Source organism: Chloracidobacterium sp. (assembly GCA_016716305.1).
Lineage (GTDB): Bacteria > Acidobacteriota > Blastocatellia > Pyrinomonadales > Pyrinomonadaceae > OLB17.
In genome coordinates, this window is the sequence record JADJWP010000002.1 from 2,126,619 (window position 1) to 2,184,289 (window position 57,671).

The following is a 57,671-nucleotide window of genomic DNA, read 5'->3' on the forward strand; positions in this document are numbered from 1 at the left end:
CGCGACATTCTGATACTTCGCGACCGGCTCATACACGATCACATCGACATCATCGAGTTCTGACAGTTCTCGCTCAATGATCGGTCGAACGACATTCCATTTAAGACCACCATTACCACAGCCGAGAGGCGGAACAGCGACTGACTTGATTCCCTTCTCACGGATGACCTTCTTAAGCGAAACCATGCCTGACTCGATCCACTCGAGTCTCGTCGGACGATACCATTGCTCTTTGGTAGGGAAATTGATTATCCATTTCGGTCCGTCGAACTCGCTATTCGCGGTAACGAACATTTCACCAACACGCACTTCACCGGCCCTGCAAGCGGCCTCATATTCCTTGAAGTTTGTTGTGAAGCGCTCCTTGAACATCAACGCAATACCTTTGCCCATTACACCAATGGTGTTAACGGTATTCACTAATGCATCAACTTTTGCTTCGAGCAAGTTTCCTTTAACAAATTTGATGGTCATAGCGGAAAGTAATATAGCGGCCGTTCGTAAACGGGAATTTCCGAGCCAAGATTCGCCAATTCTGCGACTATCTTTGCCTGTGCATTATTATTAAAACAACAGATGCCAATTATAGCCGACATCGGGACACTTTCATAGACCAATGCTTCAGCTTGATATCGCGACTGCTTGTCGGGATACGCATCTGTTGTTTTGAAATCGCGGTTCTGAAGTATATTCCAGTCGATCTGGTCAAGCCGCTCAATGTTCGAAAGAAATTGTGCATCCTTGAGATACGCATGTTTGTCGGTAAATAAGAATTCACGACCAAGCTCGCTAAGTTTATGAAGAGATGAAACAAAAATTATGATCTCACTCTTTAGCCGCTTTGGTACACCGCCTTGGCCGGTGATCATATTCAACAGCATCACCGACGAAGGTGTGAAGTAGAACGGCACATAATCACTAAGCGTGCCTCCCGGAGCGATCGGAACCACGCGACTTGATCGCAGATCGATCAGGTCCGGATTCCCGATATTCACGAAATTAGGATTGACTTCGCCCGAGTTCCGACTATACAAGAAACCTTTCTCAATATTCCACGCCAGATTGTCCACATGTTCGATGCGGAAGATCAGGGCGTTTTCTAGATTGAGGTTTGTGAACATCGTTTACATATTGCCGCTAAAGGCTTTCTGGAGAATTGATCTCTTTAGCTCGTCCAGTTGGGTGATCTTGCTTTCACATGATGTTTCGAGAATCTTACTTACATCACTGAGTTCGTCGAGTCGCCTTGTGATTCTCGATTGTTCTTCAATCGAGGTCGGAAACGGAATGAACACGTCGTCAAAGCTATAATTGTTGATTTGTGGCACTGATGTTCCGTTACTAAGCTCGTTAAGGTCAATTAGCTTGAACCAATGATAGAAAAAGCTCGGGCGAAAGCCGTTCGCCGGGAATAATCGCCATCGTGTTCAGATCAGCAATAATCGGTCTAGTAACGGCACGCTTCTTATTAGTTGCAATTGCACCGCCTCGTTTGGGAAAGATAATAGAACCTTCGGGGATTATTTGGTTGGCGCTGATTTCGTTTGTATTCACAAATCTCGACGAAGTCGTGATTTCGATCTCATTGTTGGGAAGGTTCATGTCGCCAACCTTAACGTAGGGAATATCTCCAGATTGTCGCTCCAAGCTCTTCGGGATTGTGGTTCCACTTTTTAACGCACAAATCTCTCCAATCGGCCTTCTCTCCCAATCGGGGGCGGGGTTGGAGAAGATGTTGTTTAGGTATGAGTCGAAGAGTTCGCGGGCGTTTTGGATGTTTTTTTCGGTGTTGGCTTTTGCCTTGTCGATGGCGGCAAAGGCTTCGTCAAGGATCGCAACGATCCGCCTTTGCTCCTCGATCATTTCGATCCAGAGTTTCAGTGTCAGGTCCCCCCGGCGTTCGTTTTTTACATAGATTCGCAGTTCGTCTTTGTATCGCGATGTCAGGACATCAAGATCGAATGGGACGACCTTTGCCAGATGCCGCACATCCTCGCGGTCACGTTCGCTGTTGCGTTCGAGCTTTGTCAGGGCAATGTCGTACGGATCGAGTGCAAGAAGTTTCAGCTTGTCAAAATTGCCGTCAAATACCTCGGTAAGCCTTTCTTCATAATTCTCCGGGAGTTGAGCAACGCCTACCGGATCGATATAGACCTTATGTTTTTTATGAAGTTTCGAACCGATGCCGGCAAGCTCTTGAAGTCCCGGAAAACGATGCGCCATATTTATCGCGTCCAGGTCAGATGTTGTGCGCTGCGCTTTGTATATAACCGTGACGACAAAACCGCCGAGTATATGAAGCGGTGTTTCTTCATCAAGCGATCCATCAATATCGCGCAGAAACGAAAACCATGGCTCGGCTGGTCTTTCACCCAACATAATAATTCACATTGGCAGGCGAAAGATCCGTCAGCAAACGCCAATCTTTCGCCGCTCGCGGCCGCTGCGCCTTTAGCCATTTGCGCTCGGCATTCGTCATTGTTTCGTTACAAAGCGTGTCTTCGCGTACAAGCAATGAACGCTCCAGCTCAGCCTCACACTTCTTCAATTGGCTGGCAGTCTTCAGATCATGCCTGTGTTCAGCAATTCGTCGTGCAACATTCGTAACAAAGCCCAAACGATTTTGAAGATTCATTGCCCTTGCGGCCGGTATCAGTTTTCCCCAGTCAAGCTCCGGATATTCCAGGACGACCCATGGCAAGGCCTCGACCAATCGCCGGTCGCGTCTATCGGAGTTGAGAGCTGCGAGCAGCACATCGACCGGGTTCTTGCGCTGAGAGCGTTTCAGGTGAGAGAACCCGCCGTAACCCAATGCCGCAAGTTCCGAAGCGAGTTGATCATCCGAGACACGACGCGCATCCGAAAGCGAAATGGCCGTAGGCACCTCGGTCGGCGAAAGGCCAAAGACCCTCACCATTCTGTTCTGCAGGTTCTTGCTCACCTGTCGCCGGCCATTCTCCAAAAGCGAGAGATATGTCTGTGAAACGCCCAGAGCCTCAGCCGCCCTTGCCTGCGTCCATTTCCTGGCTCGACGATAACTTTCCAACTCTTTACCGGTCACAGTTCCTCCATCGTCAAGTATAAAATACCACATGGAATATTACAATGCTGTAATATTCCATGCCGAACCGAAGGCATCATCGATCTACGCATAAGCAAAACGCCGGTCGAATGTCATACTAAAACTCGGCTGATGTTAACAAAACAGGAATGTGCAGAATCGGGCGCACGATCTTATGAGCGAGCGATAGAGATTGACGAGTTGGTCGGGTTGACGTCGGGTGGGCGAGAGCGGAGGTTTGGCGGAGGGTGAGCGTGGATGAATTGCGGGTGGATTTTTGCGTGTCTGCCGTTTGGTGAGGTCAGTCTGCCGATCGGGCCGCGGCGATGCCGCCGGTCAGCAGGGTGCCGCCCGTCATTGTCCGCTCGTGAAGCGCCATTCCGCACGAATTCGGCACGATCTCGCCGGTTCGGGTGCCGCTCGGGTGCCGCGGCCGTTGGAAGCCAAACAGGGGAAACACCTGACGCGAAACGCCGGATCGCTCGAGTCGCCGCAATTCACGCCAAAGTTTGACTATTTGCCCGCTAAACACTAGTATTTATAGTTTCGACTCTTGTAGCCGAACTGTGCCTTTATGTTCGAGTCACTATCCGACAAACTTAAGAAGACGCTGAAAAATCTGCGTGGCCAGGGCAAGTTGACGCCCGAACACGTCGATGCCGCGCTTCGCGAGATCCGGATGGCCCTGCTCGAGGCCGACGTTAACTATAAGGTAGCAAAAGACTTTGTCGAATCGGTCAGGGCCAAGGCCGAGGGCCAGGAGGTCTGGCAAGGCCTCAACCCGCACGAACAGGTCGTTAAGATAGTCTACGACGAACTCGTCGCCCTTATGGGCGGAACGTCGTCACGGCTTGTCTTTACCAAGCAGACGCCTAACGTCGTCATGATCGTCGGGCTCCAGGGCTCGGGCAAAACGACCTCTACGGGCAAGATCTCGCGGTGGCTCCGCGATAACCAGGAACGAAAACCGCTGCTGGTTTCGGTCGATGTCTACAGGCCCGCGGCCCGCGAACAGCTCCGCGTTGTCGGCGGCGCCGTCGGCGTACCGGTCTTTCAGGATAAGGAAACCAACGATCCGTTGACGCTCGTCCGCGGTGCGATGAAACACGCACAGGAGATGGGCTTTGACACGCTGATGATCGATACGGCCGGGCGTCTGCATATCGACGACGAGCTGATGTCCGAGCTCGAGCAGATCAAGGCCGAGACCAAGCCGATCGAGGTCCTATTCGTCGCTGACGCGATGACCGGCCAGGACGCCGTCCGCTCTGCGGAAGTTTTCCACGAACGCGTCGGCATTACGGGCGTCGTCCTGACAAAGATGGATGGTGACGCCCGCGGCGGCGCTGCCCTCTCGATCAAACAGGTCATCGGCCAGCCGGTGAAATTCGTCGGCGTCGGCGAGAAATACGACGCCATCGAGCCCTTCTACCCGGACCGCGTCGCACAACGCATCCTCGGCATGGGCGATGTGCTCACGCTGATCGAAGAGGTCCAGGGCAAGATCGACGAACAGGAAGCCCAGGCCCAGCTGATGAAAATGACGCGTAACCAGTTTACGCTCGAGGATTTTCGGTCGCAGCTGGGGCAGTTCAAAAAGCTCGGGTCGATGTCGAAACTGATGAAGATGCTGCCGGAACAAATGACCGGCGGCCTTTCGCTCTCGGAGGAGCAATCCGCCGAGGTCGACCACCAAATGAAACGCACCGAGGCGATCATCGATTCGATGACGCGTGCCGAAAGGAACGACCATAAACTCCTCGATGCAAGCCGGAAGACGCGTATCGCTGGCGGTTCCGGAACGACGATCTCTGAGGTCAATCAGTTACTGCGCCAGTATGAGCAAATGCGCAAAATGATGGCGCAAATGAACAAAGGCGGCCTTTTCGGCGGCCTTGGACGAAAAATGGTTGGTGGCCTTGCCGGCGGACTCGGAGGGATGATGGGCGGAAGCAATGGTATCGGCGGTCTTGGCGGTTTGCTCGGGTCAGGGATGGAAAGTGATGACGATTCTAGCGGATCGGCTCCTAGATCGGTAAAAAAGAAGAAACGGCATAAAAAGAGAAAATGAAATTTCGTGGCCCGAGCAATGATCGGAGCTTCGAACAGATGCCCGCGTGAAGGCGGAGTTCAAAACAAAAAACATTATGTTAGCTATCAGTCTGATGAGAATAGGCGCAAAGGGTAAGCCCTTCTACCGCCTCGTTGTTAAGGAAAAGAGATCAAAGCGCGACGGCAAGTATATCGAAAATGTCGGCACCTACAATCCGATGGTCAACCCGGCTGAGGTGCAGCTCAAGCATGACCGAATCCAGTACTGGATCGGTGTTGGAGCTCAACCGACCGAAACCGTTGCGAGTTTGATAAAGAACAATCCCGCAACGGAAGTCTAGTAGGTTGTTTTCTCAAAACCTCGGGCATTTGATTGATCCAGGGTATTGGGATTTATTGATCCGTCGCGGCTGCATGCGTTATGAAAGAAGCGATCGAAAAGATAGTCAAGAGGCTTGTTGGTTCGCCTGATATGGTTGAGGTTACCGAGCACTCTGACGGAGGCAAGAACGTCAAGATCAGCGTTTCGGTAGCGCCTGACGATTACGGCCGAGTCATTGGTCGCGAAGGTCGGACCATCAAGGCGATCCGGAGCCTGCTCTTTTTCACGGGCCACAAACAGGGAAAGCGATTTCAGCTTGACCTTGTTGAAGATTAGCACTTTGTCGGTTCTAGATCGTTTTCTCCGATGGACGAGCTTGTAGCAATCGCAAGGGTCGCCCGGCCACACGGACTTCGAGGCGAAGTTGTCGCGGATATTTTGACAGATTTCCCGGACCGGTTTGCCGGTCTTGAGAATGTGATCGGGTTGCTCGACACTGGCGAACACTGCGAACTCAGAATTGAAGGCGTTCGTTTCCAAAAGGACCGAATGCTGATCAAATTCAGCGGGATCAACCAGATCGAATCCGCCGAGGTCCTTCGTAACGCCGAGATCTGCATTCCGGAAGCCGATGCGATCGGGCTGGAAGAAGGCGAGTTTTATGATTGGGAACTCAAGGATTGCTTGGTGAAAACCTTAGATGGCATCGTCGTGGGCTCGGTAAAGGAATTGATGCGAACGGGAGGCACCGAGATATTGGTAGTTCAGGGGAACTCCAAGGACTATTTGGTTCCGTTCGCAAAATCGATCTGTATCGATGTCGATAAAGTGAATAAGGTGATCCGGATAGACCCGCCCGAGGGGTTATTGGACTTTTAGGATGAAGATTGACGTACTAACGATCTTCCCGGATTTTTTTGGACAGGTCTTTGATTTTGGAATTATCCGTCGCGCAAAGCTCGCAGGAATTGTTGCGATAGACGTACATGATCTTCGCGAATTTGCCGTGGACAAGCATAAGATGACCGACGATCGTCCGTTTGGTGGGGGCGACGGTATGGTCATGAAGGCCGAGCCGATCTTTTTAGCGATCGAGCGTCTTCTTGGAACGACTAGCCGGTCGGAGTATGGCCAAGGATCGCGGGTTGTGCTTTTGTCACCGCAAGGCAGGACGCTGAGACAAAATGTAGCAAAAGAATTTGCTGCCGACGCTAATCACATTGTGATGATCTGCGGTCGGTACGAGGGCGTCGACGAACGGGTGAACGAGACACTCGTTACGGATGAGATTTCGATCGGCGATTACGTTCTGTCTGGCGGCGAACCGGCCGCGATAGTGTTGACGGACGCGATTGTTCGGTTGCTGCCCAAAGCTTTAGGAAGTGAATCGTCGGCGGAGAACGATTCGTTTTCTGACGGATTGCTTGATTGTCCGCATTACACACGGCCAGCCGAGTTTCGAGGGATGAATGTCCCGGATGTACTTTTGAACGGCAATCACGCCGAGATAGAAAAATGGCGTCGCGAAATGGCGCTGGAGAAAACAAAAAGAAAAAGACCGGATCTTTTTATAGGAGAAAATGGTGATATGTGAGCCGGGCCGCAATGCCCGCTGACCTCTGGCCGAAACATTTATGAACCGTTTAGATTCAGTAGAACAAACGCAATTGCGGGAGAACATCCCGGCATTTCAGTCAGGTGATACCGTCAAGGTACACGTCCGCATCAAAGAAGGTAACAAGGAACGCCTGCAGGTTTTCGAGGGTATCGTCATCGCCCGCAAACATGGCGGTGCCCGCGAGACTATAACCGTACGAAAGGTAAGCTTCGGCGTTGGCGTCGAACGTATCTTTCCGCTGCATGCAACCGTTGTCGATCATATTGACGTCGTTCGTCGCGGCAAGGTCCGCCGAGCGAAGCTTTATTATCTGCGTGACCTGCGTGGCAAGGCGGCTCGAATCAAAGAAAAAGATACACGTAACAAGGCTCAGGCTGGCAAGTAGTCATAAGCCTTTAGGCATACGAACGAAATCGGGCGTCGCGAGTTTTCTGCCGCAATTGGGGCAGAAACCGCGTTCGCCCTTTTTTCGCGCTGTGGGATCGTTTACCGGAGGCACGAAGATGTACGGATTGATCGGAAAAATGAAGACTGCCGAAGGGAAACGCAATGAGCTTGTAAAGATACTTCTCGACGGCAAAGGCAAAATGCCCGGCTGCCTGAGTTATGTTGTCGCTAAAGACCCTGGCCGATCCGAAAGCGATCTGGATCATTGAGGTATGGGACACTAGAGCCAACCGTGAGGCATTACTGAAACTCCCAACTGTTCAAGCCGCCATCGCAAAAGGTCGCCCCATGATCACCGGATTCGGAGAACGGTTCGAAACGCAATCCGTCGGCGGTCACGGGCTTTCGACCAAAATCGCCTGATGTAAGGTGCGGCTTCCCGTTTTCGCTTTGGTCCGCTTATAATCAGAAACCGTGGAAGCATTCAAACTTCAAGCCGATCGAACCGCATGGACTATCGGCTTTGATTTTGAAGAGCAGGCTCGAATTGACGGATATCAACTGATCGCCGGAGTAGATGAGGTAGGCCGTGGATGCCTCGCCGGTCCTGTCGTTGCAGCGGCGTGCATTCTCGATCCTGATAAACCCGTTCCCCACGGATTGAATGATTCCAAAAAGCTGAGTGGAAGGCGTCGCGAACATATTGCGGAAGAGCTCCGCGAGAATGTGGTCGCGTTCGCGATCGGTTCGGTCGAAGCGGAAGAAATAGACGCGATCAACATTCTCGAAGCTACCAAAAAGGCAATGGTACTTGCTATCAACGCCCTGCGGCCAGCGGCAGAATATCTTCTGATCGATGCAATTCAACTTCGAAATTTATCGATCCCGCAGAAGGCCTTGATAAAGGGCGACGCGATCTCGTACTCGATCGCTGCCGCCTCGGTCATCGCAAAAACATACCGCGATAACTTGATGGTCGAGTATGATCGAGAATTCCCCCGGTATGGTTTCGCAGGACATAAGGGCTACGGCGCGGCCTCTCACTTAGCGGTGCTCCGCGAATTCGGCCCTTGCCGGCTTCATAGGAAGAGTTTTCGTGGAGTTCTAAATTAGAAGAAGGTCGGCCGTACCCTGATGCTCGACAAGAACTTTTTTTGAACTTTATATGACCAGAATCGTATTTTGGTCAGTGACGAGCCTTAAAATCATCATCGGAGTTTTTAAAATGCGATCTGAAACGAAATTGATACTGTCTACTATTGCCGTGCTGTTTTTCGTGGCGAGCTTTCCAGCTCAGGTCATCGACGGAGCAAAGGCGGCTGAACAGCGTGCGAGAGAGGTGGCGGAACATCTCTTAACCGGTAATCGAGCCGAATACCGCAAGTACATTGAAGGCAATTTTAATGATGAGATGAAGAAGATGCCGATGGAACGTCACCTCAGCTTCTTCTCAGCTTTATATGATTCCTCGCGTGGATATGAGCTCTTGGGCGTTCACGAATCGAAAGCGAACGAAGTAACGATGCTCGCAAAAAACAAATTGACAGGCGACGTGGACGGTTTACTTGTTCAGGTAGATCGGAATTCGCCGTTCAAGATCGCCGGGCTCGGAATGAGACGAGTTCCAATGTCGGCTGGATCGGGAAAGCTGAGCAATCAAGAGATAGCGAAGCAGCTCGACTCTTTCTTGACGAAACTCGCCGAGGCTGATGTCTTTTCGGGTTCAGTGTTGTTGGCGAAAGACGGTCGGGTGATCTATAAGGGCGCATTTGGATCTGCTAATAAGGACTTCGGAGTTCCGAATCGCATTGATACGAAATTCAATCTCGGTTCGATGAACAAAATGTTCACCGCAGTTGCGATCGCACAATTGGTCGAACGAGGTAAACTTTCTTACGACGATCCACTCTCTAAGTTCGTTCCTGATTTTCCAAATGCAGAAGCAGCTAGAAAGATACAGATCAAACATCTCCTCTCACATACCGCTGGGCTTGGAGGCTATTTTTCGCCACGATATTCCTCAATGTCGCGCGCGAAGCTGCGCAATTTAGACGATATGATGGCGCTAGCCGTCGCAGATGAAAAGGATATTCAGTTCGAGCCTGGCTCGAAATGGCAATACAGTAATACGGGTATGATGGTCCTCGGAAAAGTGATCGAGATAGTATCGGGACAAAGTTATTATGATTTCGTCCGAGCAAATATCCATCAACCGGCCGGCATGATCAACACCGATTGTTATGAGCTCGATAAGGTCAACACAAATCTCGCCGTCGGATATGAAAAAGAGTATACCGATAACGGCATTCGGTGGTCGAACAATATCTTCGAACACGTGATGCGCGGTGGACCGCAAGGCGGCGGCTACTCAACAGTTGAGGACCTGCTGAGGTTCGATCAAGCATTGCGCTCGGGTAAACTCATTTCCGCAGAGTCATTCAAGTTGCTGACGTCGCCAAAGCCGGAACTCAACTCGCCTCGCTACGGATATGGTTTTTTCGCCGCTGTTGATGGAGGGCCGACAGGCCACAGCGGCGGCTTCACGGGTATTAGTTCTAACCTCTCGATGTTCCTCGGTTCTGGATGGACGGCCGTCGTGATGTCAAACTACGGCCGAGCCGCACAACCGATCTCCCAGAAAATGAACAATTTGATCTCCGCCAGCTCTAATTGATGACCTAGCCAAGGAATGCCTCCTTCCCAGGAACAGAAAGGAGGCACTCCCGTTTCGGCGCGCAATGCCGCGTCGCAGAACTTCCTTTCAAACCATACTTCGTTTTGGTACTCTGTCTGCATCCAAAACCTGGTATGCAGTTTCTTGAGCGATTCAAGCGGCAGTTCGTTTTACTGCAGGTCTCTGATATCCCCGTTCGGGCGGACGGACGATGGTTGTTCTTCATCGCGCTGATGTCGACGATCATTGCAGCGACCATTCAACCGTTCGTTGCAAATTTAGCGGCCAGTATCGTATTCGCACTCGCGACGACAATAGTTTTCTTTGTTTCGATTTTTGTCCATGAGTTTGCACACGCAGCGATCGCACGGATCGAACGTCTCGAGGTGGTCGAGATCGTGCTGCATCCTTTTGGCGGGCTTACGCGATTTCGCCACGAGCCCGAGACGCCGCGTGCTGAGTTTCGCATTGCGATCGCAGGGCCGGCGGCAAGCTTCGTACTCGCACTGATCTTTGTTTTGGCAGCCGTTGCATCTAGTTCTGCAGGCGCCGAGGTTCTTGCTGTTTTAATGTTCACGCTCGCGATCGGAAATTTCCTGATCGCTGTTTTTAACATGTTTCCTGGCTACCCGCTCGACGGTGGCCGGGTCCTTCGGGCGTATCTTTGGCGATCAGGCCGCGACCTTAACGAGGCAACGATTCTGACCGGCCGATTTGGCCAGGGAATCGCGGTCGTTATGTTCGTTTTCGGCCTGGCGATCATCCTAGTTCGCAATGACTTCTTTACAGGATTCTGGGCCATCTTGGTTGGCCTGTTCCTTTTCGACTCGGCTGGCGCGATCATCCGCGAGACCCGTTCGTTGGAGCAAATCTTTGTTGAGGATGTGATGATGCTTCCGATCGCGGTAGCGCCCGGATCGACGATCCGGGAATTTGTCGACAACGTGCTTCCGATGAACCGACTGAGTGTCTTTCCGGTAGCGGAGAATCGCCAGCTTTACGGAATGCTACTGCTTTCGGAAATCAAGCTCATTGAAAAGAGTAAATGGCATCTGACCGTTGTCCGCGACGTAATGCAGCCGGTTGAGGATCAGCACTTTGTTGAGACCGGCGTTTCGATTGCCGAGGCTCGCGAGATTATACGGTCTAACGGTATCGGAACTGTTGGCGTGGTCGACAGTGAGGGGCAGCTCGTCGGCATGGTTCACCTCGGCATCAGCCGTTAGAGTCTATGTTCTTGTGATATTCTAGGAAGCGCGAAGTTGAGGCCGCTTTCCCTTGATCAGACGCTTTATCGGCCGTTTGCCGGGGGCATGATACGTCAGCAAGATGCAGATCATAGAGTATCTTCCGACAATAAGTACCTTGCGAAATCTTTTAGATATCGCACTGGTCTTTATTATTGTCTATGTAGTGCTCAAACTGCTCCGCGGTACCCGAGCGGTTCCTACTATGGTCGGTATCGTCTTGCTCGCACTGCTCTACTGGCTTGCGGTCGCTCAGGACTTGGCGACTCTCGAGTTCGTCTTACGGTCGGCGGTCCTATATATCGGTGTGGCGATAATCGTCCTTTTTCAGTCCGAGATTCGGCAAGCGTTGATCTACTTCGCTAATCGGCTCAGGTTCCCGCTCCTTAAACGGCAACGAGGACAATTCGGTGGCAGCGTGTATGACGAGATCGTACTAGCGATCACGACGCTTTCGAGCGAAAAGACAGGCGCACTTGTGGTCATCGAACGCAACGTCGGATTGCGGAACTTCATCGACGCAGGTGTGCAGCTTGACGCAGTCATAAGCTACGACCTTTTGGTCACCATTTTCAACCCATCTACGCCGCTGCACGATGGTGCGGTTGTTATTCGAGATGAGAGGATCGCTGCCGCTTCTGTGTTTTTGCCGTTGACGAAAAATCCCGGCATTTCGCGGGAACTTGGGACGCGTCACCGCGCCGCGATCGGCATTACAGAAGGAACGGATTCGATCTCGATCGTTGTCTCGGAGGAAACCGGTTTGATCACTTATGTCGAGGCCGGCGAGGTTCGCCGCAATTTAGATACGAACCAACTTCGAAAGGCTTTGCTCAGGGCAATGGAGATCCCGTTGATCGAAACAAAGCGAGAATCGACCAAAACGATGAAAGATCCAGAGACCGAGATCACAGTGGGTTAGAAAAGACGTGGGACAAGACCGATGACCGAGGTTGAAGAACGTGGAGCGACGAAGGAAGAGACGTACGGATTGCTGATAAAGCAGGTCGTACGAAAGGTCTTTTTCGAAGATTGGCTTATCAAGCTTGTGGCGTTGGGTGTCACGTTCTCGCTATGGCTCGGTGTCACAGGACTTAGCACTCCAACAACGACCCGTTTCAGCAGTGTTCCATTGACGCTTCGATTCGCAAGCAACACTGAAATAACAAATTCGCCGGTTCAGGAAGTGGATATTGTCGTCACCGGCGACAAACGTCGTATCAATCAGATCAACAAGAACGATCTGATCCTTTCGGTTGATCTAACGGACGTTCAACCAGGCGACCGAGTGATCCAACTCACTCCGGAAGATGTTTCGATCGAATTGCCGACCGGGGTAAAACTTGACGAGATACAGCCAAATCGGATCGCTGTGCGGCTCGAACCAGTTGAGGAACGAGAGGTTGACGTAAAGATCGAAACGGATGGCGAACTTACGGACGGCCTTGAGGTTTATGCTCAAACGGCGGTTCCGGCAAGGGTACGCGTGCGAGGGCCGGCAAGTTTCGTCCGGCAGTTGACGGTTGTTTCAGCAGAGAAGATCGACCTTAAGGACCGGCGAGGTGATTTTGTTGCAAAACAGATACCCTTGGTCCTCGCTAATCCAAAAGCGGCCGTCCTCGATTCGACGGTCGATATTTCGTTTCGTATCGGCGAGAAACGGATCGAGCGTCTGCTTCTGGTGCCGGTAAAAGGCGATGCCCGACGAAAGGCGACCGTTGTACTGTTCGGCCCACGGTCCGCGTTACTTGCCGCAAAACCCGACGATCTCGAAGTAAATATAATTGGCGGCGCGGCCGATGACGACACTAGTCAGCTCACTTTACCGTCTGGTCTGCGAAACGATGTCGAGATACGTAAGTTCAAGATAGCGCCCTAAAACACATCAAAGCCATATTCGATCGTCACGACCGTTGAAACGGGCTTGCCGTTGATCCGTTTGGGCTCAAACTTTATCTGCCTCGCTGCCCGGACTGCCTGTTCGTCTAATCCGTAGCCAAGACGCTTTACCAATAGGACGTGCTCGACGTTTCCACTGGCACCGAGAAGGGCATGAAGTTTGATCGTACCTCGTTGGGAGACGGCTCGTGCTTCGTTGGTATATTGCGCTTTTGGTTTCGAGATGATCTTATATGGTGTCACACCTGGAGGGGGCGGCGAGCCCGGAGGCGGATCATTTGACCGGTCGCGGGAGAAATGGGTGTAGAAGGCTGACATCGCTTCGCGCTCATTCTCAAGCCGGATCGTATCAGCGGAGCCTTTGCAATTCTTGACGCCATCGGTCAACACCTCAAGCGCTTGTTTGAGAAAACCCACTTCCTCGTAGATCGTACGGCCTTCGGTCAACTGTTTTGACAAGCGAGCGATCATTATGTCGGCTTTGAGGATGTACCCGGGCGGAAACTTTGGGTCTATCCGCAACATGGTGTCGGCATCCTGCTCGGCCGCGGCAAGATCCAAATTCCACATCCGGGAGGTTCCGCGAAGCCGATAGGCAGCAACGTTCGCTGGATCGAGAGCAATCGCCTTTTCAGTTTCGGCGCTGGCTTTCGAGTATTGGAGGTTCAAAAAATAGGCGTATGCAAGGTTGGTTCGATAGTCCGAGTTCGACGGCGAAAGCTTGACTGCGGTCTCAAGGGGTTTTCGAGCTTTTTTGGCATCGTTCTGTTTGAGATAAGCCAACCCAAGTGCATTCCAGATCACCGGATCGGATCGCCGTTCTTTGGTTTTTCCTGCTGCTTCCAACGAGCGAATCGCAGCGTCGTAGTTCCCTTTCTCGAAATAAACAATGCCGGGATGTTTGCTCTCTTGTTGACCATTAAGGATCAGCGAAGGCAGAAGGATAAGCACAAGGGACTTCAACCAGCCTGCAAATTCCATATCTATAGCTCCGTTTCCTGCGATCGGCATTTTAACTCACTTCGAAACATCGGAAAAGAAATTTCGAATGTCTGCACGCATCTCTTCAGTTATTTCATGCTTCGCGGCATATTGGTGTGATCTGTAGTTTGACAGTACCGCACTAAGTCGCCGGTCATACTCATGAAACTTCTCGTTGGTGTAGAATTCGTCATCATTCCCGTAAAGATACATCGCATGGGCATCGAGAGAGCGGTACTTTGTATTCGTATCCAGGTCGCCCGGAATCCCGCCGCAAACGCCGATGATGCCTTTCAAGCGTTCCGGATGTGTGAAAGCAAACCGGAAATTGAGTGCGCAAGCCTGAGAAAAACCGTATATGTAGACACGTCCGGCATCGATCGTCTCGTCGGCCGCAAGCCGATCTATCACCCGCAAAAGAAATTCATGATGGGTTTCGACCCATTCTTCCGAGTGGTAGTCCGTCAGCCAGCCGAAGCCCGTCCGATACCCACCATCCTTTATTGGGCGAAAATGCTGGTGCGGCCCTTGCACCGAGGCAATTACGAAGTTCGCCGGTGCGACCGATCGCGCTTCACGCATCATGTACCTCTTGTGGGCACCATAGCCGTGTACAGCGATAAGCAAGGGTGAAAGGGCAGACGAGTCTTCAGGAACATAAAGATCGTAATAAAGCTTGATCTCGGCCGTTACGCTTAGGTCTGTAGTGAGGTTTTCAGGGATCATAGTTTTGAGCAATTCAAACAAAATCGGAAGCAATAGACAAGGAAGATACGATAACGCTATCCTCAGTTATCATCGTCGTATATGAAACGCATCCTTGAAAGGCTCGACATGATCGCCGAGGTCACACAGCATTCATTATCTGCAAAATGGCTGGAAAGAGCGGCCTTCTTAAGCATCTTACTGATGGCCCTCTCAGCTCCGCATTCGATCGCCGCTACACAGACCGCGTGGCTCGTCGGGCTTGTGTGCTGGGCTGCCCGAATGTTCATAAAGCCAAGGCCGGCTTTTCGATTCAGATGGATCGATGCCGCGCTACTGTCATTCGTCGGTTGGACGATCCTCAGTTCTTTTCTTTCATATGAACCGGCGATCTCGTTAGACAAACTTCGAGGCGTTGGGCTTTTTTTGATCCTGTATCTTGTTACCTGCAACTTGCGATCTATGCGCGCGGTGGTGCTGGTCGCGGCCGTTTTGATTACCTCTTGTATGTTCAACGTCGTCTTGGTGCCGCTCGAACGCGTTGTAGGACGCGGTGTCGAGATCTACGGCGTTAGGCCCGATGGAGCATTTGCAAAAGCAGGCCTTGCGAATGGCGACGCGATACTCAAAGTCAACGGCAAGAAAGTGAGCACGCCTGAAGAAATATTGGCTGAGATCACAAAAACAGAAAGTGCATCGTTGTTATTGCACCGTCCGGATTCATACCCGAGCAGAACCATTCGCCGCGTCGATCTGCCACAAGCAGCGACCGTGTTCGATTCGCTCGGCTTCGAAAGTTGGAAGAAAAATCATAAGTGGCGAGCAATGGGCTTCTACGGTCACTTCACGACCTATTCCGAAGTGCTGCAGCTCGTCGGTTCGCTCGTTCTCGGACTGCTGATAGCCGGATTCTTTGCCGCTATTCGAACAAACATACCGGGAACCGCACCCGCTGATCGCCTGTTTTCGAAGAGAAACGCGATTCTTGCGATTTGCCTCGTCCTTATCAGCTTAGCGCTGCTTTTGACCGGGACCAGGGCTTCACAATTGGGCATGATGGCGTCCGCATTTGCAATGGTAGTTTCGATCGGTAACCGTAAGCTGGTGTTCGCGATGTTCTTGATCGCGATCCCTGTCAGTCTTGCCGGCTATTTAGTGATCCAGCAAACGCGGCAACCGGGCGAAACCAACGAGTATCGAAAAATGATGTGGCGCGACGGAGTAAGGCTGGCGACCGAGAAGCCCCGGCATTTGCTTGTCGGCGTCGGAATGGACTCGCTGAAGAAGCGTTGGCCGGAATGGGGTCTCTTTGACGGCGGAAATATGCCGATGGGTCACTTTCATTCAACTCCGGTGCAGCTTGCTGCCGAACGTGGCTTGCCCGCGCTCATGCTTTGGATCGTGTTTCTCGCCTTGTTGGCCCGAACTTTGTGGCGGGGATTGAAGCGCTCCGTCAACGCAATTCAGTCTGGCATCATCCTTGGCGGGATCGGAGGTTTGGTGGGGTTTGTTACCGCCGGCATGGTCCACTATAATCTTGGCGATGGCGAGGTCGCGATGGTCTTCTATTTGATCGCCGGGGCCGCCCTAGCTGCTTCCCGGTTCACCGACCTCGACACCCGAAGTGCCGATCCGATGCCTGACATCAGCCTTCGGACTGCTGCCTGACCCGATATAGCACGTATACACAGCCATTCTTCATTGGCTTGCATTCGACAAGCTCGAGGTCTGTCTGTCGCGACATCCGATGAAATAACGGCACACCTGAACCAAGCAGCACCGGATGGATATTCAGCCCTATCTCGTCGATCAACCCGGCTTCAAGGAAGGTTCGTGCTAGATCACCGCCGCCCATGATACAGATCTCCTTGCCATCCATGGCCTTCAGGTCTCGCAGGAATTCGGCCGGGTCTTCCGCCACTATTTCCGCGCCGCCCGTTGTTTTCCCGGCCGGGAGCGTGCGAGAGAAAACATAAGTCCTGATCCCGCCTTCGTCATCGACTCCCTCACCGCTCTGCGGATCATTGGCGAGCGCCACCTCGTAGGTCTTGCGGCCCATCAATATCGTGTCGATACGCGGCCAATAGTCCTTCGTGATGTCCACTGCCTCTTCGCTCCAAAGCAGCCAATCCATCCCGCCATCTTCTCGGGCAAAGTAATTATCCAAACTGTTGGCTCCGCCAAACGTCACTTTGCGCATCGTCATCCTCCCGTTTTTAAACGATCTTAGTTTGAAACAGACGAATTTCCCACCGCTATACGAACACTTTTCTAGTTTACTATCTCTTATTTGAGTGAGACGGCGAAAATGGCGAACGAATCAACCGAGATACTTGTGCTGAAGGCCCAGGCGGGCGATAAGGACGCATTTGACGAATTGTTGAGTTCGATCCAATTGCAGCTTTGGCGTTTTGCCTATCGGATAGTTTTAGATTCACACCATGCTGATGATGTTATTCAGGAGGTCTTTTTGATCATCTATCGAAAGATAGGTTGGCTGAACGATCCCAAACTCTTCAGTCCATGGGCGTACCGAATCACTTCACGAGAGTGTTTTCGCCAACTAAAAAGGGAAAATCGTTGGAAACAGCAGATCCGCGATGAAGAGACACTGCGTTCGATCGAGGCCCCGATAGATAGCGAACTCAATAGCGAGATAATCGAGCGGCTTCCCGGTTTACTCTCAAATATTTCACCGGCTAGCAGGGCGGTCCTGGTATTGCATTACCTCGACGAACTTACATTGTCTGAGACCGCCGACATTCTTGATATCTCTATCGGAACTGCTAAATCGCGGTTAGCCTATGGCCTTAAAAGCCTTAGAGATCAGTTACTGGAGGAACCGGCAAAGTGATAGACAAAAATACACGAAAATTAATAGTCCTGGCGGCCGCGATCGAGGCTTTGATCCTGATCCCATTGATCATCTATTCGATATTCTACAAATAGGAGAACCCATTATGTCAGCAAACATAGACCAAATAAGAAGCAACACCCTGAAACAGATCGAAAGAACCGAAAGACATTATAAGCTCGCCTTCGTTGCTGCGGCACTTTTGGAACTGGCATTTTTTGCAGCATTTCTAATGCTTGCGGACCTTTCGAACCGCAGCCATCTGCTGTTGTTTGTCGCCGCTGTGGCAATATATGCAATACTCGCGGTAGGCCTGATCGCTCTCGGTATTCACATAAACCGAAGTACGCTGCGCGTGATAAAAGCCATCGAAGTATTTAACAAACCGCAGGCGTGATTCGAATCCAAGGTCGCATCGAACAAAAACCCGTTTCGATTCGTATAATTGCAAACATATGAAGACAAAAGGAGCATCAAGAATGATTCGAAACAAGTCTCTTCGTTCGGCGCTTTTCCTGATCATCGCGTTCTCGCTCTTTGCGACATCACTGCCGATAGTCGGTTACTCGCAATCGGCGGGTGTCTCATCGGCAGCGTCGCAGGAATATTCGGCCGCGGTCGCCGCGATCGAAGAAAAAGTCGAAGCTAGGCGAAAAGAATTGGGAATTCCCGGAATGTCGCTAGTGATCGTAAAGGACGGCCAGGTCATTTATATGAAGGGCCTTGGGTACAAGGACTTTGAAAAGAAGGTGCCCGTGACTCCGGATACCCAGTTTGCGATCGGCTCGGCGACGAAGGCATTTACGGCCCTTAGTGTTTTGATGACACAGGACGAGGGCAAGCTGTCGCTCGATGATTCGCCGAAAAAGCTGCTCCCGTATTTTAAGATGTATGATCCGGAAACGGACAAGAACATTACTGTTCGTGACCTATTGTCACACTCATCCGGTCTCAATCGTACCGATCTTGCCATGATCACCGGGAAATTGAACCGGGCCGAGTTGATACAGGTTGCCGCTCAAGCAAAGCCGACCGCCAAGCTGCGGGAAAAATTTCAGTATCAGAACATAATGTATGCCGCCGCCGGCGAACTTGTCACACAAGCTCAGAAAATGCCGTGGGAGAAATATGTCCCCGAACGCATTTTCAAACCGCTCGGGATGGTCAATAGCAGTATGTCGATCAAGCAGATGGAAAAGGCAAGGGACCACTCGTTCGGTTACGACTACAACTTTGATACGAAGGAAACGAAACGAAGGCCGTTTCGAGAGATCGATCAGGTTGCGCCGGCTGGCTCGATCAATTCGAGTGCCCGTGATATGGCCGAGTGGGTCAAGTTCGTCCTTCAAGGCGGTGTGGCCAATGGCAAACGCCTCGTCTCGGAAAAGAGCTTTGAAGAATGGCTGAAACCACAGATGAAAATGAACCCGACGGGAACGATGAGCTATGGACTCGGATGGTTTCTTCAAGCGTGGAACGGCCACAGGGTGGTACAGCACGGCGGTAACATCGACGGCTTCAATTCGCTGGTCGCAATGATACCTGAGAAAAAACTCGGCTTTGTAATGCTTACGAATGTGTCGGGCTCGAGTCTCGGTAACGACATAATGCCCGTGATCTGGTCGAACCTGATAAAAGAGGATAAACCCGCAAGCAGCAAACTCCCGGCGGCTGAGCTCAACCTTATCGCTGGTAAGTATGGAACGGAAGGCCGAGCTGTCGAGGTCAAGGTCGAAGGCGGAGACCTGTTTCTCGTCGTCCCAGGCCAGCCGCCGTATAAACTGGCACACAACGGTTCACGTCAGTTCAAGCCAGAAGGACTCCCCGATGGCTTCGGAGCGAAATTCACACCGGAAACAGGCGAGGCGGCCGAACTTGAGATGATCCAGCCACAAGGCAACCGCAAGTTGCCACGCTTAGGCGCAAAGAACGAGGGGTCCAACACGCGACCGACAACTACGAACAGTCCTGCCAACGTTAACGAGTTGATCGGCCGCTATACTCCGCCGGGCAGCACCGACGCGTTGATCGAGGTCAAAGAATCGGAGGGTAAGGTGACTTTCAATATCCCGGGCCAACAGCCTTATGCTCTGTCCGCAAAAGCTGATGGCAGCTTCGCGATGTCGCCTTTGCCCGACACATACTTCCTCAATGCAAAACGCGATTCGTCGGGCAAGATCACATCGGTGGCTGTGACACAACCCGAAGGCGTTTTTGAATTCAAACGCGTTGATACATCTGCGCAGGCAAAGGCCGATATTACGGTCGCTGAGCTTCACAAAAGGGCCGTCGAAGCTGTCGGTGGCGAGGCGAATTGGAAAAAGATCTCGACGCGTATGATCGAGTCCGATATCGATCTCGTGCATCAAGGCGTACAGGCGAAAACTACCACTTGGGCAAAGGCGCCTAATAAGAGTGCTACCGAAACTACGATGGTCGCGCTTGGTAAAAAGATCGCGAGCGGCTGGGAGTTTTTCGATGGCTCGACCGCGGTCGAAGCTTATACATTTGCCCCGGCCGAAAAACTCGAGGGCAAGCGTCTCGACGACGCAAAACTTGCAAACGATTTTTACGGAGGTCTCGACTGGACGACAAATTACAAGAAAGTTGAGATCACCGGCAGTACAAAGGTCAACGGCGAAGATGCTTTCATCGTCTCGTTTGAGCCTAAAGCAGGCACGAGTTTCAAAGAATATTACTCGAAAACGAGCTTTCTGTTGATAAGGCGTGATGGTTTTGTGCCCTCAAGCACGAGCGCGCAGCAATTGCCGTATACGTTGCATTACTCCGATTACCGTGAGGTCGATGGTATCAAACTGCCGTTCAAAACGGTCAACAACACTCCGACAAACGGCGATATCATATCGGTAATAACTTCGGTGAAACACAACGTCGAGGTAGACGACAAGATCTTCGGACCGCGAAAACTCAAATAAAAGTGAATCAGAAAGAAAACGGCGGGACGAGGCGAATACTGAAATGAGAAAACAAAAGATCACCGGATCTCATCGGTTATTGAGCAGCGGGAGTCCCGCCGTTGCCATCAAATTCGGTGAAAACGAAGGCTCACTGTGGTCAAAGACCTCGTCGAGCTCTTTTTCGACGCTTCCATGGCCGGCAGGGATCTTCTTAACAAGTGGTTCGAAGTTTCTGAAATCGTAAAGCTCCGGATCGAGCAGATGCGAACTTGTAACGTTGGTCAGGGCTGTGAGTATCGAACTTCGTAGAGACGGTATCTCGTTGGCCAGTTCGGAAACGAGCGCTTTAACGCGGGCTCGTTTCAAATTAGGCTGCGATCCGCACAAATTACAGGGAATGATCGGAAACTGCTTTTCGTCGGCATACGCGGCGATGTCAGATTCCTGACAATAAGCAAGCGGCCGGATTATCGTATTGGTTCCGGCATCTGAACGCAGGATCGGCGGCATCGCTTTGAGTTGACCGACAAAAAATAAGTTCAATAAGAAAGTGTTGATTATGTCGTCACCATGATGACCAAGCGCGATCTTTGTACACCCTTCATTGATCGCGGTCGAATATAGGATCCCGCGACGCAGCCTCGAGCATAACGAACAAAAGGTCTTACCTTCCTGAATATGCTCTTTGACCACTGAATAAGTGTCTTCTTCAATTATTCGAAAGGGAACGCCTGCTTCGGTCAGATAGTTTGGCAGCACTTCTTCCGGAAAACCCGGCTGTTTTTGATCAAGATTTACGGCAAGTATCTCGAAACTTACCGGCGCCCGCCGCTTTACGTCAAGCAGGAGGTCGAGCAGCGTATAACTATCCTTTCCACCTGAAAGACAGACCATGATCCGGTCGCCGTCCTGGATCATTCCAAAATCGCCGATCGCCTTGCCCATTTTTTTGAGCAGCTTGGTCTTGGTCTTGCTTTCTACGAACAAACCTTCGAACTACCTCCGAAACCCTTGATTCTCCCATTTTATGCCCGAATTAACAACCTATGAAAATTGACTAGACACATCCGCAATGCTCATCTATCATTGGTGATTAGGCAAATCAGCGTCGAAGGCTCGCCCCCGAGTAAAGCGTATTTTATCTTCAGGTCCTCTCCGGTAATGACTGCCGCCTAAACTTACTTTTTAGAAGGAGCACCACCAAATATGATCAGAATGGGAAGAAGTTCCAGAGCCGAAGCGAATGACACGAACATTTCGCCACAGCCGCAGGCGCCGGTTCACCAGTATGGCAGTGAGAGTGTTTCGGTTCCGTCGAGAGCTGTAACAGACAGCGAATCGATGGCCCGCGACATAAAGGAAGGTCGGCTGAGCGGCTTTGTTGGCCACGGCACCGTACTTTCCGGCGAAACGAATTTTCAAGCGATGCTTCGCGTCGATGGACATCTGGTAGGTTCGGTCGCTTCCGAATCAGGTACATTGATCATTGGTACGAACGGGCAAGTCGATGCCAACATTATGGTGTCCGCGGCGATGATCAACGGCGTCGTGAACGGCGACATCATGGCTACCGAAAAGGTTCAGCTTGGCCGCACAGCACGGGTCATCGGCAACATTCAGACACCGCGTATCATCATTGAAGAGGGTGCCATCTTTGAAGGATCGTGTTCGATGATGAAGGCCCGCGAAGATGTTGAGAAGCAGACCGCCGAGGCCGAGTCGCTATACCGGACCGCAAACTCTCAGGCATACGAAACATCGTCCGACGCCGCAGGCGATTTCGGTTCATCCGATGAAGCGGCATCTGATGTCGATGAGGATGAAGCAAAGGCTGACGCGGTATCGTTGTAGTTTTACGTCTAGCAACAGGATCGCGGGCTTAGGCCCGCTTTTTTGCGCTTCGATTTGGGCAATTGAAACGAGCGTTTGCGGGTTAGACTGACAACGAACTATATTGAGCTGTTTATGAAACCAACAATAGGGGGAACCGTTCATGTTCAACGAGTTTAAGAAGTTCATTGCGCGCGGCAACGTTCTAGATCTGGCGATCGCGGTCATAATCGGTGCGGCTTTCGGTACTGTGGTCAAGACATTTACCGACGGGATAATCATGCCCATTGTTGGTTTGATGACCGGCGGTGTCGACTTCAAACAGCAATTTTGGGATCTCAGCGGAACCGTTCCGGCCAATGCCACACCGGAGCAGATCGAGGCAGCGATCAAGGGCGGAAAGCCGCTTCTGCTCTACGGGCATTTGATCAGCGACGTCCTTACATTTCTCATCGTCGCATTTGTCATGTTCTTGCTTGCAAAATACGCCGTGACCCTCTTCAAGGGGCTCGAGGCTGAGGCAGAACCGACCGCTGAAGAAAAGCTGCTTGTCGAAATAAGAGATATCCTCAAAGCAAAATGATCAGGTCATAACGAGGCGAAACCAAAACTTGCATCGGGAGTGATGCATAGATCGAGAGGAATGTCGGCTTCGTGAATGTCTTCGATCCTTTCGATTGGCGGAAAGAAGCTCAATCCGACTTTCAGACAATCGGCGCGACACCGGGAAAGAAATCTGTCGTAGTACCCCTTACCGTAACCGACGCGATGGCCACGCTGGTCAAAACACATTAGCGGAACGATCACAAGGTCGATCACTTTTGGGTCGGCCTTTTCCGTTTCGGATGGTTCGGGTATTCCCCACACATTTTCGATCAATCTGGTCGTGGGATCGAACGAATAACACTCTAGCTGGCCCGAACCCGGTTCGGTCTTCGGAGCGTAAGTAGTGATGCTTTTATGCTCGCGCCAGATCTGAGCGTAGATGGATGATGTGTCGACCTCGTTGAACCTCGGTATCCGGACATATGTGTGAACCGCTCTTATACCTGTAAGGTCGATCTCATCGAAGAACCGATCTGCGATTCGCCCGCTCATCGCTTCTAACTCTGTTTCCGCAAGGTCCCGTCGTCTTTCGAGGAAGAGCTTGCGAAGTTCGGACTTTTCCATCTACATTTCGAACATCCGGGAAGTACTATCCGCGCTTCTTGTCCGGTCGCGGTTTGATCGCTTTCGACGTCCGGGGCGACACGACCGAGGATCTGAATTCCTGTCCGGTCTGCAGTTCCCTTTCAGTCTTTTCGGTCAGCAGCTTTGAATCACTCAAGATCCGTTTTGCGGCTTTCGCGGTCTTACTCGGCCGTTTCTTAACTTTACTCATATTGGTCCTTATCTTTACCTTATTTGATTATCCAACCGCCTCCGACGACCTCTTCACACGTTTCGATGTCATAGAAGATAGTGGCCTGGCCAGGTGTTACTGCCCGTTGCGGCTCGTCGAAAACTATTCGCGCGGAAGCATCAGGGAGGACGTAGATCGTCGCCGCGGCTGGCTCGTGGCGGTATCGGATCTTGACCATTGCCCGCACCGCTTCCGCAGGCTCGTCGAATGCGACCCAGTTAACTCCTTTCGCGGTGAATTCGATCGAGTCGAGCTCGTCGGCTTCACCTACAATTATCCGGTTTCGGGCGCGTTCGATCTGCACAACGTAAAGCGGCTTTTCGTGAGCTATCCCGAGGCCCCGCCGCTGGCCGATCGTGTATCGGTGTATGCCGGTGTGAGAACCGACCGTCTCACCCGTAGTGTTCACGATCTCGCCGCCCGCCGGCATCTCATCGCTGCGGCCCTCGTGCTCAAGGTAACGGTCGATGAACTCGGAATACTTGCCGTCGGGAACAAAACAGATCTCCTGTGACTCTTGTTTCTCCGCCGTGTAAAGGTTGGCCTCGCGTGCAATATCGCGCACCTCGCTTTTCTCCATTTCGCCAAGCGGAAAGTACGATCGCGAAAGTTGGTCCTGCGTCAGTTCCCAAAGAAAGTAACTTTGATCCTTCCAATGATTCCTTCCGCGAAACAGTCGATAACGGTTTGCAGCTTCGTCAAACTCGACACGCGCATAATGCCCGGTCGCGACCTTGTCACACCCGAGCGAGACTGCCATCCTGTCGAGCGAAGCGAACTTTAGCCGGGAGTTACAGGCTACGCATGGGATCGGCGTTTCACCCGAAAGATAGCTTTGTACGAACGGCTCGACGACGTCCCGTTCAAAGTCTTTCTCAAGGTTGAGCACATAGAATGGAATGCCGAGCGTGTCGGCTACGCGTCTGGCGTCGTAAACATCGTCGAGCGAACAGCAGCGGCTTGGCAGCGGATCGCCGTTCTCGTCGACACTGATGCCGCGCCGTTGATTCCACAACTGCATCGTGAAGCCGACGAGTTCGTGCCCCTGTTCCTTTAATAATGCCGCAGCCGCCGAACTATCGACGCCGCCGCTCATTGCTACTGCGATCTTCATTGCCAAACCTTTATTGTGACAGGCGAAAAAGCTTAGTTGCAAGAGCGAGCGAAAGGGATGTCGACTATCGGTGCCCGCTGCCCGGTGCAACACGCCGCCGATTTCTCAGCATAACGTAGAGGAAAAGGCTGCCGACCCCGGAAAGAAGATGCTTGATCGTATGGCCGCTGAAGACGTTTCCCGTCGCGCGCAAAATAGAATCGTCATAAACCTCCGTGAACTTTGCCGATATGTAAAGTCCGAGCGCGGCAAGCAGCATCCAGCGATGTGAATACTCCGCCGGGAAGAGCGCCATCACAACCGGGATCGTAAGCAGCGGAAATGCCTGAACCCAGGCATAAAAACGAAGGTCGTCGGTAAAATGCCAGTAAAGAACGCTTGCGGCTCCGAGTATGAGAAGTGGCAAAAGCAGGTATTCTGAACGTTTACCGACATGCTCGCACAAAAGTGCCGTAAACAGGCCCATGAACCCGACCGTCATCGGCAGTCGGTCCCAAACAAGCGTCGTATTCGTCGGATGCCAGTGATAATAACCAGATCCTAAACTGACGAGAAACACGCCTGCAAAGAGCACTATCCAGGCGATAGATAAGCTCCGCCTCACGCAAAGCCATAGGCCAAGAGCACCTACGATCAAGTAAACGGCGTTCGACGCGACATCAAAGAAGTTCGGGATGCCCATGAATGCGCGGCGATCCGCAAAATCATGATATGCAGGGTCCTGCCCGAATCGCGGAATGAAGAAAAGGGAAAAAAAAGAAACTACCGCCAACGCGAATATTGTCCATTCACGCCATCTGGCCGATGCCGAAGTTATTAAAGCCGCCGCCATGTGAGGATTCTAACTCAAACCGGCAAAAAAAGACCCTATCGGAAAAGCTCCAGCACCTTTGGTAACGCCGCATTTGCATACGCTATCGAGCCGGCTTTATTAACGTGTGCCACGGATGCAAGTTCGCAGAGGCGGACGGAAAGCAGGCCGAATGGTTTGTATTTGATCTCGCGAAAAACCTTCGGACATTTTCCTCTGCGTTCGAGATACAGATCATCTTCCGGCAGATTGTCGTGATCGAGCGACCACAGAAGGCTGTTCTTTGTGGCGAAACAGGTCTCCTCGGTAACGGGCGATTCCACAAGCGCGATCCGTGGCTTGTCGAAACGAGCATTGACGTTATCAACTGCTTCGGCGAGTTCGGCATTGGACCTGATGAACCACAATCGGGAACGGTTCGATGTGGCTTTGCGAACGATCTTCATGAACTGTTTACTAAAACCGTTTGTAATAAGCCACTGCAGCTCATGCGGAAAACGAACTATCTTCATCAGATATTTCACGATCTTATTGACGTCGCTTTTCGTCGATACGATGGGGAAGTATCCGAAGACCAGCACCTTAGCTTTCGGGAATGTCTCAGTTACGTGCTCAAGTAAACCTTTCATTTCCACATGACAGTATTGGTGTACCATCCGCAGAAATTTGCTTTTCTTCAGAAACGGGTTCACCGCATTCCCGACTACAAGATCAGTGATCCCGCCGGACAGCATCACCAGGCCGACCGAATTCGGATCACGGTATTCCTTTCGCGCCGTATCTAATTGAGTCGTGATCGAAGGAAATGAGATGTCAGCTTCTGGATAATAGAACTTATCGGTCTCCTGCCCGACCTTTTTCATCTTTTCGAGCTGTTTGGGATGCAGCCGGATGCGAGCGCCAGAATGAGCTTTAACCTTCAGATCGATCTTCGAGAAGGCCGGCACGAGTCCGCTGCGAAAACGGTCGGTGATAATTGAATAAAACTTATCCTCTTCCCGTAGCCCTTGGTTCCAAATGAACGAATCGCCAACGACAAGCACCTTCAATTCGTCAGCCGCAAGCGAGGTCTGGGCAAGAATGTCACGGCCGAACACAGCAAAAATACTCGCGACGGCCGCATTTTCAAGAAATTCTCGTCGGGAAATCTTCGCCATTGCGATCTTATTCTCCCGGTTTCATTATCGACCGGCTGGCATCGTGATGAAACGCCGGAACATATGCAGGAAGGTTATAAACAGAAGCAGGGCGATTCATTTTGACCTTCACGAAGCCAATGCGGCTTCATTGCCGCGATGTTCGTGTCGGCGTATATAGACTATCGATGGTGTGATCGGGTCATAAGCAGAAAGATACAGCCGGGGTAGGGTGCCCACAGTAATAGAACTGCCGTTCGCGCAAGACGGCAGTTTTATTTTTGGCTTGGTCTCCTGGTTCGAGCAACGCCTTAAAAAGACACACGAAAAGCTGATCGCTCCAGCCGATCGCGCCTATTGGGGCTTTAATCGATAGCCAATGACCGTAAACACAGATCCCTTTTTCTCGGCGGCGATGTCGTAAGCGGTCCGCATCGCGTAGTTCTTAATGCCGGTCTTTGCGCCTGCCTTGAGCAGCGCTGAAACGATCGCTATATTGTCGGTTAGAACGGCGTGCATCAACGCGGTCATACCTTTCACATCTTGCTCGTCGATCGCCGCCTTCGACTTAAGCAATGTCAGCAGTGCCATCGAATTCTGCGTTTCGGCGGCGATCATCAATAGGGTCCGGCCGCGATCGTCTCGCGTATCTGGGCTGGAACCGCTCGCAAGCAGATCGGACAGAACTTGTCCGTACTCGGCTTCGCCCTGTTCAGGCCGACGGCCTGCGGCAACCGCTTCCAGCAGCTTTTGGTCTTTGTCTGTCCTGATCTTTTTCGGCGGGGCCGAATCCGCAGCGATCTGAGACGGCCTGAGAGCTGTGCCTAACATTGCTAGCACCTCGCCGTTCCGCTGTACTGCATAATCATAAGCGGTCTTTCCGGACTTGTCCTTCAAGTTCTTATCAGCTCCGAAATGCAGCAAGTAATCAACTGCCGAGCGAATATCAGCTTTTGCAACGAGCATAAGCGCCGTGGTTCCGTCGGGCATCGCCGCGTTCAAGTCCGCATTCCCGTGGTTCCGCAGCGTTACTATCAGGTACCCGTCGTCATTCTCGGCCGCACGCATCAGCGGCGTTTTTCCGCTGGCATCGCGAACGTTCGCGTTGGTCCCTTTTCGAAGCAGTTCGATAACGCGGTCCGTGCTGCCTTCGACCATGAAATGAAGCGTCTTCCGTTCTTCAACGACCTTGAAAAGTTCTTTTTCGTCAGCGGTGAGTCCGGTTCCTGGCGTGCCGGGCTTGGAGTTATCGTCGAGGGATAGCTTGAAGTTCTTAATAAGCTCGTCGAAATCGAACTTCTCAGCATTCGCCAGAAAATCCGCCGTAATTCTCTCCGATTCAGCAGAGACTAGAAGGTTTGCGATCTGTTTGTTCGGTTTGGATTTCGCGAACTCAAGGATCGATTGGTCACCGACCTTCTTTCCAGGATCAGCACCTCCCTTATGGACCAGCAGTCTGACCATTTCCAAGTTTTGCTTTCCGACAGCATAATAAAGCGCCGTTCGGCCCTGAGCATCCGGGCGGTCGATTCGAACTCCTTTATTGATCAACTCTTCCACCACGTCGGCAAACCCCTTCTCAGTGGCAACGATCAGAACGGTCGGAACGAGCGACGATCTTGCGTCCTTAAAGTCAACGTAAGCCCCCTTCGCGATCAGTTGCTTAGCGGTTGGAATGTCGCCCTTCACAACCGCAGTGACCATCTGCCTTGCAAGCTCGGTCCCAGGTGCAGCAGCATCATTCAGCTTCTTTTCATACGCCTTCTTCTCGGCCATGAAACGCATCAATGCCGTCCCTTCGGATTCGCCCACGTCTGGTGGCGTCTTCGCAAGGCCGAGAAGTCTGGCTGCTGTTTCTCCTGCGTCGTTTTGCATTTCGGCACGTGCTCCTGCTTTTAGCAGGACATCGATCACCGGGTAATGCAGACTCAGCGCAGCAGCGATCAAAGGCGTCCGCCCGTTCGAGTTATAAGCGTTCACATCAGCTCCGTCTCTGAGGGCTCTTTGAACGCCCGGCATGTCGCCATCGATGCAGGCAGTATAGAGCGATGCGTCTACGGCCTTTTGCTTTGCGGTACGATCTTGATCGGCAGTTTGAGCTGTAAGAATGAAATTCAAGACCAAGAGAAGAAAAATTGTCGCCGGGAAGCGATGAGCAATGGTAAACATATGGCCGCTCTCCTTTAGTTTGAGGAAGATACGTTTGGCACTGTATCAACGCGGGAGCTTACCTAACCAGCTTCACATGCAGGACGGCTTCATTTTATAGCACCATTGAGAAGGGGTTTCAAGGCAATTTTGATCGATTCGGCATACGCCTTTGACCCATCGATGTTCGGGTGGCCAACGCTTGCGAGTTCGCAGAACCGGGTGCTGTATTTCAGATCGGTCTTCTTTCTCAGATCGCTCAATGCGGGCCGGCATTCTGCAACGCGCACCGTCCCTTCCGGATCGGCAGGTCGTCCACGACGAGCGACCGTGAAAAGCAGCGAATCAGCCGTCCCAAATGCTGTTTTCTCTTCGATCGGCGACGGAACAAAGACGGCCCTCTGACGTCCGCCTGACCGGTTGAGTTCCGCAACAACGAGTTGAAAGGCCTTGGTCGATTCCGCGTGCCATATCTCGGAGCGTTTTATCATCTTGCCTTTCCAAAGCCGCCAAAGATTCCGTTTAAGCGGGTTATTGACCAGCGGCTTTGCCCAACCCGGCACGTTGTAGAGTTCGAGTATATCGTTGACGATCCGTTTCATCGGCGTGTGGCGGGTAATTATCGGGTAATAACCAATGATGGCGATCGCTGCGTTTGGAAAAGATATGGCGGCATCGGAAAGAACCTCGGTCATATGGCCGCGGCAGTAAAGATCGATCCGTTCGCGTAGCTTTTTGTTGCTTTCAAGCGGGTTGATTATTTTTGCAACGCCGACGTCCGGGATTCCGCCCGAGATCATGATCAGGTCGACATCGCCCGGTTCTGGATAGTCAGCGATCGCGCTCTCGATCTGTTTATCGATGGTCGGAAAGGAAACATTCACCTCTGGATGAAACGCTTGGTCCCCATTCAGGTTGCCGCGTTTCAATGCGGCGTTTTCGTCCGGGTCAAGCTTTATGGTCGAACCGGAATGTGCTTTCACGTTAAGGTTGACCTCGCCGCCGCTGCCCATCAGCTCGTCGGCGATCCACTGCCTTGTAAGATGGTAGAACTTTTGCTCCTCACGCAGGCCCTGGCCCCAAATAAGCGAATCACCAACCACAAGCATCTCAAAGCGGCTCTTCCGCCGAGCTAAGCCGAAGCCGACATCCCGAAATCCGATCACAACGCCAAATGCCCCGAGGCTTGTGAGGAACTCGCGCCGTGTGATATTGCCGTGACTCTTCATCTTCAGCTTTCGTATGAATTGGGGAAACTTTGCTCCGCGACCATCTAGACTGCGGTAAAGGTCATATACACGACAGATCGATCCCGATTACCAGAAAGCTTTCGTGCCCAGGAGGTCGGTAACGAAGCCCAATCCTCAGAACGCAGTGTTTCCGCTTGAAGGAAACCAAAGCCGTTTGACGTATATTTCGGAATCAAATAGCTGTGCAGGAATACGGGAGTCAGATCAGGAATCTCCAGCCGATCGATCTCGGACCTATCGCGAATCGGGTCGATCCCGATCACGATCTCGAGTAAGGCCCCGCTTTTCATTATACGGCGCAACGCAGCTATGGCCGCCGGATCGCCGGTCGCAACGGCTTTGAGCAAGCTTCCCCACGGAAAGTGAATGTGCAATTCGTCCGCAACCCCGCTCAACTCATCCGGGAGGTCTTCGATCGCCGCTTGGATGAACATCGCATTCGGCAGCCCACCCTTACGCGGGTTCCGTGTCGCCTTCATCGATGGCTTCTCGAGCGGTTTTGTGTTTGGGTCGATCCCGATGAAAAATGTTTCGGGGTTCTCGCGAGCCGACACAGAGACAAATCGGCCGTCGCCGGTCCCCAGGTCGATCACGATGCCTCTGCCGATATGGTGAGATGATCTTGTCAAACTCATCACCCGTAAGTTATCAGATGGTGCTGCCGCGAATCTGTTTGATCATAATGTTCTCCGTTTTTCGCGTTAATGATACTACAAATGCCCTGGTTCTTGTTCAGTTCGGGAATAAGATGCTTTTTTTGCCGTTTCAGGTTGCGAATTCCGTCTTATTCAATTGTCCGGATCGAATTTTTCGGAAACCTGCGGCGTTAGAATTTTTTTTTCGCAGATCAATTGTGATAAGGTGTTGCCATGCGTATTACACTTGCCTAGTCCAACCGCTTTTCTCTCATCCGTAGCGATGCGACCCGCATCACCGGATGGATCGATAAAGGCACCTTTTGGTGCCGGCCCTTTTTATCTCTGAACAATTTGTTATGTCTATAAATGAGACAGAATCGTCTGTTGAGACGCTTGAGCAAAATACGTTTTCGTCGGTGATGCGCGAGGCGTTTGTCGGAACGTCAAGAAACTTCACGCAGGGTTCGATCGTCATCGCACTAATTATCCTTGCGATCCCGATGATCCTTGAAATGTCGATGGAGGCCCTTTTCGCCATCGTCGATACTTTCTTTGTCGCTAAACTCGGCCCTGCGTCTGTCGCCGTCGTTGGCCTTACCGAATCAGTACTCGCGCTTGTTTACGCCGTCAGCGTAGGACTCAGCATCGGAGCCACGGCGACCGTGGCAAGACGCGTCGGTGAAGAAGATATGGAAGGAGCGGCCCGAACGGCGACGCATGTCGTCTACCTCGGCCTTATCGTCTCGACGGTGATGGGCATCGCCGGGGTGATCCTTGCTCCGCAGATCTATCGGGTTCTAGGTGCTGAGGCAGAGGTCATCGAAATAGGGTTGCCGTTCATGCGGATCATGTTCGGTACTAACTTCGTTATCGTCTTTTTGTTCTTGCTGAACGGTATTTTTCGCGGAGCGGGCGATGCCGCCATTGCGTTGCGTGTTTTGATAATCGCTAACGGCCTTAACATTATCCTCGACCCGCTTTTCATATTCGGAATTTGGTTCTTTCCTGAATGGGGTGTCACGGGCGCCGCGGTGGCGACCGTCATCGGACGGGCCGTTGGCGTCAGTTATGCAGCGTGGGCTTTGTTCGGACGAAAGAGCGGAAGACTAGCGGTAAACGCCGAACATTGGCGGTTCGACCCGCATCTGCTTTGGTCCCTGATCCGTTTGTCGGGAACTGCGGTACTACAGTTTCTTGTCGCCACACTAAGCTGGAGCGGATTGGTAATGGTCATATCCGGATTCGGTACGGTCGCGATCGCCGGATACCAGATCGGTTTGCGTGTGATCATCTTTGTCATACTCCCGGCCGTCGGCCTTGCAAACGCAGCGGCAACGCTTGTCGGCCAGAACCTTGGTGCCGGCAAACCTGACAGGGCCGAAAGATCGGTATGGACGGCAGGTTTTCTGAATGCCGGCCTGCTGGGCCTCGCCGGTCTGTTCTTCGTTCTTTTCCCGGGTCTGGTCATTTCAGTCTTCACGACGGATCCCGAGGTCTCACGCTACGGTACCGACTGCCTTCGCATTGTCGGTTACGGATACGCTTTTTACGGCCTTGGCATGGTCATGGAAAGCGCGTTCAACGGCGCCGGTGATACTGTCACCCCGACGTGGCTCAACTTCATCGTGTTCTGGCTTTTCGAGATACCGCTGGCGTATTTATTGGCATATCGTTTCGGGATGGGGCCGCAAGGCGCCTTTTGGGCTATTACGATCGCATTTTCGCTGCTCGCGGTTTCTTCTGCATTGCTCTTCAGGCGAGGCAAGTGGCGGACGAAGGTGGTCTAGTATCCTTACCTTCAAAAGTTCGCGGCATTTGCAGGGAAACTGCCGCGACTTGGTAGGTGAGTTAACTCCGGAGGCGATCGTTTGTATTTGCCGCTTTGGTTAGGCGGTGATGTACCGATCCCTTTCGGCGGGACACTCTTCTTTCCGATTTCCTGAAAGTGTTACACAATGAGACTGCGATATTGACACAATTTCATTGATGGTATTTCCCGATCCGCAATCGTATGATTTCCCCGAATGGGTTCTGATCGGCGACTTTTTTTATTACGCCAGGGACGTGGTTTCGTTCGGTGACGAGCTTTCTGCGGAAAATCTGATTGATGCGTACCACAAAGGGATCTTTCCCTGGTACATGGAAGGCATCCCGCTTCCATGGTATTGCCCGGCGAAACGCGCGATCCTCGAGTTCTCTGATCTGCATGTGCCGCGAAGCCTCAGACGGGCTTCGAACGGTGGATCGTTCACCTTTACGATCGATAGAGCGTTTCGAAGGGTAATGGAAGAATGTTCGAAAACAAAGCGGCCCGGACAGAACGGCACATGGATCACAAGCGAGTTCATTGAGGAATATTCGCAGCTGCATGATAAAGGAATGGCTCACAGTGTCGAAGCATGGAATGGCGTAGACCTGGTTGGCGGAGTCTACGGCATCGACGCCGGCGGCGTCTTCTGCGGCGAATCGATGTTCTACAAAGTAGCAAACGCTTCAAAACTCGCCCTGCTATTCTTGATCGATCATTTAAGAAAACGCGGCTCAACGTGGCTCGACTGCCAGGTGATGACGCCGCATATGGAAGCGCTTGGGGCGAGAGAGATTGACCGTAAAGAATTTTTGGATAGACTCGAGGAAACTCAAAAGTTAGAGCTTGTTGTATTCTAGACAGCAATAGCTAATGCCGCATCGAGAACGAAAGAACATCCGTCCGGGATCGCAGGTGGCCATCGTATTGAAACAAGATCAGCGAACCGGCAAGCAAACCATCGGCATCGTTAAAGACCTGCTGACAAATTCACCGAGCCACCCGCACGGAATCAAGGTAAGGCTGACTGATGGCCAGGTTGGCCGCGTTCAAAACCTTATCGATAGCCAGCAACAGTAGACGCCTCTTCATTGCGGTAAAGAAGAATTTATGAAAGGCTTATCCAATTCAATTAGCCCCATTTTTCTGCTGGCTATCTTACTTCTGATCGCCCACTCAGCACTGTCGCAGCCAAGCTCCGATTACAAATACTCACCTCCGGCGAGACTCAGTGACGGCATTCAGACGGGAACACTAAGATCGGTAAAGCTTGACGAGGCAAAGGTATCTGCCGGGATGAATGAGGTCCTGAAACGAACTTATGGAAATATCCATAGCGTTTTGATCTTTCGAAACGGGAAGCTTGTCTGCGAAGAATATTTCACCGGACCTGATGAAAATAACCATAAGGGCGAGATCGGTATTGTCGCTCACAACAGAGAGACGCTGCATGATACTCGCAGCATATCGAAAAGCGTTGTCGCATTAGCTGTTCTTATCGCGCATTCCCAAGGCAAGATCAAAGATCTCGACCAGCCCATCTTTTCCTATTTTCCCGAATACGCGAGCCATGCCGAAGGCGAAAAGAATAACATTACGGTGCGCCATGCTCTCACGATGACTCCGGGTTTCGAGTGGGGCGAGGAATTCTCGTATTCGAACCCAGCAAACACCGCATATCAGATGAATAGGGCACCGGATACGATAGAGTTCGTGCTAAGCAGAAAGCTCATCCAAAGGCCGGGAACCAAGTTTGAGTACAGCGGCGGAACGACCCAGCTGCTTGCTGCGATCGTCAAAAAAACCACAGGATCGAACATAGAAGAATTCACGAGGAAGCACCTACTCATCCCGCTCGGAATAACCAAGTATGAATGGGCCGAGCTGAAGCCGGGCCAGCCCGATGCCGACTCGGGCCTCCGGCTCCGTTCGCGTGACATCGCTAAGATCGGATTGCTTTTGGTGAACGGAGGTATGTGGAACGGTAAACGGATCGTGCCCCAAAAGCTGATAGCGGACGCAATGGCAGAGCACGCGAAAGTGTCGTCTGACGAGAAAACCGGTGACGTTGTTACCTATGGTTATCAGATCTGGCGGTTCGCATTTCGGCCAGATGATAATTGGCCGTCCAGCTTCATCGAGCTCAGCGGAAACGGCGGCCAAAAAGTGGTTATCGATGCCAAGACAAAAGTGATGGTCGTCATCACGGCGGGAAACTATGACCTCTCCGGTCTTAAGAAAAATTCATTTGATATTTATCCGGACCTAATATTTTCTGCAATGCTTGACCGGTGAGATAGTCGTTCGATTGAAATTATGACAAACACATTCCTGATCTACGGAGCGAATGGCTACACGGGTGAATTGATCACGAGGTATGCGGCTGAACGTGGCCTCAAGCCGATCCTCGCGGGACGAAACGAAGCGAAAGTCAGCGAGCTGGCGGGCAAATACGGATTTGAATACCGCGTCTTCTCGCTCGATGACACGGCGAAGCTGGATGCGGCGTTGCAGGAAGTCGACATGGTCCTGCATTGTGCGGGGCCGTTTTCGATAACGAGTTTGCCGATGGTCAAGGCTTGTCTGCGAAACAAGAAGCACTACGCAGATATCACCGGCGAGATCAGCGTTTTCGAGACGTGTGCGGCCATGCATAAGCAGGCCGTCGATGCCAGTGTGATGGTGATGCCGGGGGTCGGATTTGATGTCGTCCCGAGCGATTGTTTGGCCATGCATATCAAGAATCGACTGCCGTCTGCGACGCATCTTTCGCTCGCATTCTATGGCATGGGCCGCATTTCGCACGGTACTCAGGCGACGATGACGATGAACGTCGGCCGTGGCGGCGCGATCCGGAAAGACGGCAAAATAACCGCGGTTCCGGCCGCGTGGAAAACCCGCGAGATCGACTTCGGCGAGGGTGTCACCAAGACCGGCGTGACGATCCCTTGGGGCGATGTCTCGACCGCTTTTTACTCGACCGGTATTCCGAATATCGAGGTTTTCACCGTCGTGCCAAAAGGAGCCTTAAAGGCGATGAAGATGAGCCGCTATATCGGTTGGCTTCTTGCGACCAGGCCGGTGCAGAAATATCTCCAGTCAAAGATCCCGCCCGGCGGCCCGTCCGACGCCGAACGCGAAAAAGGCAAAACGCTCATGTGGGGTGAAGCCCGCGATGCCGACGGCAACCGCGTCGAGGCTCGCCAACAGGGCCCCGAAGGCTACACCGTGACGGCCCTTGCCGCCCTTAGCATTGCCGAGAAGATCATGTCGGGCAACTTCACCCCGGGATTTCAGACCCCCGCAAAAGCCTACGGTGCCGAGTTGATATTAGAGATCGATGGTGTGGAACGGCAGGACGTCGTTTAACGTGCCGAGAGGCGGCGGCGATGCAAAATGGTCTTCCGGATCTAAAGATCATCGTCTCGACGCTTCGCGAAACGCATACCGCGAGCCGACATGATCTCGGAGCGGCCTGCCTCTCGCCCGGCGAAACCGTTACCGTCGCACGAGACTTTCGAAATATCGATGTAATAGATCGTGTTGGGAGCGGTGATGCCTTCGTTTCCGGATTTATCCACTCCCTGCTCGAAGCGAGCGACCTCCAGTTTGCGTTGGTCTGCGGTGTGGCTCATCGCGCGTTGGCGATGACCACACCCGGTGAAGTTTCGATGTCGACCGCCGATGAGGTTTACGGCTTGATGAACAGTGCTGATGCCGCCGCCAAACGCTGACCTTCGAAGATCGGGGCAAGTGCATGCGGTCTGTCCTTCGAATTAAGCTATCAAGCTATAAGCAATGACGGTCTGATGCAATTCTGTCGCAACCAGCGGCGATCTTTGCGAAGAAATTCTCCGATGACGAGGACGCGGTCATGCATGCTAACCTCCGTGATGATCGCTCGGGAAGACAGATCGCTTACGGCGGTTCCGCGGAAGGGAAAAATGGAGCCCGGCCGTTATGAGGAAATCGGCTCGACACCTGCAAGCGTCCGATTCATTTTTTTAGAACTGTACACAGAGCGTTCAGTGATCATTCGAAACCGGCTCGTTTGACCAGATCATCGAAACGCGGGTCGGACCGCAAGCTGTCAAAGCGCGGATGAACTTTGAGGTATGTCAATCCGCCGTGCTGAACGAGAGCCTTTTCCAAATAGGCAAACGCCTCTTCGCGGCGACCAAGTTCGCTCGAAAGGTTTGCCAGCAGATTATAGTTCGGCTTTCCGTTCCTTTCTTGAACCTTCGCTTTCTCAAGCTGCCGCTCAAAAATTCCATCCCAACCGGATAAGGCATAGGTTGATCGCCACCCATGCAACTCGCTCTGCTCTTCTCCGGCGATGATCCGTGACCTCAAGAAAGACTCAAAGGCTTTGTCGTTGTCGCCCTTCATACGATATGCGATAACGAGGCTTTGATGAGGATAGAGAAATTCAGGATCCATCTCGGCCGCTCGCTCCAAATGGGTGACCGCTTCGTCGTAGCGGCGAGCGAAAAGCAGGCTTCGTCCCAGCAGCAGTTGATTTAATACCGATGCCGGCTCAAGGTCGATGGCGGTCTTGATCTCTGACAGTGATTCGTCATGTCGTCCAAGATAAGTAAGGAAAAGCGAGTACATTCGATGAGCGATCGGAGAATTCGGGTCTAATTCTAAAGCTCGCTTATGCTCGCGTTCAGCGCCGGCAAAATCCCGTTCGAAGTCAGATTTGATCTCGGCCAGATATGAGTGTGCTTCGGCAAGAGTGTCGTCAATTGCCAGGGCCTTTTCGATGGCCGCTTTCGCTTTCGGATATTGTTCGCCTGCAGCGCCGCTTCGATTGCCGACCACGGTCGACTGAGCATTTGCCAGCCTTGCGTATGCCAGCGCATAGTTTGGGTCAAGCTGAATGGCTTTCTCAAAACATTCGATCGCCTTAAAGACCTCGGTATGGTGTTGTTTGTCTGCCAACGCTGCGCCGTGAAGATACAAGCGATACGCTTCTTCGTTGTCAGTTCCGCGTTTTGCCGTCGGACGATTCCGCGTGGTCGAAAATCGTTCCTTTAGAAGACTTCCGATCTCAACAGCGATCGCATCCTGCATCGCAAAAAGGTCCGCCACAGGTTTCTCGCCTTTGTACGTGAGGTCGGTCTCACCTGTGGCGACGTTCAATAGTTGAGATGTGACCCGAATCCTCCCGTCAGCGATCTGATAGTTAGACGCAAGCACATAGTCGACCTTCTGTTCACGTCCCGCCGCGATCGGATCTTGTGCAATGTCCGAATACTGTCTGGTCGAGCTGATCGGCCGAACAGTAAAACCCTTGAGCGAATTGAGTTGGTGTATCACGGCTTCGGCAATGCCGATCTCGTAGTCGTAGACGTCGTCCCTGTTTGCAGCATTGAGCGGTCTGACTGGCAGAACCGCGAACGATCGCTTTCCACCGGTGCGAACGGCGTTGGAAAAATATTCTGAATAGAGGTAAAGTCCGAGCCCCACGGATGCGAGCAGAATTACCGAGATCGCTGCAAGTTTTAGAATAAGAGTGGATCTTGCAGCCGAGGTCGGCTCTTCGGGCGGCACGGCTTCCGTTGCAGTCACCGACATTTCGGGATGGCCATCCTCTGCGGTCGCAGGCGGACTCAGCCGATCAAAGACGCGGCGCTCGGCGAGGTCTGCCGAGTCCCTCGCCCGACTAAGATAGGTTGCGGATAGTATCGAATCTTCGTTGGCGCGAAATACACCTTCCGCCAGCGGCTCGATCCTTTTAACATCGGCAACAAAGCGATAACCATGCTTCTGTACCGTCTCAACGAACCGCATCCCGGGTTTCTCACCCAGGGCGCGTCGCAACGCATGGATGCACTTGTTCAGATTGTTCTCTTCAACGAACGATTCGGGCCAGACCTGGTCCAACAGTTCGGTTTTCTTGACAAGGTGACCCGCGTTTCTGACCAAAACGCAAAGCGTGTCGAAGGTCTTTTCCGAGAGCTGCACACTTTCGCCTGAACGCCGAGCCAAGCGGTGTTCCGAGACATCAAGATAAAAGTCGCCGAATTCGTATAACTCTTTTTCTCTCAAAGACATACGGTTTCAACGATCGGCGGAATAATTTTCGAACAATAATCGAAGAAAGTTCGAAAGACCACATTCGCCGATTACGCATAACCTCTTCGATGTTTAGCCCTCGAACGGCACGCGTGACCGATTGATGATCGGATTATCGGACGTAGTTTATCACGCTTTCGGGCTATCTGCGCATTTTTGTGGCCACGCCGATATAAGGCAAAACAAGGAGAAAAAATGAGAACAAAAACTACTCTGACGACGCTACTCGTATCGATCTCGTTGACTATCGGCGCATTGCCGCAAAAGCCGGGTGTGATGACATTCGCTCCAGCCGGCTTTTCCATTTTTAGTTTGCCTCAGAGTCTGGGCGTTCCGGCCAATTCGCCGGGACAAGAGAACGCTGCGGTCGTATCGCCGAACGGCTTGAGTCTTTATATTGCAGCAAATAGGACCGGGACCATTGGCAGCGTGGATCTCTGGGTTTCGCAGCGCCCGTCGCTCACATCAGCCTGGGGTGAGCCGCAAAATCTGGGGCCGACCATCAACACTGCCGGAGTTGACAATATGCCAACCCTATCGCCCGACGGAAGAACGATGTTTTTCAACAGCAGCGGCCGCCCGGACACGCAGGGCTTCGCCGACATTTATATGACGACACGAACCGATCCGAACAATGATCTCGGCTGGGCCGAGCCGGTCAATCTCGGACCCGTCATTAATACTGCAGATAATGAGGTCGGTGCCGGATATTTTGAAGACCCGATGACTGGAGCGGCAACTCTCTATTTTTCGAGCGACAGATCAGGGGATGAGGAGATCTATCAAAGCACCCGTAACCCGAACGGTACGTTCAACACTCCGACCCCTGTTGCGTCATTGAACAGTCCCTGGATCGATCGCCGCCCGCAGATCAGGGGCGACGGTTTGGAGATATTTTTTGCTTCTGACCGTGTCGGCGGCCAGGGCGGAATGGATATCTGGACTTCGACGCGCGCTTCCGTCTCTTCACCGTGGAATCCGCCGGTTAACCTGGCCGGAGCCAACTCCGCCGGTAACGACCAGCATCCGTCGCTATCGTCCAATGGTTCGGTTCTGTATTTCGCGTCAACACGCGATGGCAATCTCGATCTTTATACGGCCACCCGCGTCAGCATAAACCGGAGCCCGACGGCGGATTTTGACGGCGACTCGCGATCTGATATCAGCGTGTTTCGTCCATCAGACGGCACCTGGCACATTTTGCAAAGCGGCACGAACACGTACAGCGTTCAGGCGTTTGGCTTGAATGGCGACACGATCGTTCCTGGCGACTATGACGGCGACGGCAGGACCGACACGGCTGTCTTCCGATCGTCGACCGGCAACTGGTACATTCGGAGAAGTTCCGACGGCTCGGTCTCGATTACGCCTTGGGGTTTAAGCACTGACTGGCCGGTCCCGGCGGATTACGATGGCGATGGCCGCACCGATATCGCGGTCTATCGCGACGGCGTTTGGTACATCATTCAGAGTTCGAGCGGAGGTATCGCTTATCAGCATTTCGGCTTGAGCACCGACATCCCGATCGCGGCTGGTGTTCAATGATCGGTTGACCGTGGCGCAATCATCCGCGTTTGCGCCACGGTCGCTCTGATCCCTCGTATTGTCATGAGCGCGATAGCGACCGGGTCCGAAAAAAGCCCGGTTCTTTTTTAGTGAGCGCGGAAGCCGCCTCGGTGGCGGAGTGGTCGTTCGATCTGACCTGCAGTTATCTTTCGGGATAACGTTCAGAAGCGTTGAAGGAATGGCTCATACGAGATGTCCGTTCATGATCGATCACGAGCTTCGATCTTCTGCAGCAGTTCAGTAAATCGTGGATCACCTCGTAATCGGTCAAGCTCCGGATCGACCTCTATCACCGCGATCATATTGCTTCGTTCCAGGTAGGCCATTTCAAGGTATTTGAGTGCATTGCTCCTGTCGTCCAAGGTTGCATAAAGGCGGGCCAGTTCGAATGATGGGGGATCTTTCTGGGATTCGCCCCACCTGATACGTTCGAACGTGACGCCTCGCCAACCGGTCTCTGCAAATGCGATCCGAATTCTTTTGATCCTTCCCTCGTCCGCTTTTTCCAGCGTCAGCATCTTGATCAGGTGCTCCAAGGCTTCGGATTCCTTGCCCTGATGAACCAGCGATTTGACAAGATGTCCGTAGATCATCTTGTGGTTAGGGTTTAGCGGGATCAGCTTTTTCCATTGAGCCTCCGCATCTGCATATCGTCTGGCGAAATATAATGCAAGCCCGTAAGTTTGCTGATTGTCGTAAGACACGGGTTGCAGATCGATCGCCTTTGTTATCTCCGATATTGCCTCGTCGAACCGGCCGCGAGTATACAGAAAGTTCGAATAGAGTTTGTGAGCAAGGGGCGAATTGGGATCCAGCTCGATCGCGCGCTTGCAGGCCCGTTCGGCCGCATCGAAGTCGTATTCGAAACGAAACTTATTGAAGCATAGGGTGCTGTGCGCTTCTGAGAGATTCGGGTCGATAGCCAGGGCTTTTTCTACCGCCTCTACAGACCGCAGCGAGTGTTCGATGGCAACCGCTCCATAGGCGAGATACCTGTGAATGTATGCCTTGGTCGCCCACGCGCTCGCGAAGTTCGGATCCAGCGTAACGGCGCGGTCGATCTGTTCAAGTGCTTCGCGGCCATTGTCCGGACCCCTCAACTCATTGAAGTTATGGGCCATGAGATAATACCGGTAAGCTTCCTCATTGTTCGTTCCGCGTTCAGGCCGGAATTCGCTCGAACGATAGCCGAATGCGGTCAAAAGCCTGTTCCCGATGTCGTTAGCGATCGCCGTCTGGGTTTCGAACGGCTCATCGACTCGAGTCGTGGTCGCGAAGTCTCCGACAATGTTTCGCGAAGCGACATCGAAAAGCTTTGCCGTCACCTTAATCTTTCCGTTTGCGATCTGGTAATGTGACGACAGAACATAATCGACCTTTTGTTCCTCTCCGACGTTGAGCGGATCTTTATCGACATCGACATACGGGCGAACAGCGTCCAATGGGCGAACGGACAGTTTTTTGTGCTCGCTCAGTTTTGAGATCAGAGCGTCTGCAATTCCGAGGTCGTAGATCGTATCCCTCCCTTGTAGATCGAGCGGCTTCAATGGCATTACGACCAGGCGGGTCGTTTCGCCCTTGCTGAGAATGCCTTGAGTATTGAATGTCACGTAAAGGGCAAGGCCGCTCACAAGTACGAATACTATGCCGGCAAAAGCGGCCCGTCCGAGAAGCCTTTTCGCCGGCGCGGTCTGCTCCTCGGTTTCAACGACATCGGCCGCCGATCGGGAAGTGTCGCTCGTGATTTGTTCGGGCGGTGCCGGAGAAACGTCGTCCGCGACCCCAACGATGCCGCGCAGATCCGACAATCGATAAGCTCCCGAACTCTCGGTCGCTATCGAAACCGGATAGACGAACCGGTACCCCAGCTTTGGCACCGTTTGCACAAATCTGTCTTTTGAAGTGTCATCGAGAGCGTGGCGGATCGTCCAGATCGCTTTTGTCAGCGATCCCTCCTCGACAAAGGCGTCATTCCAAACCGTATCTAAAAGCTCCGATTTTGTGACAAGGTGGCCGTGGCGCTCGACCAGGGTCTTGAGAACATGGAACGACTTGTTGTTGATCGAGATCCTTTCGCCGTTCCGAAGCAGCAATTCTTCACCTGCAACTAGCTGAAAACCGCCGAATTCGTAGATCGTCACGTTTTTCGCCGTCGATTCCATCGGTTAAGAAATTGGTAAGAAGAAAGTAAGCATGACGCGAAGACCCCGGCAAAGAGTTTGTCCTACCATCGACATGTGTAGACAAATATTGACTGTCTGTTCGGAGCTCTTTCGAGCCACGAAGTTCGACTGGCAGAACGATGGTCGATTTTAGTCCCGCTTCCGGCCAAAACGCAAGGGTTTTGTGCACGCCGGACACGATACCGACAGGGCGATAGTTCGACCGCTGCGACCGGATCGCAACGACCATCATCGAAAACCGGTATTTCCGATGATCCTTGTTTCATCGGTCCGCAGCCGAAGGCGGTCGATGAAAGTTGAGAATTTCGATGAGGGATCCACCTGTGTCGTTAGATCCTGAACTCACAACGATAAGATCACGGGCTTTCTTTATAGGCAGTCTGGCCGCACGGCAGCCAGGGGAGGTCGGCTTAATGAGTTCGCCGTAGTACCGATTGATGATCGATCTAGGTGATCTCTCATCGTGTTTCCGTTAAGAAAGCCGAGGGTTTCCGTGCCAGGGCAAGTCTTTTGGGTCTTTTCTTGCCGACCGAGGTCACGGTCATTGCAATTCTGTTTCTATGTCCCTTTGAGGTTCCTGCAGGTCTGATCAAGCCGCGATGTAGTAAGCCCGAAAGATCGGACTGAGATGAACTTGTACGTTCCTGTCCACGCCTTAAGGGATAGCGCTACGTAAGCGATTTCTTTTTCCTCCGCTTGCGGCCGCCGACCGAGATGGTTTCGTTCAGTTTCAGGTAAAGTGCGCCGTCGACGATCTCGGGTTTGATGAATTTCAGGGTCGTGTCGACCTCGATATTAAAATGGCGGCAGAACGGAGCAGAGTTTATTCGCCAGCTTACACCGGTCGTGACCACGGGAAAGGCTTCGGGCCGGCGCGCGCTCGCGGGTTCGATGGCAATGGTGTCGCGGACGCGGCTAAAGCTCAGAAAAACAGCGCCGGGTTTGCCCAACGCGTTGAAGAGGTTTCGGTTGAGCAAGATCAGCTTTGCAGGGCTGATCGTCACATGCAGGCGTTTGCTGATGGCCTCGTTCGCCCCGCCCTGAAATCTTTCAAAGTCTCGTTCCATGACCATTCCTGCGACCATCCGAGAATTGTGAGCAGCCGACCACAGGGCGGAGGCCCGCCGATCATCGGCAGCCAGTCTTTCCCCGTCAGGTGTATTATAGATAGCACATTGTTGCAGATAAGGTCAACAGCTTTTTGCACGGGCGAAAACGGCCGGAAATTTACCAAACTCGGGTTCGTTTTGCCTGTTTTACGAAATTAATGGAATTTACGCCAGATCACCCGAAAACGACTCAAGAGTGGTCATATTTACCTGGCCTGTGGTCCGTTTTAGAGGCGAAATGGTACGGTTTATACTGGCAAATGCACAATTTGGTTGCTGATCTGAAACTATATTCCGGTCATTTGCCGCATTTTTCGCTCCCGGTCATAAAGACGAAAAAGCGGCCGACCTGCGTGAGGCCTGCCGCCGTGATCTTTGCTGAAACATCGCCTAAACGTCGAGATTCTTTACGTCTAAAGCGTTGTCTTCGATGAACTTGCGCCGCGGTTCGACCTGATCGCCCATCAGCACGGTGAATATCGCGTCCGTCTCGATCATGTCTTCGACCCGAACCTGCAGCAGCGTCCTTTTTTCGGGATCCATCGTCGTTTCCCAGAGTTGCTCGGGGTTCATCTCGCCGAGGCCTTTGTAACGCTGGATCGAAAGGTCTTTCTTCGCCATCGAGGTCACACGTTCAAGCAGATCGGCTCGGGTCTCTATCGTCTCCGACTTGCCGTTGTCGCCTATCACGAACGGACCGGGATAATCGGCCTCCAGGCTCCGCATCAGCTCGACAGCCTTTTGAAACTCGACATAACTTGCGAGGTTCCAGTCAAATACGACGTTGTGGGTATTGGGATAGGTGACCTCGACCTCGTAAAGCCCATGTTCTTCGTCGGGTATAAGCTCGGTCTTGAATCCTGCCCTTGAAAGAAAGCCTTCGACCTCGGCCATTAGTTCCTGCTGTGCAAAGACCTTTTTGAGCTTTACGCCGTGCTTCGCCAGTACGCCGTCCTTGCCGGCAAACGCCTCGAGGAGGGAATATAAAAGCTTGTCGTCATTACCGATACGGCGGACAAAACGCTCGAAGTAATTCTTGAATTCGATGGTTTGCTCTAGTGTTTTTGCGAGTTCGCGGCCCTCGATCGTCCGTCCGTTCATCTCTATCTGTACATCGTTCGTTCCCATACGCATCAGGTAACGGAACATCGACTTTTCGTCCTTGATGTACTCTTCTTTCTTTCCGCGTTTTACTTTGTAAAGCGGCGGTTGTGCAATGTAGACAAAGCCGCCGTCGACGAGGTCGGGCATCTGCCGGTAAAAGAAGGTCAGCAAAAGCGTGCGGATGTGGCTGCCGTCAACATCGGCGTCCGTCATCAGGCAGATCTTGTGGTATCGGAGCTTGCTTACGTCAAAATCGTCCTTTCCGATCCCGGTCCCGAGGGCTGTTATCAACGCTTTGATCTCGCCGTGGCCGAGCATCTTGTCGAATCGGGCTTTTTCTACGTTCAAGATCTTGCCCTTTAGCGGGAGCACGGCCTGGTTCTTGCGGTCGCGGCCTTGCTTGGCCGACCCGCCGGCGGAATCGCCCTCGACGATGTAAAGCTCTGATAACGCAGGGTCTTTCTCCTGACAATCGGCCAATTTGCCGGGCAGGGTCGAGGTTCCAAGTGCGCTTTTACGGACGATCTCGCGTGCCTTTCTTGCCGCTTCGCGGGCACGAGCCGCATCGACCGCTTTGCCAACTATCTTTTTAGCAACACTGGGGTTCTGCTCGAAAAACTCTCCCAGCTTCTCGTTAAGAAACGATTCGACCGGCCCTTTGACCGGCGAGTTTAGCTTGCCCTTTGTCTGTCCTTCGAACTGCGGCTGCGGGATCTTAACGCTGATGACGGCAACGAGGCCTTCGCGGACGTCGTCGCCCGAAAGCGTGACTTTTGCGTTCTTTGTCAACCCCGAGCTTTCCGCGTAGTTGTTGATGGTGCGGGTTATCGCACCTCGAAAGCCCGAAAGATGGGTGCCCCCGTCAACCGTGTTGATATTGTTCGCAAAAGAGAAGATCTTTTCATCGTAGCTGTCGTTGTACTGCATCGAGACTTCGATCGACAGTTCATCATCTATCTGTTCGAAATAAAGGGGTTCTTCGTGAAGCGGACTCTTGTTTTTGTTCAAATGTTTGACAAATTCTGCGATCCCTCCTTTGTAAAAGAACTCGTGCGACCGTTCCGGCTGTTCGCGTTCATCCTTAATAAAAATGCGAATTCCCTTATTGAGAAACGCCTTTTCGCGAAGCCGTTCTGATAGCTTGTCAAAGCTATAAACCGTCGATTCGAAAATATCAGCGTCTGGTTTGAAGGTGATCTTCGTTCCCCTTTTACTCGTCGTCCCGGTCTCAACAAGAGGTGACACTGGAATGCCGACCTGAAACTCCATTTCGTGAGTCTTGCCGTCCCGCCAGATCTCAAGCTTGAGCCATTCACTAAGAAAATTGACGCACGAAACGCCCACACCGTGAAGCCCGCCTGAGACTTTGTAGGAATTCGAATCGAACTTGCCGCCGGCATGGAGCACGGTCATCACAACCTCTGCCGCCGAACGCCCCTCTTGTTTATGAATATCGGTCGGGATGCCGCGGCCATTATCGATGACCGTGATCGAATCATCCATATGGATCGTCACTTCGATCGTATCGCAATACCCCGCCAGTGCTTCGTCAACGGAATTGTCGACGACCTCGTAGACAAGGTGGTGTAACCCAATGTCACCGGTTGAACCGATGTACATCGCGGGCCGTTTGCGAACCGCATCGCGGCCCTCAAGGACTGTTATCGAATCTGCCCCGTACTCTGTCTTTGCTTTAGCCAAATGTAATAACCTCTATCGAATACTATTTAATTGCTCCGAACCCGTTCTTTTCCTTCAACTCGCGATTTGAACTCTGGGCTCCACGCTTTTGTAAACCACCCGGATCAGAAAGTGTAAGTCGTGACCTTTGCGCTCAAGACACCGTTTTTATCACTGTTTGGCATCCCTGGCCGTGCACAATTGGCGTTTGGGGAGACTTGACCGCACCACACTCGGTCAAACGAATTTCCCACTTTTTTTCTAATGCCATGCCTGACGGCCGGTCATCGCTTTCGAAGTTGAAGCACCGGAGCGATTCTTGGATATTCTTTCCAATTAGCCGAGTCGATGATCTCGACTCGCTCGATCAACCATGCCACGCAGGAAACGGTGTTTGCGGGAATTTCGCTCCCGGGATCAACCATGAATTATAGCAGTTTTGGAGACGATAAAATAGTCGCGAAACACTATCAGATAGCGGCTTTCATGTGTTTTGCAATGCTGCCGTTCTCAACTTCGAGAACATTGGCGGAGCTCCCAAATTCCTCGACAAAGCTCGTTTTAGATGTGCTCACGAATGTTTGTGTCTTTCCGGCGAGAAATTCCAGAAGTTGGCCTATCCGACGATGATCGAGTTCTGCATCAATATCGTCCAGGAGAAAAACCGGATACTCACCGCGAGTTGAGTTGAACAGCTCGATATTCGCGAGAAGAAGCAGCAATAGAGCACTTCGCTGCTGTCCGGCCGAACCATACTTCCTGATATCCCGGCCGTCGAAACTGATCTCGAGATCATCTCTATGCGGACCGACGAGTGCACGCCCGGCAACCATTTCCGCTTGTGTTCGCAGCATGAGGCGTTCCTCAAGCAGGGCTTCGTAATTCGATAGATCGCCTTTGCCCTCAAGATTAGATACGAACCGAATAAACAACTCCTCGCGGCCAAACAAACGCCTATGCAGAAATTCATTCATTCGCTCTACGAACCTGATCCGGCCTTTATGTATCCGTGTCGCAAGCGAAATCAATTGATCGTTCCAGGGCTTTAGAAGTTCAATTGTTTGCTCGATCGAGTATTCGTTGTCGCGGGCAGTCTGAAGCAAGGCCGTTTTGTGCCTCAAGACGCGGGAATAGTCGCTAAATGTCTGAACAAACGGGGGATGCAGCGACACGATACCGCCATCAATGAACCGTCGTCGAGCTTCCGGCGTCCCGCGGACGACCTCAAGTTCTTCAGAATTGAAAACAACGGCGTGTACCTGGCCCAAGTATTCACCAACCGAACTTTTCTTGCCATTTATAGAAAGCGCCTTTACACTATTCTGGATAGCGACCTGCAGTTCGCGATCGATCCCTTCCGATTGGCGAACGCGCCCACGAACTATCGCCCACTCCTCATTGAAACTGATAGTTTCAGTGAGTTTCGAGGTCTTGAAAGACCTCGCGGTCGAAAGCAGATATATTGCTTCAAGCCAGTTGGTCTTTCCGTGCCCATTTTCCCCTACAAAAATATTTAGCCCATCCGAGCAGTCGATCTTCCCCCCGATATTGCGGAAATTCTGTGTTTCGACACATTCGAGCTGCATTTAGCGATTTTAACACGTCGGCATGTTTTGCATGTCGGAGAAAACAAACACAGGCCGCCAAAGATAATTTTCTGGAAGGATCATAGATTCGCAGTATGTTTTAAATGGAGTGTTGTACATCTTTTTGCTTTTTTTTAACTGCAACATACACATAAGATGGAGCGAACGATCAGGTCAATAATTCTCATTTTGGTGATGTCCGCGTCATTATTCGCGCAACAACAATTGATGCCGGGTAATCAGGCACCTGAATTCACAGCTATCGGTCTGGATGGTCGCCAATACAGTCTTAGCCAGTTTCATGGAAAGGTGGTTGTCCTTACTTTCTGGTCGTCCAAGTGCGCGATTTGCCACCACGAAATCCCAAAACTCAATCAGGTCGTCGAACGTTACCAGGGTCAAGATGTGGTATTTCTCGCTCTCACAATGGAGAGCGACTCTAAAGTGAATTCATATATTCAGAAGTATCCGTTCAACTTTAGCATTCTACCGAATGGCTTCGGGGTGGTTCTGAAATACGCAGACATGGACAAGAGCGGGCGAATAAATATGGGTTTCCCTGCACACTTCTTGATCAATCGTCGCGGTGAGATCGAGCTTCGGACAGACGGTTGGGACAAGACGGCGAACCTGGAATCAAACATTTCCCGACTTCTTGCAGCAGATTAGTATTCCGCTAGTGCTTTTCTCTTTACTCCTTTAACCCGGCTGTAGGGGTACAGCCGGGCTTTTTTTGTTATACAAAATGATTTGTTTCGGCGGCCACTTTGCGGTATATTTCCTTTTCGTCTCGCAAAATGGGCGTTTGATCCAAGTGGAGAGGTAGCCTAATTGGTAAGGCAGTAGTCTTGAAAACTACCGCGCGTAAGCGCTTGCAGGTTCGAGTCCTGTCCTCTCCGCCATCTCTATCCTCTCGGCCGCCCGGACCGTCTCAATTTTCCCAAATATTGATTGATTTAAGGAAAGAATTGGTGTAGTTTTGCTGTACGAAATGAATGAAGATTCATTCATAAATTCCACCTGGCCGTTGTCAGGACGCAAAATGTCGCAGGAAATATGTCGCGAATCTCAAAATCAGCAACCGAGGCGCGGCCAATGATCGCCGATAAACGACAGGCGATCTTACGAGCTGCGATAGAAGTGTTTGCGAGGAAGGGGTATTTCAATTCAAAGGTGGCAGACATCGCCGGAGTTGCCGGGATTGCCGACGGCACCGTCTATTTGTATTTCAAAAGCAAGGACGAGATTCTGCATTCGATCTTTGACCGAGCAATGGCAGAGTTTATAGACGAGGGAAAGAGCCAATTATCGATGCTGTCGTCACCAGAAGAGAAATTGCGCAAGATCGCCGAGCTTCACCTCGGGCGACTGAGCGATGACCGTGACCTTGCGATCGTATTTCAAGTCGAATTGCGCGGTTCGACAAAGTTCATGCAGGAGTTTTCAGCCGCCGGTTTCGCCGAGTATCTGGACATCATTCGCGAAACGATCGAAGACGGCCAAAAGAGCGGGTTATTCAGAAAAGATCTCAAGCCGATCGTTTGTGCCAAGATCCTTTACGGAGCGCTCGATGAAATGGTGACCAATTGGATCTTGTCTAACCGAACCTATTCACTTGCACCGATGGCGGACGAGGTCATGAAGATCTTTTTTGGGGGTATGCTGCGAAGATGAGCTCCTCATCTCTGATCACTTTTGCTTCCCCAAGAGTCAAGATCGGTCGCGGGATTCCGCTTTTTGTGGACGAGCCGAATACACTTGCTGAACTTTTCGTTCAGGCTGCAAAGAAACACGAGCGCATCGATGCACTTCGATACAAACGTAATGGCGAATGGCATTCCATCTCATCAAGTGATGTTTTGCGAAGAGCGGGAAATATCGCGCTTGGCCTTGATTCGATCGGGATCAACAAAAATGACCGTGTCGCGATCCTTGCTCCGAACTCGCCGGAGTGGACGTTGACCGATGCCGGATGTCAGTTTGCAGGAATTATCGATGTTCCGATATACACGACACTCGGGCCGTCTTCGGTCGCCTATATATTGAACGATTCGGGTGCTCGTATTCTGTTCCTTGATAACACGGCGACCTATGATCGGATCTCGGACGCGCTTAAGAACTGTCCGGCGATCGAGAAAGTGGTCTTTTTCGAATCAGACACGAACAGATCACACGGTTCAATCGATCTCAACACGCTTGAGAGTATGGGTGAGGACGCCCGGTCAGGGAACCCGGAAAGACTCGGAGCTCTTCAGCAAGCGGTTCAACCGGACGATGTCGCAACACTTATTTACACAAGCGGAACGACCGGCGAGCCAAAGGGAGTGATGTTGACGCAGACAAATATCATCTCCAATGTGATCGATGCTGGCGAAAAGTACAGCTTTTCGGAGGACGACGTGTCGCTTTCCGTCCTGCCTTTATCGCACATCTTTGAAAGGTCTGCGATGTATCTTTACATTTTCAATGGTATGTCGGTGAACTATGCCGAGTCGGTCGAAAAGGTCCCTGACAATCTGAAAGAGGTCCGTCCGACGATCTTTGTTGGCGTGCCGCGGATATTTGAGAAGGTTTACGAAAAGGCAAAACTCAAAGCGGCGCAGACGGGCGGACTAAAAGAAAAGGTCTTTGATTGGGCGATCGAGATCGCTAAAGAGACGGCAATGTTAGAGGAAACAGGTGAATCTCCTTCGACGCCTCTCTTACTAAAGCACTCTATTGCCGACGCACTTGTTTATTCGAAATTGCGCGATTTCTTCGGCGGTAATTTGCGCGCGTGCATCACCGGTGGCGCCGCTCTTTCCGACAGCATTTATCTTATTTTCACCGGTGCCGGTATCTCGATAATGCAGGGATACGGACTGACCGAAACATCGCCGGTGATCTCATCGAATAATCCAACAGACATTAGAATCGGCACCGTTGGCAAACCCATTCGTAATGTGCAGGTTCGGGTAGCTGAAGACGGAGAGATCGAAGTAACAGGTCCCGGGGTCATGCTTGGATATTACAAGAAAGAAAAAGAAACGAGTGAAGCCTTCACCGAGGACGGTTGGTTTCGGACAGGCGATATCGGTGACATCGACAAAGACGGGTTTCTGAAGATCACGGATCGAAAGAAGGAGCTTTTCAAAACCTCGGGAGGAAAGTACATAGCTCCGTCGCCGATCGAGCAAATGCTGAAATCGTCCAGATTCATAAGTCAGGCCGTGCTCGTCGGCAATGATCGTAGATTTGCGGCAGCCTTGATTGTCCCGAATTTTGAAATGCTCGCGTCCTATGCATCGATCAAAGGACTCGAGATAAATGACCCTGCCGAATTCTGCAGACACCCACGTATTCTCGATCTGTTCGAGCGACAGATCGCAACCGCGACCGACGGCCTGTCTCGATTTGAGACCGTTAAGAGATTTGCACTTCTCGAGAATGAACTGACTGTTGAGGGCGGCGAGTTGACCCCGACTCTTAAAGTGAAACGCCGGGTGGTGGAAGAGAAATACAAGATCGTGATCGATCGGCTTTTCAAAGATCCGTGACCCGGCGTAATGACGCAGCCGGCGTCGCGAACCTGTCACGGCAAGCTTTTATCAAAGTGGCCGGATCGGGATCCTATTAGGTACACCGGTCACGAAATCCAACAAGTAGTCGGTGAATTTTTTTGCGGCCTTGTCGACCTCGACGATATCGAACGGCTTAAGCATAATATCGTTCTGTTCCCCTTTCTTGATCAGATCGTAATTTGCGACTATGACCTCGGGATCGGCAGCACCGACCTTTCGGCGGTAGATCTTGATATTCTTGGTTTTGGCCTCGCGTGTTATACCGCTTGCCATTGCAACGGCCTGCATCAACGGCAGCCCACCCTCAGGAATGTTGAATTCGCCGGGGCGAACGACCTCACCTGTAACGTACACCGGTGCGGCCTTTTGAACGATGATTATGTCACCGGCAAATATCTCGGGGTTGGCTTCTTCTCGTCCTTGCCGCAGGCTTGCCAAACTATACAGTCGTGACGGAACATCCGGACCGGAACCTCCCCAGTTCTTTTCATTTGCCGGATCTCCGCATATAGGTGGCCGAGTACGAAAGACCTGTATCATCCCGCCACTCTTCTCAGTTTCGCCCCCGGCGAACGAGATCAATTCGAGCAAGTATGCGCGACGTGTTAAGACGACTTGCTGCTGCTGCCGTACCTCACCGTAGATGCTTACAGGCGGGCGACTATTACGCTGAGTTACACGAATGCTTGTCTGAGGGTTTTTCAAATATCTGGCGAGCAGTTTCGTGATTTCGATACGAAGTTCTCGTTCGCTTTTACATTTTGCGTCGACCGGCTTATCGAAGAAAGGGACTTCGATCCGACCGTCCTCATCTACAGTGGCAACAAAATCGAACTGTGGCTCACCAAGTATCTTACCCGTGATTTCGTCTCCGGGCCCGATGAGGTATCCTCGAGGGGTCTCATCAACGCTTTGCGGGCTCTGGCCCTGCAAGCTAATTGTCAGAACCATTGCCAAACTGAAATACGATATTGCTCTTCGAAACACGGACATACCTTTTGAAAACGGCCGATCATCTACATTAACTGATAATGTGTTTTGATTCAACATTTTATGGTTGGCGTTGCCAAGTATCGATGAGCGAACAAATTGTCAGCGAACGCAATTAAAAGAGGTCATTTGGGGTTGCGCAGAGTAGGATGTAGTTTCAAACTAGTAAAATCGATTGTATAGTTCGTTTATTTTGAATTGAGAGATCGAAAGAACATAACAGACAGGCTTTGGTTTCTTAGGCGGCCGCTTCAGTTTTTGACTGATGTCGCTGTTTTATCGTCGGCGTTCCTATTGGCCTATTTGCCCGCGATCAATATTCAACTCGGTGACTATTACTTCGATACGGCTCTGAGTCAGCTTCCGCTCGTCGTCTTGGTACAATTCTCTTCGTTGTTTTTGTCAGGTGCGTATTCGATACTTTGGCGATATGTGAGTATTGAAGACCTCAAAGTGTTTCTGAGGGCGGCATTGATATCCGGAGCGATATTGATCGGTTTCAGATTTGTTCTCATTTTCTCCGATTTCAATTTGTGGCAGGTGCCGGTCTCCGTGATCATAATCGACACGGTCCTTGGGTTTGGTGGACTACTGGGTTTGCGGGTGATGCGTCGCTTTGTGCATGAGTTTAGCGATAAGCGTTTGTTCTTCGGACCCACACGGCGAACCAAAAGAAGGCCGGCGCTCGTTGTTGGTGCCGGGCGTCTGGGTGCCGCGCTGGCTAAAGAGGTTGTTGGCAGGGCGGACTCTAATCTGGAGATCCGCGGATTCGTAGACGATGATTCACGAAAGCAGCGTGGTAGCGTCGGCGGGATCAAGGTACTTGGAACAACGAACGACCTCGCGCGGCTCGTTGATGAACTTGACGTGAAAGAGGTCGTGATCGCGATCGACCAGGCGCAAGGTAAGGAGATCCGACGAATCCTGGAGATTTGCGGTGAGATCCCGGTAAAGGCTCAGATCGTCCCTAGTCTGAATGAAATAGCTCAGGGAAGCGTTTCGATCAATCGCGTGCGCGACGTTGAGATCGACGATCTGTTGGGGCGGGAACCGGTCAAGCTCGATGATGAGAATCTTCATGCGTTCCTCGGTGGCAGGACGATCATGGTCACAGGAGCAGGCGGCTCTATCGGATCGGAGTTGGTCAGACAGATAACCCGATTCAATCCGCAAAGATTGCTTCTGGTCGAGCGAGCAGAATATATGCTCTTCCAGATCGAGCGTGAATTAAAGCGTCGTTTTCCAGGAACCGAAGGTATCGCTCTTCTGGCAGACGTAAGCGATGAGCCGCGAATGCGCGAGATATTTGAGCAGTACGAACCGGCAGTAGTTTTTCACGCCGCGGCTCACAAGCATGTGCCGTTGATGGAAGCGAATTCTGTTGAGGCGATCAAGAACAATATTCTTGCTACATCCATGATCGCAAATCTTGCGGGTGAGATGGGCTCAAGCCATTTCGTGCTGATCTCTACCGACAAAGCCGTGAACCCGACATCCATCATGGGTGCATCAAAGCGGGTTGCAGAGATCGTTGTTCAGGGCCTGAATCAGAAGTTTAAGACCTGTTACACTTCGGTTCGGTTTGGAAACGTGCTTGGTTCGGCTGGCTCCGTTGTCCCGATCTTTCGCGAACAGATCCAACTGGGTGAGGCTATCACCGTAACCGATCGTGAGATGACACGTTATTTTATGACGATCCCCGAAGCATCTCAGCTCGTTTTACAGGCCGGAGCGATAGGCGAAGGTGGGGAGATCTTTGTTTTGGACATGGGTGAGCCCGTGAAGATATTGGATCTTGCCGAGGACATGATCAGACTGTCAGGACTAACGCCTTATGAAGATGTTGATATTGTCTTCACGGGCATTAGACAGGGCGAAAAACTTTTCGAAGAGCTTGAGATCACTGGAGAAGATCTGGTTAAGACCAAACACCCTAAGATATTCATAGGAAAGATCGCATCGTACACTGCAGACGAGATCGAGGGTCTACTGGACAACTTTCGGAAAGCGGTGTTAGAAAGCAATGACGAGATGATAAGGCGGGTTTTTAATAATGTCCTGCCGGAAGCTCAGATCGAGATGACCGAAGATACCCCCGCCGACAGCCATACCGAAACGAAAGGTGCGTTTTCGCATTCGTCCGGATTTGGCATTGCTGGGAAATAGTCGACAAACCACCTCAGACCAATTATGGCAATTCTTGTGACCGGCGGAGCAGGCTACATTGGCAGCGTCACCGTTGAAGCACTCCGGCAGCGTGGAGAGAAAGTAGTGGTGCTCGATAATCTAGTTTGCGGGCACCGCGAGGCCATTGAGGATGAAGTTCCTTTTTATGAGGGCGATATCGGAGACAGTCTGTTGGTAGATAAGATTGTTGCGACACATAAGATTACGGCATGCATGCATTTTTCAGCATATGCTTCCGTAGGTGAATCGGTGACCGATCCTCGAAAGTACTTTCGTAACAATGTCGTAGCGACCATCGATTTGCTTGATACCCTGCTAAGCCGCGGAGTGAAGAAGTTCGTGTTTTCTTCAACATGCGCAATCTATGGTGAACCAATTCATATGCCGATCGATGAGAGTCACCCGCAAAATCCGTCGAACCCGTACGGATGGACAAAGCTAATGATCGAAAAGGTAATGGAATCGTACGACGCTGCCTTTGGCCTGCGGTACGTCTCGCTTAGATATTTCAACGCATGCGGTTCAACTGAAAAACACGGTGAGGACCACGATCCTGAAACGCATTTGATTCCACTCGTTCTTTTTGCTGCGTTGGGTAAAATTCCGAGCGTTTCGGTTTTTGGCAGCGATTATCCGACCCCGGATGGTACGGCGATCCGCGATTATATTCATGTAAGCGATCTTGCTGACGCACATGTGCTCGCTGTCGAACACCTGCGAGATGATTGCATCTCTAATGCATTCAACCTCGGCAACGGGAATGGCTACTCGGTCAAAGAGGTCATTGAGACCTCGCGCCTTATCACTGGCCGTGAGATAAAGGCGTTAGCGGCTCCGCGAAGAGCAGGCGATCCGTCGCGGCTTGTTGCGGATGCAGCGAAGGCTCGTGAGATCCTTGGTTGGAATCCAAAGATCACCGAACTCAAAGACATAGTTCAGAGCTCTTGGGAATGGTACCAAAGGAATCCGAGTGGATATGCTGATGCAAGTAGAAATTCTATTTGAGTCAATTTACGCCGCGATCGAGTTGTTATGAACCAAACGAAAATCTCAAAAAATCGAATTTCAAGCAAGGCCTCTTCGTTTACCGAGTCAGTGATCCGCGAGATGAGCCGCGAGGCCGTGAAGCACGGTGCGGTCAATCTCGGCCAGGGCTTTCCTGATTGGGCTGCACCGGAAGATATAAAGCGAAAGGCGATGGAGGCGATCGATGCTGATCATAACCAGTACGCAATAACCTGGGGTGTGAAGAGTTTTCGGGACGCGATCGCAGAGAAGACGAGATGGTTCCTGGGGCTGGAGATCGACCCTGAGACTGAAATAACCGTCACGTGCGGCTCGACCGAAGGGATGATCGCAGCCATGATGGCAACGGTCGACGCCGGGGAAGAGGTTGTGGTCTTCGAACCCTTTTACGAGAATTATGCTCCCGATGCTATCTTATCCGACGCAACACCGCGACATGTCGCGCTTCACAGAACATCTGACGGATTTGCGTTTGATCGTGACGAACTGCGTGCAGCCTTCAATGTAAAGACAAAGGCAATTATCCTCTGTAATCCGAATAATCCGACCGGGAAGGTTTTCACACGTGAAGAGATGGAGTACATCGCTGATCTCTGTAAGGAATTCGACGCTTTATGCTTCACCGACGAGATCTACGAACACATCATTTTTGACCCGATTGGCGGAACGCGGCCCGAGCACATATGCATGGCAAACATCGAGGGGATGAGGGATCGAACTGTCGTCGTAAACTCGCTTTCTAAGACCTACTCCGTTACTGGTTGGAGGGTCGGCTATTGCATCGCACCGCCGGATATTACTTCTGCGATCAGAAAGGTTCACGACTTTTTGACCGTTGGCGCGGCAAATCCGCTGCAGCATGCAGGTACGTACGCTCTAGGGTTGGCGCCAAGCTATTACGAGGATGTTCGCTCAGAGTACCAGCGAAAGCGTGATTTCATCGTGCCGGTCCTGTTGGATGCGGGTTTTAAATGTACTTACCCAGAAGGTGCGTATTATGTAATGACCGATATCTCGAACTTTGATTTTGCCAACGATATCGAGTTTACCAAGCATTTGATCCGAGAGATCGGCGTTGCAGTTGTGCCGGGTTCGTCGTTCTATCACGAATCCGAACTTGGCTCGCAAATGGTCAGGTTTTGTTTCTGTAAACGTGATGAAACGCTTGAGGCCGCAGCCGAGAATCTGCAAAAGCTAACCCGTGGTTGACGAAGCCGCTCGAGGCAACCCTGATCACCTCTTTACGCAACCAAATTATTTCCCACAACGTAAACATTTGGAAGTCATCAGATCCTAGCTCTGAATATTGGAGGTATTTTATGATTCGGAAAATTCTTGTTTTCGCAATAGGTTTATCAACTGCAGCAATCGCTACGAGCGCTCAAACCCCTGAGCCGAAACGCGACGCCGAGCGTGCGGCCCGCGTGATGTCGTGGCAGATCGATGGGCCGGGTGGGTACATGGGCGTCCAAACAATTGATGTAAATGCCGAGAATTTTGCCGCATTTGGGCTCTCGGCTGTCCGAGGTGTTTCCGTCGATAAGGTCGTTGAGGGCTCACCGGCTGAAAAGGCCGGAATCAGAGCCGGCGATGTGATCTTGCGCTTCAACGGCGAAGACGTAACCAGCGCCAGAAAGCTCACGCGGCTTGTCGGTGAGGTTGCCCCGGATCATCAGGCTAACCTGACCATCTTCAGGAACGGTTCCGAACGAGAGATTACACTAACGATGGGCAAGCGTCCGATG

55 protein-coding genes, 1 tRNA gene and 1 pseudogene (2 of these 57 cut by a window edge) are annotated in these 57,671 nt (G+C 51.8%); 33 read left to right on the forward strand and 24 right to left on the reverse strand.

Going from position 1 to position 57,671, the window contains the following annotated elements:
- From IPM28_11565 to IPM28_11590, 6 genes are all read right to left on the reverse strand, one after another.
- A protein-coding gene (locus IPM28_11565; GenBank protein ID MBK9173617.1) for a macro domain-containing protein crosses the window boundary here: on the reverse strand, positions 1-474 show its start. It extends 603 nt beyond the left edge of the window; the window shows 474 of its 1,077 coding nt (coding positions 1-474); its start codon is at positions 472-474; the stop codon falls past the left edge of the window.
- Positions 471-1,121 carry a DUF4433 domain-containing protein gene (locus tag IPM28_11570; protein ID MBK9173618.1) on the reverse strand — a complete coding sequence of 217 codons (651 nt, stop codon included), beginning with the start codon at positions 1,119-1,121 and terminating at the stop codon, positions 471-473. The genes IPM28_11565 and IPM28_11570 overlap by 4 nt, the downstream gene beginning before the upstream one ends.
- Positions 1,122-1,124: 3 nt before the next feature.
- Entirely contained in the window at positions 1,125-1,361 is a 237-nt protein-coding gene (locus tag IPM28_11575) for a restriction endonuclease subunit S (GenBank protein MBK9173619.1), read from the reverse strand.
- Entirely contained in the window at positions 1,357-2,379 is a 1,023-nt protein-coding gene (locus tag IPM28_11580) for a restriction endonuclease subunit S (protein ID MBK9173620.1), read from the reverse strand. Before IPM28_11580 ends, IPM28_11575 begins: the two co-directional genes overlap by 5 nt.
- Positions 2,369-3,094: a helix-turn-helix transcriptional regulator gene (locus tag IPM28_11585; GenBank protein ID MBK9173621.1), complete on the reverse strand. Its 726-nt coding sequence runs from the start codon at positions 3,092-3,094 to the stop codon at positions 2,369-2,371. Before IPM28_11585 ends, IPM28_11580 begins: the two co-directional genes overlap by 11 nt.
- Before the next feature lie 268 nt (positions 3,095-3,362).
- Positions 3,363-3,593 (reverse strand): hypothetical protein, encoded by a 231-nt coding sequence (locus IPM28_11590; protein ID MBK9173622.1) that lies wholly within the window; start codon positions 3,591-3,593, stop codon positions 3,363-3,365.
- Between the two features lie 42 nt (positions 3,594-3,635).
- On the opposite strand from IPM28_11590, the gene ffh reads away from it, so the two are divergent.
- From ffh to IPM28_11650, 12 genes and pseudogenes are all read left to right on the forward strand, one after another.
- Positions 3,636-5,132, forward strand: a complete 1,497-nt coding sequence (gene ffh / locus IPM28_11595; protein MBK9173623.1) for a signal recognition particle protein — start codon at positions 3,636-3,638, stop codon at positions 5,130-5,132.
- A gap of 73 nt (positions 5,133-5,205) precedes the next feature.
- Entirely contained in the window at positions 5,206-5,454 is a 249-nt protein-coding gene (rpsP, locus tag IPM28_11600) for a 30S ribosomal protein S16 (GenBank protein ID MBK9173624.1), read from the forward strand.
- Between the two features lie 80 nt (positions 5,455-5,534).
- Entirely contained in the window at positions 5,535-5,771 is a 237-nt protein-coding gene (locus IPM28_11605; GenBank protein MBK9173625.1) for a KH domain-containing protein, read from the forward strand.
- Between the two features lie 30 nt (positions 5,772-5,801).
- Positions 5,802-6,314 carry a 16S rRNA processing protein RimM gene (rimM, locus tag IPM28_11610; GenBank protein ID MBK9173626.1) on the forward strand — a complete coding sequence of 171 codons (513 nt, stop codon included), beginning with the start codon at positions 5,802-5,804 and terminating at the stop codon, positions 6,312-6,314.
- A gap of 1 nt (position 6,315) precedes the next feature.
- Positions 6,316-7,029, forward strand: coding sequence for a tRNA (guanosine(37)-N1)-methyltransferase TrmD (gene trmD, locus IPM28_11615; protein ID MBK9173627.1), 714 nt, complete (start codon positions 6,316-6,318; stop codon positions 7,027-7,029).
- 40 nt (positions 7,030-7,069) lie between these two features.
- Positions 7,070-7,438, forward strand: coding sequence for a 50S ribosomal protein L19 (gene rplS / locus IPM28_11620; protein MBK9173628.1), 369 nt, complete (start codon positions 7,070-7,072; stop codon positions 7,436-7,438).
- Positions 7,439-7,556: 118 nt separating this feature from the next.
- A pseudogene (locus IPM28_11625) lies at positions 7,557-7,863 on the forward strand (antibiotic biosynthesis monooxygenase).
- Positions 7,864-7,914: 51 nt separating this feature from the next.
- Positions 7,915-8,553, forward strand: a complete 639-nt coding sequence (locus IPM28_11630) for a ribonuclease HII (GenBank protein ID MBK9173629.1) — start codon at positions 7,915-7,917, stop codon at positions 8,551-8,553.
- 112 nt (positions 8,554-8,665) lie between these two features.
- Positions 8,666-10,114 (forward strand): beta-lactamase family protein, encoded by a 1,449-nt coding sequence (locus IPM28_11635; GenBank protein MBK9173630.1) that lies wholly within the window; start codon positions 8,666-8,668, stop codon positions 10,112-10,114.
- 134 nt (positions 10,115-10,248) lie between these two features.
- On the forward strand, positions 10,249-11,340 hold the full coding sequence (locus IPM28_11640; GenBank protein ID MBK9173631.1) for a site-2 protease family protein: 1,092 nt from the start codon (positions 10,249-10,251) through the stop codon (positions 11,338-11,340).
- 103 nt (positions 11,341-11,443) lie between these two features.
- Positions 11,444-12,283, forward strand: a complete 840-nt coding sequence (locus tag IPM28_11645; GenBank protein ID MBK9173632.1) for a TIGR00159 family protein — start codon at positions 11,444-11,446, stop codon at positions 12,281-12,283.
- 21 nt (positions 12,284-12,304) lie between these two features.
- Positions 12,305-13,240, forward strand: a complete 936-nt coding sequence (locus IPM28_11650) for a YbbR-like domain-containing protein (protein ID MBK9173633.1) — start codon at positions 12,305-12,307, stop codon at positions 13,238-13,240.
- Here the strand turns inward: IPM28_11650 and IPM28_11655 are convergent.
- Both IPM28_11655 and IPM28_11660 read right to left on the reverse strand, forming a co-directional pair.
- On the reverse strand, positions 13,237-14,271 hold the full coding sequence (locus tag IPM28_11655) for a TonB family protein (protein MBK9173634.1): 1,035 nt from the start codon (positions 14,269-14,271) through the stop codon (positions 13,237-13,239). The two genes, IPM28_11650 and IPM28_11655, sit on opposite strands and share 4 nt — an antisense overlap.
- Before the next feature lie 6 nt (positions 14,272-14,277).
- On the reverse strand, positions 14,278-14,967 hold the full coding sequence (locus tag IPM28_11660) for a hypothetical protein (protein ID MBK9173635.1): 690 nt from the start codon (positions 14,965-14,967) through the stop codon (positions 14,278-14,280).
- A gap of 81 nt (positions 14,968-15,048) precedes the next feature.
- On the opposite strand from IPM28_11660, the gene IPM28_11665 reads away from it, so the two are divergent.
- Positions 15,049-16,614 carry a PDZ domain-containing protein gene (locus IPM28_11665; protein MBK9173636.1) on the forward strand — a complete coding sequence of 522 codons (1,566 nt, stop codon included), beginning with the start codon at positions 15,049-15,051 and terminating at the stop codon, positions 16,612-16,614.
- Here IPM28_11665 and IPM28_11670 read toward each other — a convergent pair.
- Positions 16,592-17,146, reverse strand: coding sequence for a dihydrofolate reductase (locus IPM28_11670; protein MBK9173637.1), 555 nt, complete (start codon positions 17,144-17,146; stop codon positions 16,592-16,594). The genes IPM28_11665 and IPM28_11670 overlap by 23 nt on opposite strands.
- Before the next feature lie 108 nt (positions 17,147-17,254).
- Here IPM28_11670 and IPM28_11675 point away from each other — a divergent pair, with 108 nt between their 5' ends.
- The 3 genes from IPM28_11675 (at position 17,255) to IPM28_11685 (ending at position 20,736) form a co-directional block, all read left to right on the forward strand.
- Entirely contained in the window at positions 17,255-17,800 is a 546-nt protein-coding gene (locus IPM28_11675) for a sigma-70 family RNA polymerase sigma factor (protein MBK9173638.1), read from the forward strand.
- A gap of 106 nt (positions 17,801-17,906) precedes the next feature.
- Positions 17,907-18,197 carry a hypothetical protein gene (locus tag IPM28_11680; GenBank protein MBK9173639.1) on the forward strand — a complete coding sequence of 97 codons (291 nt, stop codon included), beginning with the start codon at positions 17,907-17,909 and terminating at the stop codon, positions 18,195-18,197.
- Positions 18,198-18,279: 82 nt separating this feature from the next.
- Positions 18,280-20,736, forward strand: a complete 2,457-nt coding sequence (locus IPM28_11685) for a serine hydrolase (protein MBK9173640.1) — start codon at positions 18,280-18,282, stop codon at positions 20,734-20,736.
- 69 nt (positions 20,737-20,805) lie between these two features.
- Here IPM28_11685 and ttcA read toward each other — a convergent pair whose 3' ends face one another.
- A complete protein-coding gene (ttcA, locus tag IPM28_11690) occupies positions 20,806-21,663 on the reverse strand; it encodes a tRNA 2-thiocytidine(32) synthetase TtcA (GenBank protein MBK9173641.1) in 858 nt (285 codons plus the stop codon).
- A gap of 261 nt (positions 21,664-21,924) precedes the next feature.
- Between ttcA and IPM28_11695 the strand changes: the two genes are divergently transcribed.
- Positions 21,925-22,569, forward strand: coding sequence for a polymer-forming cytoskeletal protein (locus IPM28_11695; protein MBK9173642.1), 645 nt, complete (start codon positions 21,925-21,927; stop codon positions 22,567-22,569).
- Positions 22,570-22,711: 142 nt separating this feature from the next.
- Entirely contained in the window at positions 22,712-23,131 is a 420-nt protein-coding gene (gene mscL / locus IPM28_11700) for a large conductance mechanosensitive channel protein MscL (GenBank protein ID MBK9173643.1), read from the forward strand.
- A 5-nt stretch (positions 23,132-23,136) separates the two neighbouring features.
- Here the strand turns inward: mscL and IPM28_11705 are convergent, their stop codons facing one another.
- The 8 genes from IPM28_11705 to IPM28_11740 all read right to left on the reverse strand — a co-directional run bounded on the left by IPM28_11705 (position 23,137) and on the right by IPM28_11740 (position 31,044).
- A complete protein-coding gene (locus tag IPM28_11705; protein ID MBK9173644.1) occupies positions 23,137-23,718 on the reverse strand; it encodes a 5-formyltetrahydrofolate cyclo-ligase in 582 nt (193 codons plus the stop codon).
- Between the two features lie 25 nt (positions 23,719-23,743).
- A complete protein-coding gene (locus IPM28_11710; protein MBK9173645.1) occupies positions 23,744-23,929 on the reverse strand; it encodes a hypothetical protein in 186 nt (61 codons plus the stop codon).
- A 19-nt stretch (positions 23,930-23,948) separates the two neighbouring features.
- The gene (gene mnmA / locus IPM28_11715; protein ID MBK9173646.1) at positions 23,949-25,064 is read right to left on the reverse strand and encodes a tRNA 2-thiouridine(34) synthase MnmA; all 1,116 of its coding nucleotides are present in this window, start codon (positions 25,062-25,064) and stop codon (positions 23,949-23,951) included.
- Between the two features lie 64 nt (positions 25,065-25,128).
- Positions 25,129-25,896, reverse strand: a complete 768-nt coding sequence (locus IPM28_11720; protein MBK9173647.1) for a ceramidase domain-containing protein — start codon at positions 25,894-25,896, stop codon at positions 25,129-25,131.
- 35 nt (positions 25,897-25,931) lie between these two features.
- Positions 25,932-27,032 carry a hypothetical protein gene (locus IPM28_11725; GenBank protein ID MBK9173648.1) on the reverse strand — a complete coding sequence of 367 codons (1,101 nt, stop codon included), beginning with the start codon at positions 27,030-27,032 and terminating at the stop codon, positions 25,932-25,934.
- Positions 27,033-27,365: 333 nt separating this feature from the next.
- Positions 27,366-29,180: an ankyrin repeat domain-containing protein gene (locus tag IPM28_11730; protein MBK9173649.1), complete on the reverse strand. Its 1,815-nt coding sequence runs from the start codon at positions 29,178-29,180 to the stop codon at positions 27,366-27,368.
- Positions 29,181-29,269: 89 nt separating this feature from the next.
- A complete protein-coding gene (locus tag IPM28_11735) occupies positions 29,270-30,388 on the reverse strand; it encodes a hypothetical protein (GenBank protein ID MBK9173650.1) in 1,119 nt (372 codons plus the stop codon).
- Between the two features lie 44 nt (positions 30,389-30,432).
- Complete coding sequence (locus IPM28_11740) at positions 30,433-31,044, reverse strand: hypothetical protein (GenBank protein MBK9173651.1); 612 nt, start codon at positions 31,042-31,044, stop codon at positions 30,433-30,435.
- A gap of 359 nt (positions 31,045-31,403) precedes the next feature.
- Between IPM28_11740 and IPM28_11745 the strand changes: the two genes are divergently transcribed.
- The 6 genes from IPM28_11745 (at position 31,404) to IPM28_11770 (ending at position 36,588) form a co-directional block, all read left to right on the forward strand.
- A complete protein-coding gene (locus IPM28_11745) occupies positions 31,404-32,834 on the forward strand; it encodes an MATE family efflux transporter (protein ID MBK9173652.1) in 1,431 nt (476 codons plus the stop codon).
- 199 nt (positions 32,835-33,033) lie between these two features.
- Positions 33,034-33,714, forward strand: a complete 681-nt coding sequence (locus IPM28_11750; GenBank protein ID MBK9173653.1) for a leucyl/phenylalanyl-tRNA--protein transferase — start codon at positions 33,034-33,036, stop codon at positions 33,712-33,714.
- A gap of 13 nt (positions 33,715-33,727) precedes the next feature.
- Entirely contained in the window at positions 33,728-33,934 is a 207-nt protein-coding gene (locus IPM28_11755) for a YwbE family protein (GenBank protein MBK9173654.1), read from the forward strand.
- Positions 33,935-33,964: 30 nt separating this feature from the next.
- Positions 33,965-35,149, forward strand: a complete 1,185-nt coding sequence (locus IPM28_11760; GenBank protein MBK9173655.1) for a serine hydrolase — start codon at positions 33,965-33,967, stop codon at positions 35,147-35,149.
- 21 nt (positions 35,150-35,170) lie between these two features.
- Complete coding sequence (locus IPM28_11765; protein ID MBK9173656.1) at positions 35,171-36,223, forward strand: saccharopine dehydrogenase NADP-binding domain-containing protein; 1,053 nt, start codon at positions 35,171-35,173, stop codon at positions 36,221-36,223.
- A 20-nt stretch (positions 36,224-36,243) separates the two neighbouring features.
- Entirely contained in the window at positions 36,244-36,588 is a 345-nt protein-coding gene (locus IPM28_11770) for a hypothetical protein (protein MBK9173657.1), read from the forward strand.
- Between the two features lie 298 nt (positions 36,589-36,886).
- Here IPM28_11770 and IPM28_11775 read toward each other — a convergent pair whose 3' ends face one another.
- A complete protein-coding gene (locus IPM28_11775) occupies positions 36,887-38,914 on the reverse strand; it encodes a winged helix-turn-helix domain-containing protein (GenBank protein MBK9173658.1) in 2,028 nt (675 codons plus the stop codon).
- A gap of 216 nt (positions 38,915-39,130) precedes the next feature.
- Here IPM28_11775 and IPM28_11780 point away from each other — a divergent pair, with 216 nt between their 5' ends.
- Positions 39,131-40,480, forward strand: coding sequence for a PD40 domain-containing protein (locus IPM28_11780; protein ID MBK9173659.1), 1,350 nt, complete (start codon positions 39,131-39,133; stop codon positions 40,478-40,480).
- A gap of 221 nt (positions 40,481-40,701) precedes the next feature.
- Here the strand turns inward: IPM28_11780 and IPM28_11785 are convergent, their stop codons facing one another.
- From IPM28_11785 to recF, 4 genes are all read right to left on the reverse strand, one after another.
- Entirely contained in the window at positions 40,702-42,663 is a 1,962-nt protein-coding gene (locus IPM28_11785; GenBank protein ID MBK9173660.1) for a winged helix-turn-helix domain-containing protein, read from the reverse strand.
- A gap of 689 nt (positions 42,664-43,352) precedes the next feature.
- Positions 43,353-43,751: a hypothetical protein gene (locus IPM28_11790; protein MBK9173661.1), complete on the reverse strand. Its 399-nt coding sequence runs from the start codon at positions 43,749-43,751 to the stop codon at positions 43,353-43,355.
- 432 nt (positions 43,752-44,183) lie between these two features.
- On the reverse strand, positions 44,184-46,598 hold the full coding sequence (gyrB, locus tag IPM28_11795) for a DNA topoisomerase (ATP-hydrolyzing) subunit B (protein ID MBK9173662.1): 2,415 nt from the start codon (positions 46,596-46,598) through the stop codon (positions 44,184-44,186).
- Between the two features lie 449 nt (positions 46,599-47,047).
- Positions 47,048-48,163 carry a DNA replication and repair protein RecF gene (gene recF / locus IPM28_11800; GenBank protein ID MBK9173663.1) on the reverse strand — a complete coding sequence of 372 codons (1,116 nt, stop codon included), beginning with the start codon at positions 48,161-48,163 and terminating at the stop codon, positions 47,048-47,050.
- A 156-nt stretch (positions 48,164-48,319) separates the two neighbouring features.
- Between recF and IPM28_11805 the strand changes: the two genes are divergently transcribed.
- The 4 genes from IPM28_11805 (at position 48,320) to IPM28_11820 (ending at position 51,699) form a co-directional block, all read left to right on the forward strand.
- Positions 48,320-48,832 (forward strand): TlpA family protein disulfide reductase, encoded by a 513-nt coding sequence (locus IPM28_11805; GenBank protein MBK9173664.1) that lies wholly within the window; start codon positions 48,320-48,322, stop codon positions 48,830-48,832.
- A 147-nt stretch (positions 48,833-48,979) separates the two neighbouring features.
- Positions 48,980-49,065: transfer RNA gene (locus IPM28_11810), tRNA-Ser, on the forward strand.
- Between the two features lie 154 nt (positions 49,066-49,219).
- Positions 49,220-49,837, forward strand: a complete 618-nt coding sequence (locus IPM28_11815) for a TetR/AcrR family transcriptional regulator (protein ID MBK9173665.1) — start codon at positions 49,220-49,222, stop codon at positions 49,835-49,837.
- Positions 49,834-51,699 (forward strand): long-chain fatty acid--CoA ligase, encoded by a 1,866-nt coding sequence (locus IPM28_11820; protein ID MBK9173666.1) that lies wholly within the window; start codon positions 49,834-49,836, stop codon positions 51,697-51,699. The genes IPM28_11815 and IPM28_11820 overlap by 4 nt, the downstream gene beginning before the upstream one ends.
- Before the next feature lie 51 nt (positions 51,700-51,750).
- Here the strand turns inward: IPM28_11820 and IPM28_11825 are convergent, their stop codons facing one another.
- Positions 51,751-52,674: an SLBB domain-containing protein gene (locus IPM28_11825; protein MBK9173667.1), complete on the reverse strand. Its 924-nt coding sequence runs from the start codon at positions 52,672-52,674 to the stop codon at positions 51,751-51,753.
- Positions 52,675-52,911: 237 nt separating this feature from the next.
- Here IPM28_11825 and IPM28_11830 point away from each other — a divergent pair, with 237 nt between their 5' ends.
- The 4 genes from IPM28_11830 to IPM28_11845 all read left to right on the forward strand — a co-directional run.
- Entirely contained in the window at positions 52,912-54,879 is a 1,968-nt protein-coding gene (locus IPM28_11830) for a polysaccharide biosynthesis protein (protein ID MBK9173668.1), read from the forward strand.
- Between the two features lie 24 nt (positions 54,880-54,903).
- A complete protein-coding gene (gene galE / locus IPM28_11835) occupies positions 54,904-55,905 on the forward strand; it encodes a UDP-glucose 4-epimerase GalE (GenBank protein ID MBK9173669.1) in 1,002 nt (333 codons plus the stop codon).
- A gap of 27 nt (positions 55,906-55,932) precedes the next feature.
- Positions 55,933-57,135 carry an aminotransferase class I/II-fold pyridoxal phosphate-dependent enzyme gene (locus tag IPM28_11840; GenBank protein ID MBK9173670.1) on the forward strand — a complete coding sequence of 401 codons (1,203 nt, stop codon included), beginning with the start codon at positions 55,933-55,935 and terminating at the stop codon, positions 57,133-57,135.
- A 110-nt stretch (positions 57,136-57,245) separates the two neighbouring features.
- On the forward strand, positions 57,246-57,671 hold the 5' end (the start) of the coding sequence (locus IPM28_11845) for a PDZ domain-containing protein (GenBank protein MBK9173671.1). The gene runs 573 nt beyond the window's last position; 426 of the gene's 999 nt are visible here — the first part of the coding sequence; its start codon is at positions 57,246-57,248; its stop codon lies off the right edge, out of view.

Bases quoted from the DNA above. Each gene is read 5' to 3' on its own strand.
- IPM28_11705 (MBK9173644.1), bottom strand. From the start codon at position 23,718: ATGGAAAAGTCCGAACTTCGCAAGCTCTTCCTCGAAAGACGACGGGAC.
- ffh (MBK9173623.1), top strand. From the start codon at position 3,636: ATGTTCGAGTCACTATCCGACAAACTTAAGAAGACGCTGAAAAATCTG.
- IPM28_11785 (MBK9173660.1), bottom strand. From the start codon at position 42,663: ATGGAATCGACGGCGAAAAACGTGACGATCTACGAATTCGGCGGTTTT.
- IPM28_11720 (MBK9173647.1), bottom strand. From the start codon at position 25,896: ATGGCGGCGGCTTTAATAACTTCGGCATCGGCCAGATGGCGTGAATGG.
- IPM28_11765 (MBK9173656.1), top strand. From the start codon at position 35,171: ATGACAAACACATTCCTGATCTACGGAGCGAATGGCTACACGGGTGAA.
- IPM28_11780 (MBK9173659.1), top strand. From the start codon at position 39,131: ATGAGAACAAAAACTACTCTGACGACGCTACTCGTATCGATCTCGTTG.
- ttcA (MBK9173641.1), bottom strand. From the start codon at position 21,663: ATGGGCAAGGCGATCGGCGATTTTGGAATGATCCAGGACGGCGACCGG.
- IPM28_11710 (MBK9173645.1), bottom strand. From the start codon at position 23,929: ATGAGTAAAGTTAAGAAACGGCCGAGTAAGACCGCGAAAGCCGCAAAA.
- mscL (MBK9173643.1), top strand. From the start codon at position 22,712: ATGTTCAACGAGTTTAAGAAGTTCATTGCGCGCGGCAACGTTCTAGAT.
- IPM28_11815 (MBK9173665.1), top strand. From the start codon at position 49,220: ATGTCGCGAATCTCAAAATCAGCAACCGAGGCGCGGCCAATGATCGCC.
- IPM28_11745 (MBK9173652.1), top strand. From the start codon at position 31,404: ATGTCTATAAATGAGACAGAATCGTCTGTTGAGACGCTTGAGCAAAAT.
- recF (MBK9173663.1), bottom strand. From the start codon at position 48,163: ATGCAGCTCGAATGTGTCGAAACACAGAATTTCCGCAATATCGGGGGG.
- IPM28_11680 (MBK9173639.1), top strand. From the start codon at position 17,907: ATGTCAGCAAACATAGACCAAATAAGAAGCAACACCCTGAAACAGATC.
- IPM28_11580 (MBK9173620.1), bottom strand. From the start codon at position 2,379: ATGTTGGGTGAAAGACCAGCCGAGCCATGGTTTTCGTTTCTGCGCGAT.
- IPM28_11695 (MBK9173642.1), top strand. From the start codon at position 21,925: ATGATCAGAATGGGAAGAAGTTCCAGAGCCGAAGCGAATGACACGAAC.
- IPM28_11735 (MBK9173650.1), bottom strand. From the start codon at position 30,388: ATGAAGAGTCACGGCAATATCACACGGCGCGAGTTCCTCACAAGCCTC.
- IPM28_11775 (MBK9173658.1), bottom strand. From the start codon at position 38,914: ATGTCTTTGAGAGAAAAAGAGTTATACGAATTCGGCGACTTTTATCTT.
- IPM28_11750 (MBK9173653.1), top strand. From the start codon at position 33,034: ATGGTATTTCCCGATCCGCAATCGTATGATTTCCCCGAATGGGTTCTG.
- rplS (MBK9173628.1), top strand. From the start codon at position 7,070: ATGAACCGTTTAGATTCAGTAGAACAAACGCAATTGCGGGAGAACATC.
- mnmA (MBK9173646.1), bottom strand. From the start codon at position 25,064: ATGAAGATCGCAGTAGCAATGAGCGGCGGCGTCGATAGTTCGGCGGCT.
- IPM28_11805 (MBK9173664.1), top strand. From the start codon at position 48,320: ATGGAGCGAACGATCAGGTCAATAATTCTCATTTTGGTGATGTCCGCG.
- IPM28_11685 (MBK9173640.1), top strand. From the start codon at position 18,280: ATGATTCGAAACAAGTCTCTTCGTTCGGCGCTTTTCCTGATCATCGCG.
- IPM28_11740 (MBK9173651.1), bottom strand. From the start codon at position 31,044: ATGAGTTTGACAAGATCATCTCACCATATCGGCAGAGGCATCGTGATC.
- IPM28_11635 (MBK9173630.1), top strand. From the start codon at position 8,666: ATGCGATCTGAAACGAAATTGATACTGTCTACTATTGCCGTGCTGTTT.
- IPM28_11840 (MBK9173670.1), top strand. From the start codon at position 55,933: ATGAACCAAACGAAAATCTCAAAAAATCGAATTTCAAGCAAGGCCTCT.
- IPM28_11770 (MBK9173657.1), top strand. From the start codon at position 36,244: ATGCAAAATGGTCTTCCGGATCTAAAGATCATCGTCTCGACGCTTCGC.
- IPM28_11605 (MBK9173625.1), top strand. From the start codon at position 5,535: ATGAAAGAAGCGATCGAAAAGATAGTCAAGAGGCTTGTTGGTTCGCCT.
- IPM28_11665 (MBK9173636.1), top strand. From the start codon at position 15,049: ATGAAACGCATCCTTGAAAGGCTCGACATGATCGCCGAGGTCACACAG.
- IPM28_11730 (MBK9173649.1), bottom strand. From the start codon at position 29,180: ATGTTTACCATTGCTCATCGCTTCCCGGCGACAATTTTTCTTCTCTTG.
- IPM28_11755 (MBK9173654.1), top strand. From the start codon at position 33,728: ATGCCGCATCGAGAACGAAAGAACATCCGTCCGGGATCGCAGGTGGCC.
- IPM28_11820 (MBK9173666.1), top strand. From the start codon at position 49,834: ATGAGCTCCTCATCTCTGATCACTTTTGCTTCCCCAAGAGTCAAGATC.
- rimM (MBK9173626.1), top strand. From the start codon at position 5,802: ATGGACGAGCTTGTAGCAATCGCAAGGGTCGCCCGGCCACACGGACTT.
- IPM28_11570 (MBK9173618.1), bottom strand. From the start codon at position 1,121: ATGTTCACAAACCTCAATCTAGAAAACGCCCTGATCTTCCGCATCGAA.
- trmD (MBK9173627.1), top strand. From the start codon at position 6,316: ATGAAGATTGACGTACTAACGATCTTCCCGGATTTTTTTGGACAGGTC.
- galE (MBK9173669.1), top strand. From the start codon at position 54,904: ATGGCAATTCTTGTGACCGGCGGAGCAGGCTACATTGGCAGCGTCACC.
- IPM28_11725 (MBK9173648.1), bottom strand. From the start codon at position 27,032: ATGGCGAAGATTTCCCGACGAGAATTTCTTGAAAATGCGGCCGTCGCG.
- IPM28_11790 (MBK9173661.1), bottom strand. From the start codon at position 43,751: ATGGAACGAGACTTTGAAAGATTTCAGGGCGGGGCGAACGAGGCCATC.
- IPM28_11825 (MBK9173667.1), bottom strand. From the start codon at position 52,674: ATGGTTCTGACAATTAGCTTGCAGGGCCAGAGCCCGCAAAGCGTTGAT.
- IPM28_11670 (MBK9173637.1), bottom strand. From the start codon at position 17,146: ATGCGCAAAGTGACGTTTGGCGGAGCCAACAGTTTGGATAATTACTTT.
- IPM28_11640 (MBK9173631.1), top strand. From the start codon at position 10,249: ATGCAGTTTCTTGAGCGATTCAAGCGGCAGTTCGTTTTACTGCAGGTC.
- IPM28_11760 (MBK9173655.1), top strand. From the start codon at position 33,965: ATGAAAGGCTTATCCAATTCAATTAGCCCCATTTTTCTGCTGGCTATC.
- IPM28_11645 (MBK9173632.1), top strand. From the start codon at position 11,444: ATGCAGATCATAGAGTATCTTCCGACAATAAGTACCTTGCGAAATCTT.
- IPM28_11585 (MBK9173621.1), bottom strand. From the start codon at position 3,094: ATGTGGTATTTTATACTTGACGATGGAGGAACTGTGACCGGTAAAGAG.
- IPM28_11650 (MBK9173633.1), top strand. From the start codon at position 12,305: ATGACCGAGGTTGAAGAACGTGGAGCGACGAAGGAAGAGACGTACGGA.
- IPM28_11675 (MBK9173638.1), top strand. From the start codon at position 17,255: ATGGCGAACGAATCAACCGAGATACTTGTGCTGAAGGCCCAGGCGGGC.
- IPM28_11655 (MBK9173634.1), bottom strand. From the start codon at position 14,271: ATGCCGATCGCAGGAAACGGAGCTATAGATATGGAATTTGCAGGCTGG.
- IPM28_11660 (MBK9173635.1), bottom strand. From the start codon at position 14,967: ATGATCCCTGAAAACCTCACTACAGACCTAAGCGTAACGGCCGAGATC.